Source organism: Abiotrophia sp. (genome assembly GCF_057275535.1).
The window spans coordinates 115,053-170,244 of the sequence record NZ_DBHIRJ010000006.1 but is presented as its reverse complement, the minus strand read 5'-3'; the positions used below and the strand labels follow the sequence as shown (position 1 = coordinate 170,244).

Annotated in this window: 48 protein-coding genes (1 of these 48 running past the window's edge); 47 read left to right on the top strand and 1 reads right to left on the bottom strand. The window is 45.1% G+C overall.

From position 1 onward, the window contains the following. The first annotated feature begins 153 nt into the window (after positions 1 to 153). From ACO53F_RS06465 to nth, 20 genes are all read left to right on the top strand, one after another. On the top strand, positions 154 to 381 hold the full coding sequence (locus tag ACO53F_RS06465) for a phage holin (protein ID WP_303886851.1): 228 nt from the start codon (positions 154 to 156) through the stop codon (positions 379 to 381). Beyond that, positions 365 to 1,015, top strand: coding sequence for a CHAP domain-containing protein (locus ACO53F_RS06460; protein ID WP_485137785.1), 651 nt, complete (start codon positions 365 to 367; stop codon positions 1,013 to 1,015). Before ACO53F_RS06465 ends, ACO53F_RS06460 begins: the two co-directional genes overlap by 17 nt. A 101-nt stretch (positions 1,016 to 1,116) precedes the next feature. Beyond that, complete coding sequence (locus ACO53F_RS06455; protein ID WP_485137784.1) at positions 1,117 to 1,977, top strand: hypothetical protein; 861 nt, start codon at positions 1,117 to 1,119, stop codon at positions 1,975 to 1,977. An 86-nt stretch (positions 1,978 to 2,063) separates the two neighbouring features. Continuing rightward, the gene (locus ACO53F_RS06450) at positions 2,064 to 2,414 is read left to right on the top strand and encodes an H-type lectin domain-containing protein (RefSeq protein ID WP_485137783.1); all 351 of its coding nucleotides are present in this window, start codon (positions 2,064 to 2,066) and stop codon (positions 2,412 to 2,414) included. Continuing rightward, complete coding sequence (locus tag ACO53F_RS06445; RefSeq protein WP_485137782.1) at positions 2,411 to 3,682, top strand: Y-family DNA polymerase; 1,272 nt, start codon at positions 2,411 to 2,413, stop codon at positions 3,680 to 3,682. Before ACO53F_RS06450 ends, ACO53F_RS06445 begins: the two co-directional genes overlap by 4 nt. A gap of 563 nt (positions 3,683 to 4,245) precedes the next feature. Further along, positions 4,246 to 5,325: a DNA cytosine methyltransferase gene (locus tag ACO53F_RS06440; protein WP_485137781.1), complete on the top strand. Its 1,080-nt coding sequence runs from the start codon at positions 4,246 to 4,248 to the stop codon at positions 5,323 to 5,325. 2 nt (positions 5,326 to 5,327) lie between these two features. Next, the gene (locus ACO53F_RS06435; RefSeq protein WP_485137780.1) at positions 5,328 to 6,551 is read left to right on the top strand and encodes a DNA cytosine methyltransferase; all 1,224 of its coding nucleotides are present in this window, start codon (positions 5,328 to 5,330) and stop codon (positions 6,549 to 6,551) included. 16 nt (positions 6,552 to 6,567) lie between these two features. After that, complete coding sequence (locus ACO53F_RS06430; RefSeq protein WP_485137779.1) at positions 6,568 to 8,175, top strand: AAA family ATPase; 1,608 nt, start codon at positions 6,568 to 6,570, stop codon at positions 8,173 to 8,175. Then, positions 8,156 to 9,427: a hypothetical protein gene (locus tag ACO53F_RS06425; protein ID WP_485137778.1), complete on the top strand. Its 1,272-nt coding sequence runs from the start codon at positions 8,156 to 8,158 to the stop codon at positions 9,425 to 9,427. Before ACO53F_RS06430 ends, ACO53F_RS06425 begins: the two co-directional genes overlap by 20 nt. Positions 9,428 to 9,438: 11 nt before the next feature. Next, positions 9,439 to 9,837, top strand: a complete 399-nt coding sequence (locus tag ACO53F_RS06420) for a hypothetical protein (protein WP_485137777.1) — start codon at positions 9,439 to 9,441, stop codon at positions 9,835 to 9,837. Between the two features lie 1,792 nt (positions 9,838 to 11,629). Further along, a complete protein-coding gene (locus tag ACO53F_RS06415; RefSeq protein WP_485137776.1) occupies positions 11,630 to 13,399 on the top strand; it encodes a hypothetical protein in 1,770 nt (589 codons plus the stop codon). Between the two features lie 41 nt (positions 13,400 to 13,440). Further along, complete coding sequence (locus ACO53F_RS06410) at positions 13,441 to 14,367, top strand: hypothetical protein (RefSeq protein ID WP_485137775.1); 927 nt, start codon at positions 13,441 to 13,443, stop codon at positions 14,365 to 14,367. Between the two features lie 10 nt (positions 14,368 to 14,377). Further along, a complete protein-coding gene (locus tag ACO53F_RS06405) occupies positions 14,378 to 16,210 on the top strand; it encodes a DUF2194 domain-containing protein (protein WP_485137774.1) in 1,833 nt (610 codons plus the stop codon). Positions 16,211 to 16,212: 2 nt separating this feature from the next. Then, on the top strand, positions 16,213 to 17,619 hold the full coding sequence (pelF, locus tag ACO53F_RS06400) for a GT4 family glycosyltransferase PelF (protein WP_485137773.1): 1,407 nt from the start codon (positions 16,213 to 16,215) through the stop codon (positions 17,617 to 17,619). Further along, the gene (pelG, locus tag ACO53F_RS06395; protein ID WP_485137772.1) at positions 17,619 to 19,091 is read left to right on the top strand and encodes an exopolysaccharide Pel transporter PelG; all 1,473 of its coding nucleotides are present in this window, start codon (positions 17,619 to 17,621) and stop codon (positions 19,089 to 19,091) included. The genes pelF and pelG overlap by 1 nt, the downstream gene beginning before the upstream one ends. 19 nt (positions 19,092 to 19,110) lie before the next feature. Further along, positions 19,111 to 20,829 (top strand): CotH kinase family protein, encoded by a 1,719-nt coding sequence (locus ACO53F_RS06390; RefSeq protein ID WP_485137789.1) that lies wholly within the window; start codon positions 19,111 to 19,113, stop codon positions 20,827 to 20,829. After that, the gene (locus ACO53F_RS06385; RefSeq protein WP_485137771.1) at positions 20,819 to 21,616 is read left to right on the top strand and encodes a polyphosphate polymerase domain-containing protein; all 798 of its coding nucleotides are present in this window, start codon (positions 20,819 to 20,821) and stop codon (positions 21,614 to 21,616) included. The genes ACO53F_RS06390 and ACO53F_RS06385 overlap by 11 nt, the downstream gene beginning before the upstream one ends. Before the next feature lie 25 nt (positions 21,617 to 21,641). Beyond that, complete coding sequence (locus tag ACO53F_RS06380; RefSeq protein WP_485137770.1) at positions 21,642 to 22,325, top strand: DUF4956 domain-containing protein; 684 nt, start codon at positions 21,642 to 21,644, stop codon at positions 22,323 to 22,325. A 32-nt stretch (positions 22,326 to 22,357) separates the two neighbouring features. Then, the gene (locus ACO53F_RS06375) at positions 22,358 to 23,734 is read left to right on the top strand and encodes a DUF4832 domain-containing protein (protein ID WP_485137769.1); all 1,377 of its coding nucleotides are present in this window, start codon (positions 22,358 to 22,360) and stop codon (positions 23,732 to 23,734) included. 80 nt (positions 23,735 to 23,814) lie between these two features. Then, positions 23,815 to 24,447 carry an endonuclease III gene (gene nth / locus ACO53F_RS06370; RefSeq protein ID WP_485137768.1) on the top strand — a complete coding sequence of 211 codons (633 nt, stop codon included), beginning with the start codon at positions 23,815 to 23,817 and terminating at the stop codon, positions 24,445 to 24,447. 112 nt (positions 24,448 to 24,559) lie between these two features. Here the strand turns inward: nth and ACO53F_RS06365 are convergent, their stop codons facing one another. Then, positions 24,560 to 25,183: a lysophospholipid acyltransferase family protein gene (locus ACO53F_RS06365; RefSeq protein ID WP_298077161.1), complete on the bottom strand. Its 624-nt coding sequence runs from the start codon at positions 25,181 to 25,183 to the stop codon at positions 24,560 to 24,562. A gap of 79 nt (positions 25,184 to 25,262) precedes the next feature. Between ACO53F_RS06365 and ACO53F_RS06360 the strand changes: the two genes are divergently transcribed. The 27 genes from ACO53F_RS06360 to carB form a co-directional block, all read left to right on the top strand. Further along, the gene (locus ACO53F_RS06360; protein ID WP_485137767.1) at positions 25,263 to 26,051 is read left to right on the top strand and encodes a glutaminyl-peptide cyclotransferase; all 789 of its coding nucleotides are present in this window, start codon (positions 25,263 to 25,265) and stop codon (positions 26,049 to 26,051) included. 11 nt (positions 26,052 to 26,062) lie between these two features. After that, on the top strand, positions 26,063 to 26,638 hold the full coding sequence (locus ACO53F_RS06355) for a 5-formyltetrahydrofolate cyclo-ligase (RefSeq protein ID WP_485137766.1): 576 nt from the start codon (positions 26,063 to 26,065) through the stop codon (positions 26,636 to 26,638). 58 nt (positions 26,639 to 26,696) lie between these two features. Further along, on the top strand, positions 26,697 to 27,407 hold the full coding sequence (locus ACO53F_RS06350) for a rhomboid family intramembrane serine protease (protein WP_485137765.1): 711 nt from the start codon (positions 26,697 to 26,699) through the stop codon (positions 27,405 to 27,407). Between the two features lie 11 nt (positions 27,408 to 27,418). Continuing rightward, entirely contained in the window at positions 27,419 to 28,393 is a 975-nt protein-coding gene (locus ACO53F_RS06345) for an ROK family glucokinase (RefSeq protein WP_485137764.1), read from the top strand. 10 nt (positions 28,394 to 28,403) lie between these two features. Then, entirely contained in the window at positions 28,404 to 28,805 is a 402-nt protein-coding gene (locus ACO53F_RS06340; RefSeq protein ID WP_070755516.1) for a rhodanese-like domain-containing protein, read from the top strand. Between the two features lie 9 nt (positions 28,806 to 28,814). After that, the gene (locus ACO53F_RS06335; protein WP_485137763.1) at positions 28,815 to 29,444 is read left to right on the top strand and encodes a GDSL-type esterase/lipase family protein; all 630 of its coding nucleotides are present in this window, start codon (positions 28,815 to 28,817) and stop codon (positions 29,442 to 29,444) included. 75 nt (positions 29,445 to 29,519) lie between these two features. Continuing rightward, complete coding sequence (locus ACO53F_RS06330; protein ID WP_485137762.1) at positions 29,520 to 31,436, top strand: hypothetical protein; 1,917 nt, start codon at positions 29,520 to 29,522, stop codon at positions 31,434 to 31,436. A gap of 4 nt (positions 31,437 to 31,440) precedes the next feature. Then, a complete protein-coding gene (locus ACO53F_RS06325) occupies positions 31,441 to 32,628 on the top strand; it encodes a hypothetical protein (RefSeq protein WP_485137761.1) in 1,188 nt (395 codons plus the stop codon). 123 nt (positions 32,629 to 32,751) lie between these two features. Beyond that, on the top strand, positions 32,752 to 33,108 hold the full coding sequence (locus ACO53F_RS06320; RefSeq protein ID WP_485137760.1) for a hypothetical protein: 357 nt from the start codon (positions 32,752 to 32,754) through the stop codon (positions 33,106 to 33,108). Further along, positions 33,101 to 34,372: a Y-family DNA polymerase gene (locus ACO53F_RS06315; protein ID WP_485137759.1), complete on the top strand. Its 1,272-nt coding sequence runs from the start codon at positions 33,101 to 33,103 to the stop codon at positions 34,370 to 34,372. The genes ACO53F_RS06320 and ACO53F_RS06315 overlap by 8 nt, the downstream gene beginning before the upstream one ends. Before the next feature lie 80 nt (positions 34,373 to 34,452). Further along, on the top strand, positions 34,453 to 35,784 hold the full coding sequence (locus tag ACO53F_RS06310; protein ID WP_485137758.1) for an FAD-dependent oxidoreductase: 1,332 nt from the start codon (positions 34,453 to 34,455) through the stop codon (positions 35,782 to 35,784). 124 nt (positions 35,785 to 35,908) lie between these two features. Further along, positions 35,909 to 37,054, top strand: coding sequence for a tRNA guanosine(34) transglycosylase Tgt (tgt, locus tag ACO53F_RS06305; protein WP_023390711.1), 1,146 nt, complete (start codon positions 35,909 to 35,911; stop codon positions 37,052 to 37,054). A 68-nt stretch (positions 37,055 to 37,122) separates the two neighbouring features. After that, positions 37,123 to 37,449 (top strand): preprotein translocase subunit YajC, encoded by a 327-nt coding sequence (gene yajC / locus ACO53F_RS06300; protein WP_298077173.1) that lies wholly within the window; start codon positions 37,123 to 37,125, stop codon positions 37,447 to 37,449. A gap of 285 nt (positions 37,450 to 37,734) precedes the next feature. Continuing rightward, the gene (gene opp3b, locus ACO53F_RS06295) at positions 37,735 to 38,673 is read left to right on the top strand and encodes an oligopeptide ABC transporter permease (protein WP_311465441.1); all 939 of its coding nucleotides are present in this window, start codon (positions 37,735 to 37,737) and stop codon (positions 38,671 to 38,673) included. A gap of 1 nt (position 38,674) precedes the next feature. Next, on the top strand, positions 38,675 to 39,745 hold the full coding sequence (opp3C, locus tag ACO53F_RS06290; RefSeq protein WP_485137757.1) for an oligopeptide ABC transporter permease: 1,071 nt from the start codon (positions 38,675 to 38,677) through the stop codon (positions 39,743 to 39,745). An 8-nt stretch (positions 39,746 to 39,753) separates the two neighbouring features. Then, positions 39,754 to 40,815 (top strand): ABC transporter ATP-binding protein, encoded by a 1,062-nt coding sequence (locus ACO53F_RS06285; RefSeq protein WP_485137756.1) that lies wholly within the window; start codon positions 39,754 to 39,756, stop codon positions 40,813 to 40,815. Next, positions 40,796 to 41,686: an ABC transporter ATP-binding protein gene (locus tag ACO53F_RS06280; protein WP_485137755.1), complete on the top strand. Its 891-nt coding sequence runs from the start codon at positions 40,796 to 40,798 to the stop codon at positions 41,684 to 41,686. The genes ACO53F_RS06285 and ACO53F_RS06280 overlap by 20 nt, the downstream gene beginning before the upstream one ends. A 457-nt stretch (positions 41,687 to 42,143) precedes the next feature. Continuing rightward, positions 42,144 to 43,244, top strand: coding sequence for a pyruvate dehydrogenase (acetyl-transferring) E1 component subunit alpha (gene pdhA, locus ACO53F_RS06275; RefSeq protein WP_023390705.1), 1,101 nt, complete (start codon positions 42,144 to 42,146; stop codon positions 43,242 to 43,244). Positions 43,245 to 43,246: 2 nt separating this feature from the next. After that, positions 43,247 to 44,224, top strand: coding sequence for an alpha-ketoacid dehydrogenase subunit beta (locus ACO53F_RS06270; protein ID WP_023390704.1), 978 nt, complete (start codon positions 43,247 to 43,249; stop codon positions 44,222 to 44,224). Positions 44,225 to 44,253: 29 nt separating this feature from the next. Continuing rightward, positions 44,254 to 45,555, top strand: coding sequence for a dihydrolipoamide acetyltransferase family protein (locus ACO53F_RS06265; RefSeq protein ID WP_485137754.1), 1,302 nt, complete (start codon positions 44,254 to 44,256; stop codon positions 45,553 to 45,555). A 13-nt stretch (positions 45,556 to 45,568) separates the two neighbouring features. Then, entirely contained in the window at positions 45,569 to 46,975 is a 1,407-nt protein-coding gene (gene lpdA, locus ACO53F_RS06260; RefSeq protein ID WP_023390702.1) for a dihydrolipoyl dehydrogenase, read from the top strand. 217 nt (positions 46,976 to 47,192) lie between these two features. After that, positions 47,193 to 48,152, top strand: coding sequence for an LPXTG cell wall anchor domain-containing protein (locus tag ACO53F_RS06255; protein WP_485137753.1), 960 nt, complete (start codon positions 47,193 to 47,195; stop codon positions 48,150 to 48,152). A 187-nt stretch (positions 48,153 to 48,339) separates the two neighbouring features. Next, positions 48,340 to 48,864, top strand: a complete 525-nt coding sequence (pyrR, locus tag ACO53F_RS06250) for a bifunctional pyr operon transcriptional regulator/uracil phosphoribosyltransferase PyrR (protein WP_485137752.1) — start codon at positions 48,340 to 48,342, stop codon at positions 48,862 to 48,864. Positions 48,865 to 49,019: 155 nt separating this feature from the next. After that, entirely contained in the window at positions 49,020 to 49,901 is an 882-nt protein-coding gene (locus ACO53F_RS06245; protein WP_485137751.1) for an aspartate carbamoyltransferase catalytic subunit, read from the top strand. Between the two features lie 20 nt (positions 49,902 to 49,921). Further along, entirely contained in the window at positions 49,922 to 51,202 is a 1,281-nt protein-coding gene (locus tag ACO53F_RS06240; RefSeq protein WP_485137788.1) for a dihydroorotase, read from the top strand. A 27-nt stretch (positions 51,203 to 51,229) separates the two neighbouring features. After that, the gene (gene carA, locus ACO53F_RS06235) at positions 51,230 to 52,330 is read left to right on the top strand and encodes a glutamine-hydrolyzing carbamoyl-phosphate synthase small subunit (protein ID WP_485137750.1); all 1,101 of its coding nucleotides are present in this window, start codon (positions 51,230 to 51,232) and stop codon (positions 52,328 to 52,330) included. A gap of 12 nt (positions 52,331 to 52,342) precedes the next feature. Beyond that, on the top strand, positions 52,343 to 55,192 hold the 5' portion of the coding sequence (carB, locus tag ACO53F_RS06230; protein ID WP_485137749.1) for a carbamoyl-phosphate synthase large subunit. Its footprint extends 330 nt past the window's final position; the window shows 2,850 of its 3,180 coding nt (coding positions 1–2,850); it begins with the start codon at positions 52,343 to 52,345; its stop codon lies beyond the right edge, outside the window.

Genomic DNA, 55,192 nt, shown 5'->3' with positions numbered 1-55,192 from the left:
CTGCCATCCAGAGCCTCATCCTCCGCATAGATGAGATGCAGCTAGAGATTGAAGCTAATAAGCTAGTCGTCAAGACCATAGACGATAGACTAGCTTCAATGGATCTACGCATTACTAAGATTGAGACCCTACTAGAAGAAAGGAAATAAGCAAATGAACTTAGACAATAGATACTATGATGCGCTCAAGTGGCTGGTACTAATCTTCCTGCCCGCGCTAGCCGTCCTAGCTTCAGGCCTAGGCGACCTCTATGCCTGGGCGCCCACTAGCCAATTAGTGGCCACCATTAACCTAGTCGCTGTCTTCCTTGGCGCACTCATTCAGAAGTCCAGCCTAGACTATTGGAAGAAGGGCGGTGACGACCATGGGACAGGCAGATAAACTTATCAGAGTAGCCCAGAGCTACCTGGGCACTAGCCAATGGTCTGACGACCACTTGACCATGGTAGATGCCTATAATTCAGTCAGCCCTATCCCAGTGGGCTACCGAGTCCAATACGGAGACGACTGGTGCGATATCTTCGTCACCGTCTGCGGGGATGAAGCAGGCATTAGCCACCTAATTGGCCGAGAGTGTGGAGTACCACGCCACCTAGCTTGGTTCCAGGAACAAGGCATCTGGCTAGGCCAGGAATGGCCACAAGCAGGAGACATTGTCATCTTCAACTTCGACGGTGGGCCAGTAGACCATATCGGTATTGTAGAGCGAGTCCAAGCAGACGGGTCTATCAGTACCCTAGAAGGTAATTATAATGGCCGAGTGGCCCGCGCCTACTACGACTGGAACCACGAGGCTATTGCGGGTTATGCCAGACCACGCTACGACCAGGACAGCCAAGAGCCGGCCCCCGCATCATCAGAAGACACCTCACCTAGTGACGCCCTGATTACCTCAGTAGCCTGGGATGTTATTCGGGGTGAGTATGGGAATGGAGAAGAACGGGTTAGAGAGTTGACTCAGGCTGGATTCGATTATGATGTAATACAGAGAAAAGTAAATTCATTACTAAAATAGTATATTAACCTGTGAGCTTAGCTTACAGGTTACTTTTATTGATAAGAATGGAGTAGAATCATATAATACAACTAAGGGACTACAGCATTTAGGAGGGCAAAATGGATAATATAATTGACACTAGAGATAAAACAAGCTTTAAAATTAGCTTAAGAAAACTATTTGATATAACAGATGAAGAATTTGAAGCCTATGCTTCACGTAGCTCAGTAGAGCCATGTACTGATTCGTGGGATGAAAATATTCCAGATGATATAAGAGAGAGCGTGAAGGCAAAGGTATCAAAGAACATTGATAAATTCAAATATATTTTGGTGTACCACATTGGGCATACGCTTAATCCGGGGAAAAAAATTGATAGCTTACTACCATTAAACAAATTGTTAACCCAAAGGACGGAGCTAAGCGAGTATCTTGAAGTACATGGATTTGCATTTTTGCATGAAGGCGATAGGATAACTGGCGTGTTATACAACGACTTACAACTTAGCGAGGAGCACCTTAGTAAATCAAGACTTGATCTGAGGCTATCAACGGGTGAATACAAAGACTCTAGAATTAGTGGATATTTGTTTCCCATTAAGGAGTTAGGACTCACTAGTGGGTTAAAATATTTTTATTTCCCGGAAATTTTGTGTTTGTTTAGAGATGCAGTGTCGTTACTGGGCTTCGAAGACCCAGACCGAATAGTAGAAGATTATAAACATAATCGGGAAACTCGGATTTATACTACATTGGTCCCGATTGATAACATACATATTCCAACGGATTTTGATGCTAGGACGGATTTTGAAACTAAGGCTGAATATATATACAGAAAATACTTTGCTAACCTTAATGACTATATGAGTAAAGATGAGAAAGTAGCTCATTCTTCTGCAATTGTGACGCTTAAGGAGGGAGTCTCTATACCTTCGAAGGATATAATTGATATAGATGTATCAAATCCGAAGAGTAGTTAATCATGAATGACAGGCTTACCCGGCCTGTCTTTTTATCTTGACAAACAGAACATACGTTCGTATTATATGGGTGTGAGGTGATAAAAATGGAAGTAGTACCCGATTATGAGGACCGTGGCATGAAGAAGTGGCGGCCCTTCTATTCAAGCCCTGAGCTACGCCTCAGTCTCAATAGTGTCATGAACGAATTTAAGCAACCTTATCAGGCGCCGCCTCAGATGACAGCAGAAGAAATTGACCAGGCCCTGACACGGGCCTTTCGCTATCAGGAGCGGGTCAAAGTAACCTTATCTAGCACCTGGGAAGAGCGCCATGTCTACCATATCGGGCGCATCATTGGGCGGGCTCAAGGTTATGTAATCCTGGAGCGCATGCCCATTGAATACGAGGATATTCGCCACGTTGAGGCTTTGCCGGAAGTGAAGTGGTTTGAATGACGGACGATCCACGCTTTCCCAAACGCGATATTCTCTGTATCGACTGCAAGTCCTTCTTCGCAAGTGTAGAGTGCGCCGAGCGCGGCCTAGACCCCATGACGACTAAGCTCTGCGTGGTCTCCCGCGCGCATCTTAAGGGTGGGCTAGTCCTAGCGGCCAGTCCCCGTATGAAGGCTGAATATGGGGTGAAGACTGGGACGCGCGTCTTTGAATTGCCTAAGCGGGACCCTGAGATTTTCTTGGTCCCGCCACGCATGGGCCTGTACGTCCAGCGCAACCAGGAAATCGTCCGCCTCTTTCTGCAATATGTGGCTCCTGAGGATTGCCACCCCTATAGTATTGATGAGGCCTTCCTGGACATTACCAGGAGCCATGCGCTCTTTGGCTCGACTTATCAGATTGCCCGACGTATTCAGACCGAGGTTATGAAGCATTATGGAATCCCGACCTGTGTGGGCATTGGGGATAATATGCTACTAGCTAAGCTAGCCCTGGACAATGCAGCCAAGAAGAAGCCTCCTTATCTGGCCTACTGGTCCTATAAGCGGGTGCCTGAGACCCTATGGAAAATGGAGAATTTGTCGGACTTCTGGGGCATCGGTTCGCGGACTAAGGCGTCCCTAGAGCGATTGGGTATATATACAGTGAAACAACTGGCTCACGCAGATCCGCGAAAGCTCAAGCGCCACTTCGGGGTCCTGGGCCTAGAACTCTATCATCATGCCAACGGCTTGGACGGTAGCCTTATCCACCAACCTTATCAGGAAGTCAGCAAGTCCTATGGCGCCTCGCAAATCCTGGAGCGCGACTATTGGTCCATGGAAGAAGTGGCCCTAGTCCTTCGGGAAATGGCCGAGCAGGTGGCCGCGCGTCTTAGGAAAGGTCATCAATTAGCCAGCGAGCTGTCGCTCTTCATTGGTTACGCGCATGATGAAATTCCCCGCCATTCTGGTGGCCAAATGCAAATAGAGGCCACGGACGCTAGCCACAAGGTCATTGAGGGAGCCATCTATCTATTGAAGAAACACTACCTGCCTCAACCAGTCCGCAGTATCGGCATCTCAGCGGGTAAGTTACGCCCCAAGGACTATCAGCAACTGTCCCTGTTTGAGGATGTGGAAGAAGTCAAAGAGCAGGAGGCCCTTGATAAGGCGGTAGATAAGATACGCGAGCGCTATGGGTTCGGTAGTTTGGTGCATGCGAGTAGTCTCCTGCCTGGGGCAACGGCCATAAAGAGAGCGGGCCTTATTGGTGGACATAAAGAATAAGATTGCCACTTATTCAATCCCCCATGCAATTCGTCCGTCGGCGAGTTCCCGCTTCCATAACACAGAGACACTCCTGTCAAGGCCGGCTGAATAGACGCCGTAGGTTTAGCCTTGACAGGAGTGCCTCTGTGTTATTCCAGTCGACCACCGACGGACGAATTGCATGGGGGATTGGGCAGCGTCATAACCCTTCCCCAGCATCCGTCCAGAGGTGCGGGTCCAGCGCGCCACGCTGGCGAGGGTGTGGGGCCGAGCCCCACGAGTAGAACGAAAATAGAAAAGGGAATATATATGACAAGTTACATTATTATAGCAGGCAGAAATGCATAATTATCTGAGTGTAATTCATAAAGGTGAAGTAATACATATATCGTAACTAAATTCTTGGTTAAGTAGGCTTTGATGGGTTTTTAAAGTATCATTTTTCTGTTTTTGTTGATATAATGAACTAGTGATTGTGTATTCTAAACACGTGTTTATATATGAGTTAGAGAGAAACACAAATGATAATTTTTCGGGACTAACGAAATTCAGAATATGTAAGATAAGATAGTGAGGAAAACATGAAAAAACTAAATACGATAGATTTATTTTCGGGAGCAGGCGGGCTTAGTCAGGGGTTTGAGCAAGCAGGCTTTAATATTATTGCTGGCATAGACTTTGATGATGCAGCGTTAAAGACATACGCCCATAACTTCAAAAATGCTACTAGCGTGAAAACTGATTTATTTGATGAAGAGCAAGCAATCGCAGATATTGAAAAAGCGATTGACGGAAAGAAAGTAGATGTTATTATTGCTGGCCCCCCGTGCCAAGGCTTTAGTTTAACTGGCTCTCGAGATATAAATGATTCAAGGAATAAGTTATATGTTGCAGTGGTACATGCGGTTAAGCATTTTAAACCAGATGCGTTTCTAATTGAAAATGTACCAGGGATGGCTACCTTGTATGGCGGAAAAGTAAAAGAACAGATTGTCAATACATTCGAAGATATGGGGTATGCAGTTTCAGTCACCGATAAGCCTTTGTTAGCAGCTGATTTCGGTGTGCCGCAAATGAGAAAAAGAATGTTTTTCGTAGGGTTTAAGAAAGAAAAAGGATATTCCACTTTTGAATTTCCTTCTCCATATTTGGTACCAGAAAACTATATAGGTACTGCTGACGCAATATCTGATTTACCTTCATTAGAGTATGACCTTGGTCATGAAGATGTGGCATATGAAACTGAGGCTGTAAGTGAATACCAACAAATGATGCGAGAGGGATCAGATACAATTCATAATCATATCGGTACTCGTCACACAGAAGAGGTTCAGTGGGTGATTAGTCAAGTTCCAGAAGGTGGAAACTATAAAGATTTACCACCAGGCGTAGGCGAATCACGAAAATTTAATGAAGCATGGACTCGATACCATAGTCAAAAACCATCTAAGACTATTGATACTGGGCATCGTAATCATTTCCACTATAAGTGGAATCGGGTTCCTACAGTGAGAGAAAACGCTAGGTTACAGTCATTCCCAGACAGATTTAAATTCTTGGGGACTAAGACTCAACAGAATCGACAAGTTGGTAATGCAGTGCCTCCTCTATTGGCACAAGCTATTGCCGAAAAAATGAAATCCCATTTTAAGAAGGGTTGAGAATGAGCAGATTAAGAACAATTGAGCTGTTTGCCGGAGCTGGTGGACTAGCGGATGGTTTTGAGCAGACCGGTAAGTATGACCTTCTTGCCTCAGTAGAGTGGAAGATTCCTCAAGTGCGGACACTTAAGAAAAGAATGTTAACTAAATATAAAATGTTAGATGCAGACGATAGAATTCTACATTTTGATATTCAGCGTACAGAAGAACTATTGAATGGGTGGTCCAAAGATGCTGAGTTTGCGTCAAGTGAAGGATTATATTCACTAGTAGGGGATAATAAAGTTGATTTGATTTCTGGAGGGCCACCATGTCAAGCCTATTCTCTTGCGGGGAGAGTTCGTGACGTAAATGGAATGAAAGACGATTATCGCAACTTTCTATTTGAGGCATACATAAGAGTCGTCAAGGCATTTATGCCGAAAGTAATCGTATTTGAGAATGTTGAGGGAATACTTAGTGCGATTCCAACAGGGGAAAAAATCACCGAGTTAATTCGCAAAGCCTTTGATGATATCGGGTATGAAATTATTGATGATTTAAGACAGTTTGCTTTAATTGATCTATCGAAGTATGGGGTTCCACAACGCCGAAAAAGGGTGATTATTATTGGGATTCGCAAAGATTCTGATATCGACTATCAAGAGATACTGAAGCATTTTTATGTTGATATTTTAGCGAAGCATCAAGAAGAAACAAAAACTGTAAAAGACGCTATTGCTGATTTGCCACCAATCTATCCACTTGAGGTTCCATCTAGACGCAATGCATATGATAATAATAGTGGCATCAACGGACACGTAGCTAGATACCATAGTCAGAGAGATCAAGAAATATTTAGTATTCTCGCACAGGATATTGAATCTGGGCGTGAGGAGTACGCTTCGATTGAAGCGCTGAAATCTCTGTATTATAAATACACAGGGAAGCAATCAAATATTCATAAGTATCATGTACTTAGATGGAATATGCCAAGCAATACTATTCCTGCACATCTTAAGAAAGATGGATTGAGACATATCCACCCTGATCCATTACAGAAACGGACAATAACTGTACGTGAGGCTGCAAGAATTCAAACCTTTGATGATGATTTCATGTTTGAAGAGAGTCAAAGTGATAACTATGAAATGATTGGGAATGCTGTCCCACCAGTATTTGCCAAAAAATTGGCTCTATCGGTACCTATACTATTAGACATATTAAAGAAAGCAGAATCCAGATAGCAAGGAGCAAATTACTATGGTATATAATGCTACAGCGGCACTTAAAGACTTCCAAGATATTCTCAGTGATTTTGAAGTAGTTGAGGTAATTGATAATACGGGTGGTCAGGGGCAAGTAATCGAACTTAGCAATGGGGAGAAAGTTGTTGTTTTTCTAGCCCCAATTGGATATAACTCTAGTGCGAACAAGCGCTATTTTGATGCTAGAGATAGTGGCGCAAGCAAGAGAATTGTCACTAATCAATACGCTTTAGAGCATCATTTGAAATATTTTTACCTTGGAGTTCGACCGGAACTATATGGTAATGAATATGTTTTTTCCCTGGAATGTCCTGAGGGTATTCTACAACAGACTTCCGGGAATGTTGGCGCAAGACGGGGTGATGTGGGGAATCAAATAAACTTCAGCAGATCTTTTCAGCCTACCGGGAGCTTTGAGCGCCTTAGAACACAACAAGGGATTTATATCTCTTGTATTCATAAGGATAATCTAGAATCTTACTTCAGCATGTATGACAATCGGTTGATGCTTGAAATTCTTAATAACGAAGAACCGCTAGATCTCCAGGAAATTGAGCAAGATGTGTCTATAGGCAATCAGGTTCAACCAAATGATGTCGGAGAAGGTCAAGTTGATTTAATTTGGAATAAAATTTATTATGGAGCACCAGGTACTGGTAAGTCTTATGGTGTTTCTGAGGAAATCAAATCAATGTACCCTGACTATATAGAGGAAGAACCTGCTGAATATGTGGTTCGTACAAGTCTACATCCAGAATATACCTACAGTGATTTTGTTGGGCAAGTTATGCCAGTTAAGAATGGTGAGGATATTACTTATGACTTTAAGCCAGGAGTCTTTACGAACGCCTTGAAGAAGGCAATAGAATTACCGTCAAGAGTTGTCTATTTAGTACTCGAAGAATTATCGCGAGCAAACGTTGCAGCTGTATTTGGTGACTTGTTTCAGTTGTTAGACCGAAACGATAATGGCGTTTCGCAGTATAAGATTTCAAACCCTATTATCGCTAAAGAAATACACGGTGATAACTGCGAAAATGATGATATACGATTGCCAGCCAATCTCCTTATACGCGGGACTGTTAATACAAATGACCAAAATGTGTTTGTCATGGACACAGCCTTTAAACGACGTTTTGAATGGGAGTACGTATCCACTGAACCAGTGATAGGGGCCAATGGAGAATTTTTGAATAACCCAGAAATTGAATATCAGAGAGGAAGTAAAATTAGCTGGTGTGAATTTTATCAAGCTGTCAATGATTATATAACTAGTGAGATGGAGTTAGGTGAGGATAAGCAAATAGGCCAGTTCTTTATTAAATTTGCCGACCAAGACTACAGTGAACGTAATCAAACATTGATTCAGAATAAATTACTTCAATACTTGTGGGAAGATGTCGATAAAGCATCGTTTAACGCAAGACTATTTTCTAGCGCGATCAAGAACTTCTCTGCCTTATACAAAAAGTTTGGATCTGGAGAGAGGGTATTTAGTACTTTGTTCCTTAATAGCTTAGGCAAACCAAATTCTAATACAACGCCAACTGAGGCAGACACTTCAGTAACTGAAGGTGAGTCAAATGCCGAAACGGAAGAGTAAGATTGTTTTTCAAATTGATGGTCAACCGCTGTTAGAAGAAAATAGAAAGAGCTTCTCGCTATCCGCAGAAAATAGAGATTTCAACTTCTATCGGAAAAATCAACCGATAAATAACTTTGTGGGGATTGTAATTAGGCCAGATAGTGACGTTCTTGTCTCTCTGCCAAAGCACTACTACAATCCAAAATTAGATTCTATAAGCGAATATGATGCGGAGCTATTATTTAGGGTCTTACTTAAGCAGCAAGTAAAAGAGGGGTATAGATATAGCGCAGACTCCGATGATTTCGAAATTTCATATCCATTTCAGGCTTTCTATAATATTCTTAAGTACTACAAGCAGTATGGGTTATATCGAGAAAGCTATGAGATAACGAAACCTGGTTACCAGGGCAAAATATCCTGGAAGGATACAATTCGAAAATCATCAAACATTATCAATAGAGGAAACTTAATATTTGTACCTCTTCATATTAAGAAAACCCTGGATAGAGATGTGTTTTTAAGTGAGTGCATGTCATTCGCCCTTACCTATACTATTGATACCTTTCCATTCTTAATTAAAGAAAAAGTATCCTTGACTAGAAGTGAGAAACTTGATTTTTGGAACAACAAGATGTATGTCATAAGACGACTTCGTAAAATTCAAGGAGAGATGTTTAAAGATATTCATAAAAAGCTAATTAGAGACCTTATAAATTTTTACTCTGAGTTGGATAATTCAGGAAGTATCTTTATTAAACACTATAATTTTGAATTGGTTTGGGAATCAATGGTTGAGAGTTATCTTAGGAAGCATTTTGTGGGAATCAACCACTCAGAAGGCGGTATTTCTAATGTGGGATATTCAAAAGAAGGATTAGTATTCATTAAGAATGGGGATAAGAAACTCAAATTTCAAAAAACTACTGAACATGTAGACTCTGCAAGAAAATTTCGGCTTCAGCCAGATCATTATGCAACTGAAACTGATTCAAAAGCCAGAAGTATTCAATACATCTTTGATGCAAAGTACTATAATGAAATCACTGACTTGAATTACAAACAAGTTTCCTATCACGCCTTCCTACGAAATCAAGCCGACATTACCCACAGCGCGCTTATTGCGCCAACTGAGCCCCATGGTAAACTTATGGGTAGCCGGAAGCACTTAGAGATGAATCCAAACTATTACAATAATATAGAAGAAAAAATAATTATTTGGGAGCATTACTTACCTATCAAGGAAGTTATGGAAGATTATCTGAACTAGGAGGAGAGTATATGATCCACTTAACTACGGTTAGTGCCTTAGAAATGGACGAGATTCAAGAACAAGAGCATCATGAGGAAATAGCAATACTAGCTCAAATAATAAATGAACAACCAAATTACTCATGTGCAGTTCTAGCTAAATACCAAGACCCTAGGAATAGCATTAAGCCTCAAGAGACTTTGTCGTGTAATCTACACGATTTCTTAACTATTTCTGAGAGATACGACTGTAAAAATGGTATAGACTTGTTAGTTAGTGATGACCAATTCCTAGTAATGATGGTGTATGGTTCTCTCTATGAATATCAAGGTGAGCATCACTATACGACTGTCGCACTGAAGTTTATGCCATATGATATTGATGAGCAGTTTATTGATATCAGCAAGGATATACTAGGTATACTATAAAGGATAGTCCTTGGGTTCTAAATATGATTCTAGGGACTATTTATTATAAAACTGTTCAAATCTCTTCGCTTATTTGTTCAGAGGTGCGGATCCGGCGCAACACTGGCTCGCCAGGTTAATGTGGCATAAGCTAGTAGACGGCTCGAAGCGTAGCTTGGGGCCGGCGGGCTGTCCTGCGTTTGAATTCCTTTGCCTGAGGGGGTGTAGATGATGTTTAAAAGACTAAAGTCACCTAAGTACTATGTCACAACTACCGAAGATTCCAAATTGCTACTCTCTGACGGTTCCACGATTTTTGTATATGATGTAGAGCAGGGGTGGGTTAGAAGTATCTATTGGCAGGAGAGAATGCGAGATATCGACTTCAAAGATTATAGAGAGTTATCTGAAGCAGAGGCATATAGCTTGAGTAGAGATCTTCTGCAAACAGGCAGATTGAATTGATGAAATGTAGTCTAATCTAGACATAGGAACACGGCAGGGTATAACTACCATGACTCAGTGTCGGCTATGGGGTGCTATAGGTTCATTATGTGACCATTGGCTAGATCTGGCCACCACCATTCCCCTCACGGGGGCTGGGCATTGGTGGTCGAGCGGAATTGCCGTAGGCAATGCAGCCGGGAACGCGCCGGTGACCGGCCCCCGTGAGGGGAATGGTTTTTCTGGAAGAAAAAATAGGTGCCACGATTTGTGACACCTGAAAGGTATTTCCCACTGGCCTAGCGGATGACTTGGTACTGGTTTCGATTATTTTATCGAACCAGAATAGAGTAGTGGTAAGTAATAGGTTCCTGTGGAGCCAAAGTCCTCTTAAATAAAATTCAAGAATAGTTCAGCGGTTGAATTGTACGAGATATTGTCTGATGCGTTGAATCTCATGCCTATCCCTGCAAACTGTCAAAGCGAAAAGGATTGATTTATCGCTGTTTGCAAATAGATAGCAATAACTGATAACTTATTCAATCAAAGAACGCGGGCGCTAACATACCGAAACATGAAAAGAACCATCAATCGTCTTTGGACGATTGGGGTTCTTTTTTTGTTTACTTGGAGCTTATCAAGTTAGGTCGCTAGGTGAGTAAAGGAGCATTGTGACTATCTAATTAGATACTAGCTTATATTATTAATAGTAGCTTTTGTTAGCTAAGTAAGAAAGTCATTTTTTTGTCTAGTCCTTTATGCGGGAAAAGTAGGTAAAATATAGTTGAAACTTGTCTTGATTTTAAATTCATTATGCCATTTCTACTTACGATATGATAATCAGATTGGCATTTATAAACAGACATCTCCATTTATTTATTAACAGTTGGAACAAAAAATTATTCCATTAGATTCTTAGTATTCAAATGATAGATATTATTTTAACGATATTATCAATAGTATTTAGTTATCTTGTAAATACCAATGCAAATTTATGTTATAAAAAATTTCTGGCAAAAAATAGATAACGGTTGCAAATGCAATTATGAGAGGAAAGTGAGGATAAGGTAAGGTTGTGATGAAATCACCAAAGAAGCGGGTAATTTTGTTACAGAAGGATTACTTTTTGGTAACGACCCCCTACCAAAATGAGATAATCTTTGACCTACATTTATAGAATGATATAATAGGGCCGACCTGAGGGCAGGGGCTATCTAGGTGCATAAAGACAAGCATCTAAGATTTTATTTTGTAATTCCGTCTTATAACTTACAAATTCATTTCTATTTATATTGTGATGATTATAGGCGGTTTCGGCAATTACAAAGAGACGCTGCCACAAAAGAAATTCGAGGGGTAAGAAACAATCATGAACATACTTGTAACTGGAAACACGCGGTACCTGACGCGAGAATTTATCCAAGAAGCCTTTCCCGACATGCGTGTCATTATTTTGGGAGCCTGCGATCTAAAATCTTCCTATCGACAACGTTTGACGGTGCTATCTCCTGATAATAAGGACTGGGCCTTGGAGGAGATTTTTGACACCTATGATATTGACCAGGTAGTCTTCTTCTCAAACTTCCTCACCTTGCATTCTCAGGAAGTTGGGGAAGGGGAATCACTTCAACAGTTACTAACGGCTTGTAAAACCCATAAAATTCAGCGCTTTTGTTATTTGGAGGGTCCACAAGCTGGATACCAAGATAAGCAACAGGGCACTCAATTGGCACAAAGTTATGAGCAACTCTGTTTGTTCGAGGGGCATGACCATGGAGTAGCAGTCAAGGTCATTCGTCTGCCACATCTCTATGCAGACCATTTATTCCCTGATTATTTGGATCGGATTTTTAGCCAATGGGCTACCGGTAAGCCTGCGCGTTTCAAAGAAAACCGAGAGAGTGATTTCCTCTTCTTACATATTTATGATTTGGCCAGCCTATTGCATAAGGTTTTGGATGATTGGACGGATGAATCAGAACTCTTAATGGTGCCAAATAGCTTTAAATTGACCTATCAAGATTTAGCCTTAAGCATGCATCACTTACAACCGAAGGTGCCAATCAGCTTTGCCAAAGGTAATTTGCAGCAAGTTGATGCTAGCCAGGTGACGGAACCTTCACTACGGTCACGTTATGGTTGGTTCCCGCAGTTGAATCCACTTGAAGACTGGCAACGGATTTTAAAAGAATCCTACTTAGGTAAAGTAAATACGTCCATCTTTGCTTGGTGGCAGGATTTGAAGACTTGGATGGGCCTACATCCGACGATTGTACGTATTCTCGAACTCTTGCTCTTATTTGGCTTATCGGAAGTCTTTGCACTTTTATTAAGAAACCAACAACAATTCCGAGTGATTGACGTTCGCTTGCTTTTCATTGTGATGATGGCTATGACGGGCGGTATATCTATGGGGCTATTGGCAGCAAGTTTATCTACTATTGGCCTGCTCTACATCTACATTACTTCCGGTAATAACTGGATTACCTTGTTCTATGACCCGCTTAATTGGGTACCTTTTGTGGTCTACCTGGTGACAGGGGCAATGGTAGGCCGTTTGCGGGCGGAGGCCTTGCATGACAAAGCAGTTTTATCCAGAGAGAACCAGTTGTTGCGGGATAAGGGACATTTGGTTCGCCAACTCTATCGCGATATGCTACTTGAAAAATCCAGTTTGAAAAAGCAAATTATGGGACGGCGGGATTCCTATGGCCGATTATATAGTTGGGTGGAGCGACTCAACCAAGCAACACCGGAAGCGGTACTTAAAGTAGCTCAAGAACTACTAGTAGAATTAGTAGATCCAATGGCCTTAGTTTTTTATCAGGTAACGGGAGCCAACCAATTAGCGGCTCTACCAGGCCTGAGTCGGACCTTAACTAACCCACTCTTAGATGGGGCACTTGGTCATTTGACGGAGCCCTTAATGTCGGGTGAACTTTGGCTTAATCGGCAACTAGAACCTAATTTGCCACATTATGTTGCAGGCTTGCGCTATCATGGTCAGTTAGTCATTGTCATCGGTTTACAAGAACACCAGCTAGGCCCTATGGATTTGGCTCATTATAACCAACTCCGCGTCATCTTTGGCTTAATTGAAATAGCTTTCCAGCATGCTCTGGAAGTTAATAAGCGCTAATTGATGGCAACTAGTAAGAAAGAAAAGAAGGGGAGACCATTATGCTACCGACCTTAATTTTGCTTGTTTTATTGCTAGGACACGGCATCCTAGCTTACGGCCTCTATCGCAAGATGCTGGCCCGCAAGGTCACCTTACATCCAATTTTATGGCTACCAATCCTTTTAATGCCATATATAGGCCCATTATCGGTGGCTTTAGTCTACTGGCGCATGTACAGTCGTGAAGACTTCCAGTCTATTGTGGTGAGTCAGCAGGAAGCAATTGCTCAGGATATGGATGAGTTGGTGTCAGATGAGGAAGACCAAGCACCGTTTTCTATGCAATCATCTGAGGATGTGCGATTATGGGTGCCGATTGAAGAAGCGCTATTACTCAATGATTCGGCCATTAAACGCGAATTGACTATGAGTATGCTCAAAGACCAGCCAAGCAATGTTGTCGCTTTGTTGCAACAAGCGCGTATGAATGAAGACGTGGAAGTAGTCCATTATGCGACAGTTATGCTAGCTGAGCTACATAAGGAATATGATTTAAAAATACAAGAACTCAAGCATGAATTGCTTAAACAACCGGATGATATCACGACTCTTGAACAGCTTTGTCTAGTGCTAGAAGACTATCTGGCTTCTGGCTTAGTGGCAGGGAAGTTTGCTGAAAGCTCACGACGCCAATATATTGATTTATTGCGCCGAAAGGTGGCGATTAGTCATGAATTAAAGGACTACCTTAGACTGGGAGCTCAGTACTTGGCACTGGGAGAAGGACAGCGTCTGCGCCAAATCTTGGATTACTGCCAAGTTCAATGGCCAATGGAAGAAGCTTATCGTGTCTTTCAGTTTCAGGCCTTGGTCGCTCAAGGTGATCGATTAGGTTTGCAGCAATTCTACCAAGATATTGAGACACGACAAGTCTATTTGTCACGCCATAATCGCCAAATTATTGACTCTTGGCGTATTCAAGCATAGGGGGGATTGCATGAAAAAATGGCAACATTTCAGATATAGAGGCCTAGTCTTAGTCTTCATTGGCTTTTTGGTCCTGGCTACGGCTTTGTTTATTGAACGTCAAGGGATTGGCTATCAAGTCCAAAAACAACCCTTTACTTACTTAACTGGTCCCGTAGTGACGGCGGACCAAGCCCAATCACAAGTGCCAGTTAACACATTGGTTGTGACGGATAGCCGCGATCCCTCTAGTAACTTAGCCAAGGAGCAATTCCAACAGATCCTTAAAGATATGAAGGTTGGCTATAAGCAGATTGACATCGCCAAGGATTCATTTCCAGAATTGACTGACTATGAGAAGGTCGTGATGTTGGTTTCTCAGTTAGATGATTTAGATGATGAGCTAGTGGCTTTACGAGACTGGGTAGAAGCAGGGGGCTATGTTCAATTTGCCTTGACCCTACAAAAGTCTAGCCACTTGTCATTAATTGAGCAAGCTCTTGGAATTGAGCAATCTCAAGCTGAACATGGACTTGTTGACAAACTCTATGTGGAGCCAGACTTCATGATTGGTGGCGGTCGTGAGTATGTGATTGAGGAACCATTTGACTCAGCGCTTAAGGTGGACCTATCGGAAAAAACTAAGGTTCTTGTAAGTCGCAAGGAAGGTCAAGGAGTCTTACCTCTGATTTGGGAACATGGCTATGGTAAAGGCAAATTCGTTATCGATAACTTTGGGATTTATAACAAGGTGACGCGTGGGCTTTACGCGGCTTCCTTTAGTCTTTTGGGCAAGGTCTCAAGTTATCCGGTTATTAATGGGTCAGCCTTCTATCTCGATGACTTTCCGGCGCCAGTACCTAGTGGTGATGGTAAGTATGTTAAGCGGGACTATAACCTCAATGTGGCTGACTTCTACACCAATATATGGTGGGTAGACATGCTAAGTTTTGTCGATAAGTTTGGCATTAAGTATACCGGTGCTACTATCGAAAACTATGAAGATGACACTTCTGGCCAAGTTCATGACCAGGAAGATATTTCACGTTTCGTTTATTTTGGGAACATGTTGTTACGTTCAGGTGGTGAAATTGGCTATCACGGTTATAACCACCAACCTCTTTCACCTAAGAGCTTAGACTATAAAGGGGTCTACTCTTATCATACCTGGGATGAATCCGCTATGATATCGGCCATGAAGGAATTAGTTCGCTTTAATGAACAACTCTTCCCTAATGTGGAAAAATCGGTCTATGTTCCACCTTCCAATGTATTGTCACCGGAAGGTCGAGCAGTATTGACTCAAGAGATACCGGAAGTTAAAACCATTGCCAGTACTTATTTCCCCGGGGATTTCGCCTATGCACAAGAATTTGAATGGGCTGCCGATGGTATGGTAGAACAGCCTCGTGTTATTTCGGGTGGGATAATTGATGATTTTATGCAGCTAGCGGCTTTCTCTGAGCTTAATCTGCATTTCGTTAATAGTCACTTTATCCATCCGGATGATCCTTTGGACACTGATCGAGGGGCTGAACTAGGCTGGGGTACTCTCAAGAAGAACTTGGAACACTATATTAGTTGGCTCAAGGAATCAGCACCAAGTCTACGTGACCTCACAGGCTCACAGTTATCTGGGGCAGTACAGCGTTATGCAGCTTTAGCACCTAAGCAAGAAGTGACTGATACAGGCATTCAATGGACTTTTGAGCATTTCTATGATGAGGTTTATCTCTTTGTGCGTATCAATGAAGGTCAAGTGGGGAGTCATGTAAATGGTGGAACCCTGACGCATTTAACGGGGAATCTCTATCTCTTGAAAGCAACGCAAGCCAAAGTCACCATGGACTGGAGTGAGGAATAAGGATGAGAATTTGTTTGATTTTAGAAGGAAGCTATCCTTATGTCCATGGTGGGGTCTCAACTTGGATGCATCAATACATCCAAAATATGCCTCAACACGAATTTGTCCTCTGGGTGATTGGGGCTAAGTCCAAATCAAAAGGACAATTTGTCTACCAGTTACCAGATAATGTGGTTGAAGTCCATGAAGTATTCCTAGATGATGCGCTACATGTGGCGCCAAGTAAGCGACTCTTTGATTATCATTTTACGGCGCCAGAACTAGAAGCACTCAGACAGGTCATGGAGACAGGCCGACCTGATTGGCAGGTGCTTTGCCAGCTCTATCAGGATAAGAAACTGAACCCTGTTGACTTCCTCCAGAGTGAGAATTTCCTTGAGATGATGGTTGAAATGGTTGAACAGCAATATGCCTATAACGCTTTTGCTGAAGTGTTCCATACCATTCGCTCGATGCTTTTGCCTGTCTTCTATCTCTTAGGCCAGTCTGTTCCTCAGGCAGATGTCTATCATGCTATTTCAACCGGCTATAGTGGAATTTTGGCGCTTTTAGGCCAATATCGCTACGATAAGCCTATCTTGTTGAGTGAGCACGGTATCTATACCCGGGAGCGAGAGGAAGAAATCATCCGTTCCAACTGGGTGTTACCAAGTATGAAGGAACACTGGATTAAGTTTTTCTACATGTTATCGGATATTATTTACAGTCGTGCCCAAATCATCTCTTGCCTTTTCACCCAAGCGCGTTTGACTCAAATTGAGATTGGATGTGATCCAGCACGATGCCGTGTGGTGGAGAATGGGATCGATGTCCAGCGCTTTGCTTCTGTTCCTGCCAAGATTCCAGATGGTGTAGTCGATATTGGAGCGGTTGTGCGCCTGGCACCTATTAAAGACATTAAGACCATGCTTTATGCTTTCTACGAATTAAGTAACCGTCTTGATAATGCCCGCCTCCATATTATGGGTGGCGTGGATGATGAGGAATATGCTCAAGAATGTTATGACTTGGTTAAGCAAATGCAATTGGATAATGTGATTTTTACAGGTCGGGTGGATATTGTTTCCTATATGGAAAACTTAGACTTTACCATTCTGACTAGTATCTCGGAGGCTCAGCCCTTATCGGTCTTAGAGTCACTGGCATCAGGGCGTCCCTGTGTGACAACGGATGTTGGTTGCTGTCGAGAACTGTTAGAAGGTGGACCAGGTGATGACTTAGGAATAGCCGGCTACATTGTGCCTCCAACTTATCAGAAGGGTTTGGCGGATGCCATGGAAGCCATGTGTCGTTCGCAAGAAGACCGGCTCAAAATGGGCGCCATTGGCCGGGAACGTGTTCAGCGTTATTATCAGTATGACCGTATGCTCAAGGGTTATTTGGCCATGTATGAGGAGGTGAGAGCCTAATGGCAGGGATTGGATTTGAATTACGCAAGGTCTTTGACCAAAAAGGCCTCTTCTCACGTGCCAAAGCTTATGGCTATACGGGCGTGATTTATGCAGGTCCCATGGTCCTTGGGGGAACCTTAATTTTCGGGATTTCCTACTTGGCAGGTTATGTAGGCCTCAATCGTTTGGATCGAGATTTTTTGACCAGTATGATTACTTACGCCATCTTGGCTTCCCTGACTGTCAATTCTTTTTTCTCTTATGCAGTGACACGTTTTGCCTCGGATATGCTTTATGAAGAGAAAGAAGCTTACGTTATTCCATCTTTTTGGGGTTCTTCGGCTACTATGATTGGAATAGGTGCCTTATTATATACGCCATTTCTGATATTTTCTGGCTTAACGTCTGTTCAGTTAGTCTTGAATTTAACCTTATTTATGGAATTGATTTTTGTCTGGAATGGGGTCCAGTACCTGACTGCTCTCAAAGATTATAAGTCGATTCTCTTGGCCTTTTTGGCAGCTAGTGTCATTACTTTCTTGGTAGGTTGGTGCCTCTTAGCCATTAAGTTTCCAGCCTTAACAGCGCTCTTGCTGAGTGTCTGCGTGGGTTATGGGTTTATGTTTCTGGGGATTGTCTACCTACTGGCACGTTATTTTCCTTTGGATTTGGAAATGCTCAAGGAATCCTTCCTTTTCTTCAAGTGGATGGACAAGTTCTTCGACTTGACCTTGATTGGTTTCTTCTTGCATATCGGGATTTTTGGCCATATCTTTGTGGTTTGGTTTGGCCCCTGGGGGAGCCGAGTTGAAGGTCTCTTCTATGCCTCGCAGGTCTATGATGTGCCGGTGCTCTTGGCTTTCCTAACGATTTTAGTGACAACCATCAACTTCGCCTTAGCAACTGAAGTCCATTTCTATCCTAAGTATCAGCGTTACTACGGCCTATTCAACGAGAAGGGGACCCTAGCTGATATTAAGGAAGCAGAAGTAGAGATGATTACGGTTATGATTCGCGAACTCCTGGCCTTGGCCTGGAAGCAATTGTTCGTAACCGTCCTAGCCATTTCTGCTGGGAATGCGCTTTTGGATATTCTCCCACTAGGGATTAATGACCTCATGCGAGGCTATTTCCGTATTCTCTGTGTTGGCTATGGGATTTACGCCATTGCTAATGTCCTCTTGTCCATGCTCTTATACTTTACGGACTATAAGGGGGCTTTGATCGCGGCGGCCAGCTTCGCTATTGCCTCGCCAGTCTTTACCATGGCCTCGCAATTCTTTAATCGTGCTTTTCTAGGGTTTGGTTTTTTAGTGGCCGCAAGTATTTTCTTCTTGTTAGCTCTGTGGCGCCTAGATCGCTTTACTAAGAAATTAATGTACCATACGCTCAGTGCCCAGCCGATGACCTTAGTGTCACATGAAGGCTTATTAAGTCGACTTTATGATTATCTGAAAGGGGTGGGCGCTCGTGCCACCAAAAAATCCTAAACTAGCGGGGCTTCTGGTGATGATTCTAGCGACGTGTGTCCTAGGAGCCTGTAGTCAAGAAGAAACTAGCACATCATCCTCGGTCAGTCAGGAGAATACTGTCGAATTTGCCGAAAGTAACTATCATTTGCGAGATAAGGACTTGCTTTATCAAGAAGACCCTCAGTCGGTTAAGACCCTATACCTGACCATTAAGTCAGGCATCGAGTCAGAAAATACCAACCACACCTGGGAAGAAATCAATACTTATTCTGCTTATGATTACGAGAAATGGGGCGTGCCACGTTATCAAGTGGCGGCCATCTTACAGGCAGGGGATGACTCGGGTCCCTTGGCAGGTCAGGTGGGTTACAATGAGACAGTGCCTAATGCGACTGTTCAGGTTCGTGGTCAGACTTCTAGCCGTAATCAACAGAAAAATTACAAGATTAAGCTTAAGAAGAATAAGGGGAGCTGGCAGGGACAGCGGACCCTCAACCTCAATAAGCACCAAACTGATGGCCTGCGTTTTCGAAACAAATTGGCTTATGACTTGATTCGAGGCATTCCTCAAATCATGGGTTTACGGACACAATTTGTTCATCTCTATGTTAAGGATGAAAATGGTTCTGAGCCAGATAAATTTGTGGATTATGGCCTCTATACCCAGGTGGAACAGCTCAATGGGGCTGGCCTTAAGGCACATGGCCTGGATAGTAACGCCCAACTTTACAAGGTTAACTTCTTTGAATTTCTACCCTATGAAGAGGTCATTAAACCAGAAAATGATCCAGATTTCGATAAGCAAGCCTTCGAGAAGTTGCTAGAGATTAAAGGGGATCACGACCACCGTAAATTGATTGAGATGTTACAGGCGGTCAACGATTTGGATCAGCCCATTGAGCAGACCTTGGATACTTATTTTGACCGGGAGAATCTAACCTACTGGTTGGCCTTCCAGATTTTAATCGGTAACACTGATACTCAGAGTCGAAATGTCTATCTCTATAGCCCACAGAACAGTCAGCGCTGGTATTTTATCCCTTGGGATCATGATTCTGCCTTCTTCAAGAAAGAATATGAGATTGAGAAGTTTGCGGGTAAGACCTCCTGGGAGTCGGGTATCAGCAACTATTGGGGAAATCGTCTCTTCCAACGTGCCCTTAAGTCTGAGGCATTCCGTAAGGAATTAGATGATACCATTCAAGATTTGAGAAGCAAGTTGACGCCTGACTATCTGAGTCGAGAAGTAGCCAAGTATCGGGCAACGGTCCAGCCTTATGTGACCAAGGAACCTGATAGTACACATCTGGGCCTGACGCCTAGCCAATATGAGGAAGTAGTGGCTGCAATTCCTCAGGAGATTGAGAGCAATTATCAGGACTATCTAGATAGCCTCAAGAAGCCTATGCCATTCTTTATCGGGGTTCCAGAGAAGGACGAAAACGGCAAACTTAAAATCCGTTGGGATGCGGCCTATGATTTGAAGGGGCAAAAGATGACCTATAAGGTTGAAGTAGCCAAAGACTTTGAATTCAAAGATGTCATCCATACGGAGGAAGGCTTATCCCTTCCCGAGACAGTTCTAGATATGCCGGAAAAAGGGCACTATTTTGCCCGAGTGACGGCTACTAATGAAGCTGGCGAGACACGCCATGCCTTCGACTACTATGTCACGGAAGTCGGTAAACATTTCGGCGTTAAGAGCTTCTTCATTCAGTCAAATGGGAAGATTAGTGAGGATGTTTATGAAGAATAAGCTATTAAACACCTTATGGGGCAAATCTCAAAACTTGACTTGGCAAGAAGATAGTCAAGCGCCAGGAGAGCCTTATCGACATGAGAATAAGTATCTGATTTCCTATCATGATCAAGACAACTTGCGGCGCCGCCTGTCACCTGTCTTGGCCTTAGACAAGCATGTTAAGGGTGGTGGCTATACCATTCGGAGTCTCTATTTTGATGACTACTGGCAATCTGCCTACGAAGAAAAAGATGCAGGGGTTCTGATGCGGAAGAAGTATCGGATTCGTATTTACAACTTTCAGGACCACTATATTCGGCTTGAACGCAAGAAGAAATTCGGCGCCTATATCTATAAGGAGAGTGCGCCTCTGACGCGAGCTCAGGTAGAGGATATCTTGCTAGGTAACTATGATTTCCTTAAGTACAGCCCGCATTCTCTGGCTCGTGAGTTCTATATCGAATGTGTAACCAATATGATGCGTCCGCGTGTCATTGTGGACTACGAACGAGAGCCTTGGATTCTGGATGCTGGAACGGTGCGGGTAACCTTCGATACAGATGTTCGAGCAGCGGTCGGTTCCTTCGATATTTTTGATGCTAAGTTGCCTAGCTTGCCAGTCTTACCACCTGACAAGTTGATTTTAGAAGTCAAATATACGGAACTTATGCCACAAATCGTGCGTCAGTTGGTGCCGACTGGAGCCTTGGAATATACGGCAGTCTCTAAATATGTGCTCTGCTATGAAAAGACAGCCTATAAACATGGCTTCAATTATTGGTTCGACCATGAGCATTTCTAATGTGGTCGATGAAGGAGGGGTTTGAATGAATACTAGCGTCCAAGACGTTATTAAACGTTCATTTATAGAAACTCAGCGCTTTGCTGCTGAAAATTTGCCCAAGCTGATTGGCTCGCTCTTGCTAGCCTTTGTTATGGGCTGCATTATCTATTTTGTCTATCGTCGTTTTTATACTGGCGTGGTCTTTTCGCGTAGCTTCGCGGTGACACTGGTTGGGATGACGGTGCTGACTTGTATGGTGACTTTGGCCATTTCGACCAACGTGGTCATTTCCTTGGGGATGGTCGGGGCCCTGTCCATCGTGCGTTATCGGACAGCAGTTAAGGACCCCATGGACTTGCTCTATCTCTTTTGGGCCATTACCTCGGGCATTACGCTAGGGGCCGGTATGTTTGTGCTGTCGGTCTGTGCAGCCTTGATTGTGATTCTGATGATTGTGGTCTTCTATTTCCGTCAGGAGACGGGTAAGGTCTACATTGCGGTTATTCACTATAAAGGTCTGGAAACAGGGGATGCCATTGTGCAAGCCTTTGGCAAGATGAAGTTCTTCATCAAGTCTCGCACTATGCGTAAAGACGGCAGTATCGAAGCTGCTATCGAGGTCTTCTGCAAGTCACAAAATGACTTCCTCTTTATGGAGAAAATCCAAGCCCTTGAGGCAGTGGATGATGTGACTTTGATCCAATACAATGGCGAGTATCACGGCTAACAGATGAATAGTAGCCGTCCAGGAGGGGAAAGATGCGTCAATATTACTTTAGCTGGTTGGTTTTAGCCTGTTTACTTACAGTCAGTCTAATCCAGCCCAATCGAGTGAATGCACAAGACCAAGTCTTACGTCAGGCTAGCTTTGACTGGCAGGAACCTGAATCAGGTAACCCGCTCATGGGCTATGCCCTCCAAGCTGAAAAATCCCAAGTAGATTCGGATATTCAACTTCTTTACGTCGATGTGACTTGGAAAGAATTGGAACCCCAAGAGGGGAAATATAATTTTGAAGCCATTGAGAAGGCTAATCAGTTTGACCGTTGGCGCAAAGAAGGCAAGCATTTGGTTTTGCGCTTTGTGCTAGATTTACCTGGTCAGGACCGTCATCAAGATATTCCGGATTGGCTCTACCAAGAGATCAAGGGGGCCGGTGACTGGTATCACACAGATTATGGCCAAGGATTTTCGCCAGACTATAGTCAAGAAGCCCTGATTAAAGCCCATGACAAGGCGGTGGCTGCTATGGGCCAGCGTTGGGGGCAGGATGGCTTTGTCTCCTTCATTGAGCTAGGCAGTGTCGGTCACTGGGGCGAGTGGCATGTCAACTATGAAAAGGGCCTCAAAAGGTTGCCGTCTGAAGATATTCTGGAAGGTTACGTGGCGCCTTGGCGCACGGCCTTTCCTAAGACCCAGATTCTCATGCGCCGGCCTTTTAAATGGGGTCAGACCTATCAATTGGGGCTTTATAACGATATGGTCGGGGAAGCTCTCAATACGAGCCAGTGGCTTGACTGGATTAGACGTGGGGGCGTCTATGACCAGACTCAAAACAAGAGTTTGATTGCCATGCCACAGGCTTGGAAGACCCTTGCCATTGGCGGCGAAATGACCAGCGCCCACTCTATGGAGGACTTGATGGGGCCCCGACTCCAAGAAGTCTTGAAGCATGTAAAAGCCTCACATATGACCTTTATTGGGCCAAAGGCGCCTAAAGCTGATTTAGGTCAGGCAGCCTATAAGCAAATTCTGAGTCAGCTAGGTTATCAAATCTATGTCTCCCAGGCTCAGCTAGAGCAAAAGGGGCAAGAGCTGACTATGACCTTGACTTTTGAAAATAAGGGGGCTGCGCCTTTCTACTATGACTGGCCGCTATACCTTTATCTTCAAGATGGCCAGGGAAAAGAGATTAAAAAGATTGAAGTGCCACTGACCTTGTCGAAGCTTGTGCCAGGGCGCCAAGAGAAGGTTAGCCTTGACTTAAATCTCTCGGCTCAAGAAAGTTCTCGGGTAGGAAATTATCAATATAGCCTAGGCATTGTGGACCCTATGACCGGCAAGGATGCCCTGCGCTTGGCCATGCCAGGCTATGACGCCCAGACAGGTCGGACGATTCTTTTTCCTGCCCAATAGGATTAAGCAAGTCGCTTGGCTGCGATTGATGCCTGAGCTATAATAGAAGGGAATTTGCTAGACTATCAGGAGGAAACGTCATGTCAGCCAAGATTACCATGCCCTTGGATAAAGCCAGGGTGATTGTTAAGAGAATCCAAGCCCTATATCCGGATGCCCACTGCGAACTCATCCATGACAATGTTTTTCAATTATTGATTGCGGTCATGTTGAGTGCTCAAGCGACTGACGTCTCGGTCAATAAGGTGACACCAGCCTTGTTTGAACGCTTTCCCACACCCGAAGCCTTCTTGCATGCTTCGCCTAAGGAAATAGAGCCCTATATTCAAACCATTGGCCTATACCGCAACAAGGCTAAGTTTATCTATCAATGTTGTGAGCAGTTGATGCAGCGCTATGGTGGAGAAGTGCCCAGAACGCGCAAGGAGCTCATGGACTTGGCTGGGGTTGGGCGTAAAACTGCTAATGTGGTCTTGGCCGTAGGCTTTGGCATTCCGGCCTTGGCGGTAGATACCCATGTGGAACGGGTAGCCAAACGTTTAGGTTTTGTGCCAGCCAATGCCACCCCTTTGGAGGTAGAAGAAGCCTTGATGGAAATTATCCCTAAGGAAGATTGGGCTCAGGCTCACCACGCTATTCTCTTTTTCGGCCGCTACTACAGTACCGCTAAGAATCCTAAGCCCATAGACTTTCTCTTTGAAGGCTTAGAATAATCAATGAAATCAGTGAAGACCCTGGCAGTTGGAAGTCGTTCTAACTGTCAGGGTCTTTTGGGTAAAAAAAACTCCCATTATATCATATATGATATAATGGGAGTGGATGAGCTTATTTTTTGCGTGGTTGGTAGTGATAGTTAGGATCTAGTTGATGGTCTAATTTGGCGAATTCTTCAGCCAGTTGGGCATCAATTTGAGCTAACTTGTCCTTGTCGTACTTGACGCCTTCTTGGTAAGGAATTGGGGCACCAAAGGCAATTTTACAACGACGGCGCAAGAAGAATTGCTTGAAGCCGATAGGTGGTTGGATGGCACAAGGCACGATGGCTTGTTTGCTGAGTTTTTGGATGAAGGCTGTCCCGCCCTTAATCTCAGTAGTATGACGAGAGCCGGAAGGGAAGATTCCTAGAATCTTACCATCTTCATTCATAATCTTAACCGCATGTTTGATAGTGCTGGTTGAGGGTTTGTCGCGATTGACGGGGAAGACGTTGACCTTACGGAAGAGCCAGCCCAGTGGCTTGAACTTGAAGAGACTTTCCTTGGCCATAAAGGCGATTTGATGAGGGTAGGTCTCGAAGGCAACAAACAAGGGGTCAGTCAAAGACCGGTGGGTTGCGGCAATAATATAGGGTTGATCTTTAGGAAGATTTTCCAAGCCTTGCACGATTTCACGGCCATTGATTAGGCGGAAAATGAAGCGGATAAAAGTTAATAAGAAATTATATAGCATAAGTGGCTCCTTCACTCAATATATGATACTATCATCATATCAAGTCATGGAGCGAAACTCAAGTGAGGAAGTGAGTGAGATGAAAAAATACCCTCTAGTTTTGGGGCTCTTGGCCCTAATTTGTCTAGGTGCAAGTAATCAGCTAGTGCAGGCAGCCCCCCAGGCTGACTATGAAGTGCTAGCCCAATATGAGCGAGATGACCGTTGGTTTACCCAAGGTTTGGAAGTAAGTCCTGAGGGCCAATTGCTTATGTCGACGGGCCAGTATGGAGATTCCGTTGTAGGTGTCTTGAATTTAGAAACTGGCCAGCTGGAAATTAAGGATCGGCTTGACCGACAAGTCTTTGGTGAGGGGCTGACCCAGACGCCGGATGCGGTCTGGCAGATTAGCTACAAGGAAGGCCTAGCCTATAAACGGGACCCTAAGACCCTGGCTATTTTGGAAACCTTCCACTATGAGGGGGAAGGTTGGGGCCTGGCCTATGATGCCAGTCGCGACAGTCTCTGGATGACCAATGGCTCCACTAAGTTACAGGAACGGGATGCTAAAAACTTTGAGCTCAAGCGAGAGGTGACTGTGACGGACCAGGGCAAGCCCATTAAATGGCTCAATGAATTAGAATTCGTCGATGGCAAGCTCTATGGCAATATTTGGCAGAGTCCCTTTATTGTAAAGTTGGACCCTGAGACGGGCGTCATCGAGAGCCAGTACGACTTCACTGCGCTGATTAAGGAGCATAAACTAGAAGCTCAGTTGACACCTGGGGGTAAGCCTGATGTGCTCAATGGTATCGCCCATATTGAAGGGGACCGCTTCTATGTGACGGGTAAGTACTATCCCTATGTCTTTGAAGTACGCTTAAAATAAGGAGGCCATTTATGACCAACGTGACAGATTTAAAAACTAGCCTAAGGCAAGCCACCCTAGCAGCTCTCAAGTCTATGCCTGCTTCTAGTCGTCAGCAGTTAACGGATGATTTATGGCAACAATTTTTGGCCTTATTGGCGGCAGAAGGCCACCAGCGTATTGGCCTTTATTATGGTGTAGGAGAAGAAGTGCCAACGGCCCAGTGGCTAGATCCTTTGGTAGACTTAGGCTATCAAGTTTTCTTGCCGCGCATGATGCCTAAGCGAGGCTTGGATTTCTGTCTATATCATGGGCAAGAGAGCTTAGAACAAGTTTTCCGTGGCATCTACCAACCTAGTCAGGCGGAGCCAGCAGTGGCTATGGCTAGCTTAGATCTTTTGCTTGTGCCGGGCCTAGCCTTCCGGGAGGATGGCCAGCGGATTGGCTTTGGTGGCGGCTACTATGATCGCCTCTTGGCTCAGATTGAGACGCCAACGCTGAGTCTGGTCTTGCCTTGTCAATATTATGACCAGATGGCTTGGCAGGCGGAGGACCATGACCAGGCAGTGGGGCGTTTATTGTTAGCGCGCTCATTGAATCAGCCCTAGGCGAAAAGCCAAAAATAAGGTATAATAATTGGGAACGATTTAGAGGACGGAGGGTATTATGGAAATCAAACGAACCTGGCGCCGAATTCAACGTGGCCCTTGGGTGACTTACCTCTTTTTATTAGTGTGTGTCGCCATGTTTATTGGGACCTATGGCTTAACCCGAACTGGAATAGACTGGTATCGAGCCTTGCTTCTACTGGGAGCCAAATATAATATTAGGATTGTGCTTCAGAATGAATGGTGGCGGCTGATAACGGCTGTTTTCTTGCACGCTGACTTGCAACATATCGCCTTGAACAGTGTGTCTTTCTATTTCTTAGGTCAAGAATTAGAGCCTCTGATGGGCAAATGGCGCTTCTTACTACTAAGTTTAGGAGCGGGGATTGGCGGCAATATCGTCTCCTTTGCCTTTTCTAATAGCGTTTCGATTGGGGCTAGTGGGGCGGTCTTTGGACTCTTTGCTAGTTATCTGGCCTTATCTTATCTCTACCCAGATTCTTATAGTCTGAGTGCAAGGGCCCAGAACTATGCGGCCTTAATCGTGATTAACTTAGTCTTTTCCTTCCTGTCACCGGGCATTGACTTTTTTGGCCACTTAGGTGGCGCCTTCTATGGGGTAGGCTTGACTTATGTCTTGCAGCTGCCACATTCTTTCCGCCGTACTTGGTGGCATCGCCTCTTGGTTCTGCTAGTCATTGTGGCTATCAGCGCCGGCCTGATTTATTTTGGAATTGTTAGATTCAATAATAGCCTTATCTATCGCTAGGAGTGAGATTTATGTCAAAGAAAATTTTAGGTATTGATTTAGGCGGTACATCCGTCAAGTTTGCGATTATTTCCTCAGAAGGGGAAATTCAGGAAAAATGGACCATTGGGACCAACATCCTAGAGGATGGCAAGCACATCGTGCCTTCCATTATCCAGTCCATTCAAGAACATATGGAACGCTATGGCCTTACCAAAGATGACTTTTTAGGGATTGGCATGGGCTCACCAGGTAAGGTGGATGCAGAAGCGGGGACGGTAATCGGGGCTTTCAACCTTAACTGGCGGACCTTACAGCGCCTGAAAGATGCTTTTGAAGCAACCCTGGATATGCCTTTCTTCCTTGATAATGATGCCAACGTGGCAGCCTTAGGGGAACAGTGGAAAGGGGCCGGCAATGGCGAAGCCAATGTGGTCATGTTTACCCTGGGAACAGGTGTTGGGGGCGGTATCGTCTCTGGCGGCCAAATGGTGCGCGGTGCCAACGGAGCAGCTGGGGAAGTCGGCCATATCACGGTCGAAACGACGGACCCAATTCCATGTACCTGCGGTAAGCCAGGTTGCTTGGAGACAGTCGCTTCAGCCACTGGTATTGTCAACCTAGCCCGTAAGTTTGCCGAAGAATATGCCGGTGACTCACCAATTAAGGCAGCCGTTGATAATGGCGACGAACTTTCTTCTAAATTGATTTTTGATGCGGCTAAGGAAGGCGACTTCTTCGCTAACCATATTGTGGATATGTTCGCGCGCTATTTAGGTTTGGCATGCTCTCATGTGGCCAATACCCTCAACCCTTCTAAGATTGTGGTGGGTGGCGGGGTATCCGCAGCCGGTACCTTCCTTTTGGATAAAATCCAAGTATTTTTCAATCAATATGTCTTCCCGCCAATTAAAGACACCACCCAGCTTGTCTTGGCAGAATTAGGGAACGATGCTGGGGTCATCGGGGCAGCCCAATTAGTACGTCTTGCCCTAAATAAGGACTAGGAGTAGAAGCATGCAAATTCTGAATTTTATTACCGTTGTTTTATTAAGTATTATTGTGATTTACACCCTCTATTATGGGATCTTGTGGGGCATGGGCCGTTATGCCGCCAAAGCCATTAAGCAAGAAGACCTGATTGCAGCAGGGCGTAAGGGACAATTAATCGATGTTCGTGAAGCGGCTGAGTTTGAGGCTCGTCATATCTTAGGGGCGCGTAATATCCCAAGTTCTCAATTCAAGATGCGCTTCAAGGAAATCCGTAAGGACCAAGCTATTTACCTAGTAGACGAGGCTTTCGGGACCGCCCAACGTGCGGCTTTCCGTCTCAAACGCAATGGCTATAATGACATTTACATCCTTAAGGGTGGTATGACTGAGTGGACGGGTAAGGTTAAGACTGCCAAAGGAAAGTAGGCGACTAGCATGCGGATTCTTTGTTTTGGTGACAGCAATACCTGGGGCCTCAATCCCCTTAATGCCAGTCGCCATCCCAAGCGCTGGACCCGTGTCTTGGCAGCTTTGCGGCCAGAGGATGAAATTATCGAAGAAGGGCACAATGGCCGAACGGTCAATAGCCCCGACCATAAGAATCCTGAGCGACACGGTATGACGGCCTTACCAATGGTCATGCAATCCCATGCTCCGCTGGATCAGGTAGTCATCATGTTGGGGACCAATGAGTTTAAGCGTCATTTTGGCAAATGCGCCAATCAGATTGCCTTAGGTATTGGGGAAATGATTAAATACATTCAGAACCCTGCTAACTGGGTCCATCAGGCTCCACCCAAAATTTTGGTGGTATCACCGATTGTGGTGGGGCGTGGGCTTATGAATCATCCCGAATTCCTCTACCAGGAAATTGATGAGTATGGCATTATGCAGTCAGAATACCTAGCCAATATCTTGGAAAGAATTTGTGACCAGTACGGCGTGGCCTTCTTAGATGCTAAAACCGTGGCCCAACCTTCCAATATCGACTTCGTTCACATGGACGAGAAAAATCATCAAGCTTTAGGACAAGCGATTGCAAAAAAGATTGCCCTAGGTGTATAATATTTGTGAGCTTTAAACGTGTCTTAGGACACGTTTAAGCTATGTTAAGAGATATATGATTGGAGAACTGTATAAATGAAGATTGTATTTTTTTTGAAACGATTTTCTGTGATTGTATATACAATTGCAATGGTTGCATTTGCTTTTACCAGTAATGTTCTGGCAGCCGAGCCACAAGTAATAGGTGGTAAAATTTATCGCTTTGATGCCAAGCAAGATTATACTGAAGCCACGTTGAACAGTGCTGAGTTACTTGAGGAAAGTGGCTTAGGCAATCTGACTTTGGAAGGTGTATCAGATTATAAAGAAGGGGCTAAGAATGGTCTTACTAGCTACCAAACTACTGATAACAAAATGGACTTGCGCTACCAATTTGACCATGGGACGCTAGGACAAGAAGAGACCGAGTGGCACTTGGTTGAGGATAAGGTAAGTCAAGTGTATGGAGAAAAGTTGCCCCATGATGTCCTGAAAGGCGCGATTATTGTCCAAACATCTCTTGACCAAACACAATGGACGACTGAATTCGTTAAAACAGACTTTTTCAAGGAGTCGACTGACAGTTCAGAAGTACTTTTTCATCCGAATGATCTTCAGCTTCAAAATGGTGTATATGTTCGTGTGATTGTTACTTATAAACTAGGTAAAAAAGTCAGCGAAGGTGCAAGTTGGAATCCTTTAGACCATGGAAAATTTGAATACCTTCGCCAAATGGAGGTTTATAACTTCCATCTAGAAAATCAAGAAGCAGCAGGTCAAACTTTGAAAGCTTCTGATAGCCCAAGACGAGAGTTGGGACGTAAAGAAGGACGCGTAAAAGACAAAGGCTATTCAGCTGTTCGAGAAATGGATAAGAATGATCCCCATTACAGTTGGGACTTAGGGACTTTTGTAGTCAATGGTTATACTAGAGAAACTGAAGATAACGGCGTGCCTGTTTTCTTGAAAAACGTAGGTGACAAGGTATCTCTTTGGTTTACACTGAAACAGAATATTGAAAAACTGAATGGCGAAGAACACTTAAAGATTTCCCATGACCGAGATGGCTATGACCAATTATTTGAAGTTAAGCAAACTGATTTTAAGCAAGGCGCTTTAATTATTCGTTACACGGACCACCAAGGGAATGTTCACGATCCTATTCTCTACCGGGATTTTTTGAGAGCTAATGCCCGAACAGGAGCAGATACTCGTGTTCAACTTTTTGAAGAAGGTGACTATGAGGTTGCCTTGGATTATGAGTTGGAACATGCACCAGCCCAACTTGGGCCAGTTAAGGTACTGCCAAGCTATTCTAATTACCAAATTCTCTTCCGATTTAAAATTCGGAATGGGAATAGTATGGTCTTCCCGATAAGTTTAGATAATGGTAGTGAGATTTCTGATTATAGCATCGTGAATGATGGTTTCCGTCTAGATATGGCACGTTCTCGCTATTTATCCATTGACGTCACGAAATCAGAGGTTAAGGCAAACGATAATGGTGTATTAGTTGAGGATACGCGATTCAGTCGTCCAGCTAAAGATAATGATTCCTATACAGAAGAAGGTATTTATACCTTCACTGTTCGCAATCAATATACTGGAGGAGAACCTCTAACAAAAACGGTATTTGTTGGAAAGAATAAATACCTCAAGGCCCTCTCTAAGTATAAATTAACTGTTGATGGATTGAATCAACACCTGACAAAAGGTGAGACAGTCACGGAAGATGGAGACTTAACTGACGGCACTCGGACCCTAACTGAAGATTCAATTAAATCTGAGCAGCAGGTAGTACTAACCTCTGAGTCTAGCCTCATGTCAGTGAATTTAGAGAATTCAGACTCAAATGAAGCAAGAAAAGTGGATACCACAGCAACGACTTCTCAGACATCTTCATCTACTTCTCTGCCACTTATAGTCTTGGTAGTGCTTGGAGTAGGGGCCGCTACCGCATATTATCGCTTTATCTATCTAAAAAATAAGAAAGTTACTAAAGAAGGGGAGTAGCTTTATGAAACGTTTATGGATTAAGATTTTAGTTTGCTTGTTGGTATTTACTCAGTTCTCTGCCTATGCAAGTCGTCATTCCGTATTGGCACAAGAAAGCCAAAGCGAGACCAGTAGTCCAGAGTTGGCTAGCCAAGAGGAGGAAACAGAAAGTTTATCTCCATCCGATCCTGCTTACCTGAAGTCCCTTGAAGATTCTGTCTACGCGAAACTGAATGAGCAATTAGCGACGGATGATGTTAAGGTAGAGTCAGTAGAGGCAATTTATTATTCTAAAGAATACCTTGAAGAAATGCTCTACAATAGTAAGTCCAATATTTACTTTGGCTATACTTTAGAGGAATTGAATCAACAATTCAAAGGTCAACGTTATGTTTTCCAATTAAGTGAATCTGGCGAAACGGAAGTCGTACCTTTTGAAGATTATGACGATTCATTTGAGCGAATCATTAAGAATATCGCGACAGGTTCTGGCGTTATTTTAGTTTGCGCGACGATTAGTATTGCAACAGGAGGAACTGTATCTGCTGTGTTTGCTGCTGCTGCTACAACTGGACTTAAGGTCGGACTGAGCTCAGCACTATCGACAGCAGTAATTTCCGGAGGCCTAACTGCCGTCAATACTGGTGATTTAAAAGCCTCCATTAAACAAGCAACTTTAGATTCAAGTGAAGCTTTTAAGTGGGGCGCTATTGTAGGTAGTGTCTCTGGTGGGACCAGTAAATGGCTAGAGCAACTTGATGCGAAGAAACAACTGACTTCAGCCATCAAGGCTACAAGTGGAATCCCAACTTATCAACAGTCTGAAATAGATGCTGTTGCTTATTATAGTAAATTGGGTTACGAAAATATTAGAACTCAAGTAAGTTTTTTGAATGGCAAAGAAGTTTCATCTAAAATAGCAGGATCTACTCGACCCGATATATTGGCGTGGATTGATGGCAAATTAAGAGCTATTGAGACAAAAAATTATGATTTAGTGAAATCAGCTAATTTAAAGGCCATGATTACTGAATTGCGTCGACAATTCTCGAATCGTGCAACCCATCTTCCCGAAGGTACTGAGCAACGCCTAGCATTAGATGTCCGAGGACGCGGCTATTCAAAACGGATGATTCAAGATTACGTTAAAATTATCAGGGAGAAGCTAAGTGATGTAGTTCCAGATCTTCCTATCGACATCATTCAATAAAATAATGGGTAACCCAAGACTTAGATTATTAGCACAGCTTAGACTGTGCTTTTTTATTTATAGGGGTTCATCCTCATTGACAAAACGAACATGTGTTCGTATACTTAAGATGAGGTGAATACAATGGCAATGAATACAAATTATCATGACCGTGGCATGAAGAAGTGGCAGCCTTTTTTCTCCAGCCCTCATTTGAAGGCCAGCGTTTTGGCTAATCGAGAGGAGGTTTTGGCGACTTATCAGCCGCCAGAGGTCATGACCGAGTCCGAAATTGATGCCCAGCTCCAGCGGGCTTTCCAAGAAAGACTGAGGGTTAAGGTGACCCTTAATGTGCAGGTGGCAGAGCGCCATGCTTACTATATGGGGCAGGTCATCGGACGGGCAGACCAGTTTGTCCTCATCGACAACTCGCCGGTTGAATATGAGACCATCCGCCACGTCCAAGTCTATGAGCCGACCAAGTGGTGGGACCATGATTGAGCGTGACCCTGACCTCTTCCCCAAACAGGACATTCTCTGCATTGACTGCAAGTCTTTCTTCGCCAGTATTGAATGCGTAGAAAGGGGACTGGACCCACTGACGGCTAAGCTTTGTGTGGTCTCCAGGCCCCATCTCAAAGGAGGCTTGGTCCTGGCCAGCAGTCCTCGTATGAAGGCAGAATACGGCATCGGCACCGGCAGTCGGGTTTATGATTTACCTAAGCGGGATTCGGATATCGTCTTGGCGCCGGCGCGTATGAATCTTTATGTTGAGCGTAACCATGATATCAACCGAATCTTCCTCCAGTATGTGGCTTGGGAGGATTTGCATGTTTATTCGATTGACGAGGCTTTTCTGGATGTGGGGCGCAGTCATGCGCTCTTTGGTTCCAATTATCAGATTGCCTGGCAGATTCAGCATGATATTTACAAGCGTTATGGTCTGCCGACCTGTGTGGGCATAGGGGACAATCTACTACTGGCCAAGCTCTGTCTGGATAATGTGGCTAAGTACCGGCCGCCTTATCTAGCTTATTGGTCCTACGCTAGGATTCCGGAGACTGTCTGGAAGATTGAAAAGCTCAGTGATTTCTGGGGGATTGGCCGTCGCACTCAGACGGCGCTAGAGGCCATGGGTATTTATACCGTAAGGGATTTGGCTCATGCTGATTTGGGCAAGCTTAAAGCCCGCTTTGGGGTCAAGGGGGCAGAACTCTATTATCACGCCAATGGTTTAGATGCCAGTGTCATAGGTGAGGCTTATAGCCCTCAGAGTCAGGTCTATAGTGCTTCCCAGATTTTGGAAAGGAACTATCTGGACTATAAGCAAGTCGCCTTGGTGGTCCGAGAAATGGCGGATAACCTAGCGAGTCGCCTGCGACGGGAAGGGCGGATGACATCTTGTTTAGGCTTGGGTATAGGCTATGGCAAGGACATCGTCCCCAAACGATCGGGTGGTCAAATGACCTTTGAATTGACCTCTAGTAGCAAGCAGCTTATGGCCCACAGCCAGACCTTGCTCAAGCGTCACTATTTCCGCCTACCTGTTAAGAGCCTGCACCTGACCGTCAGCCACCTGCAGGCAGCCGGCCCAACCCAGCTCTCTCTCTTCCAAGACCCGGAACAGTCCGCCCAAGAAGAAAGGGCAGAACGCGTGGTGGATGCTGTTAGGGAGCGCTATGGCTATGGCAGTTTAGTCCGAGCTAGCAGTCTTTTGCCGGGGGCTACGGCGATTCAAAGATCGGATTTGATTGGGGGTCACTAGTTACCAAAAAGTACCTAATTGTTTTTTCTTGGCAAGGAGGCTAAACTAGGATTATAGCAAGAATGAAATGAGGGATTAACATGACACAACATTATCAAAATATCGTGATTGGCTTTGGTAAAGGGGGCAAAACCCTAGCTAAAACCTTGGCTGGTCGTCAAGAACAAGTACTCTTAATTGAAGCTTCTCCTAAGATGTACGGGGGGACCTGTATCAACATCGGCTGTATTCCATCTAAGACCTTGATTGAAGCAGCAGGACAAGGCTTAGACTTCGAAGCAGCGGCTGCTCGCAAGGCTAAGTTAATTGCTACCTTAAATGACAAAAACTATCACATGATTGCAGATGAAGCGAGTGCCGAAGTTTGGACTGGATGGGCTCGCTTTACCGGCAACCGCAGCCTTGAAGTCACCTTAACTGACGGTCAAACCCGTCAAGTAACAGGGGACCGCATCTTCATTAATACTGGGGCTAAGACTGCATTACCAGCTATTCCTGGCTTGGAAGGCAATGATTTTGTCTTAACTTCAACAGAAGCCTTGGATTTACAAAAATTGCCAAAACGCTTAGTGGTGGTAGGGGCAGGTTATATCGGCTTGGAAATGGCCGATATGTTCCGGACCTTCGGTTCTGAAGTGACCGTCTTGGATATCTTTGACCGCTTCATGCCACGTGAAGAACCAGAAATCGCCGCTCAAATTAAGGCAGATATGGAAGCTGCTGGTTTGACCTTCTACTTAGGCATTCAAGATTTGGCCTTTGAGGGCGGGACTGTGACCTATAGCTACCAAGGGCAAAGTCAACGCCTAGAAGCTGATGCCATCTTGGTGGCGGCTGGTCGCCGTCCAAATACCGCGCAATTAGGCTTAGAAAATACGGATATTGAATTGGATGCTCAAGGTGCAGTGGTAGTGAACGAGCACTTAGAAACAGCAGTTCCTGGCGTTTACGCTTTGGGTGATGTCAAAGGTGGACCACAATTCACCTATGTATCCCTAGATGATTTCCGTATTGTCAAAGACCAACTCTGGGGCGACAAATCTCGCAAGGTCTCTGACCGGAATCTAATTCCTTACACCGTCTTCCTCCAAACCCCATTATCACATGTGGGATTGACAGAAGCGCAGGCGGTAGAAGCAGGCCATGAAGTCTTAGTCTTCGGCTTACCAATGGCGGCTGTGCCTAAAGCCAAAGTCATCGGCAATGACCGCGGTAGCTTCAAGATTATTGTCAACAAGGCAGATCAAACCATTCTGGGTGCCACTCACTATGGGGTTATGTCACCAGAAGTCATTAACTTCTTGGCATTAGCTATCAAGACCAAGGTGCCTTACACTGAAATTCGTGACTTCCTCTTCACTCATCCAACCATTTCGGAAGCCTTGAACGATGTCTTAAAACAACCAAAATAAGTATGAGCGGCGAGGCCTAGGCCTCGCTGCTTTTTGTCTAGTCCGACTGCGGCAAAAGTGGTGGTTTTGACAGGCAAAATTTGCTATAATGGGAGAGCACTGAACAGATAAAGGAGTCGATGACATGACCAAACCAGCAGTCTGGTATGAACTCATCAAAGAAGAAAAACATACTGGCGCCCGCCTGGGAATCTTACATACCCCGCATGGATCCTTCCCGACCCCCATGTATATGCCGGTCGGTACCTTGGCAACCATCAAGGGCCTGTCGCCTGAAGAACTCAAGGAGATGGGGGCAGACGTTGTTCTTGCCAACACCTACCACCTCTGGTTACGACCAGGTGAAGACTTGGTGGCGGAAGCCGGTGGCCTACATAAATTTATGAACTGGGACAAGGGGATTCTGACTGACTCGGGCGGTTTCCAAGTCTTCTCCCTCAGCGACATGCGTAAAATCACGGAGGAAGGGGTCCACTTCCGCAACCATATTAATGGAGAGAAGCTCTTCCTGTCGCCTGAAAAGGCCATTCACATTGAAAACCAATTAGGTGCCGACATCATCATGAGTTTTGACGAGTGTCCACCTTTTGACCAGTCATATGACTATGTCAAACGTTCAATCGAACGGACTACGCGTTGGGCTGAGCGAGGCTTGCGCGCCCACCAACGTCCACAGGATCAAGCCCTCTTTGGTATTTTACAAGGGGCAGGCTACAAGGATTTACGCCTAGCCCATGCTCAAGATATGATCGCTATGGACTTCCCGGGTTATTCGATTGGGGGACTGTCAGTTGGGGAATCTAAGGAAGAGATGAATGAAGTCCTGGATTACTTGACACCTGTCATGCCTAAGCACAAGCCACGTTATCTAATGGGGGTTGGCTCACCTGACTCGCTGATTGATGGCGTCATTCGTGGGGTGGATATGTTTGACTGTGTCTTGGCCACACGGATTGCCCGCAATGGGACCTGTATGACTAGCCAAGGGCGTCTGGTAGTCAAGAATGCTCAGTATGCCCGCGACTTCCGTCCAATCGACGAGAAGTGCGATTGCTACACCTGCAAGCACTACAGCCGGGCTTACATTCGCCACTTGATTAAGTGTGACGAAATTTTCGGCCTACGTCTGGCTTCTATTCATAACGTCCACTTCTTGCTCAATCTCATGAAGCAAGTTCGCTACCACATTGAAAATGACTCTCTCTTAGACTTCCGCCAAGCCTTCTTCGAAGAATACGGTTATAGCAAGGCCAATGCGCGTAATTTCTAGAAACTGCTAGCAATTTATAGCAGAGTCTGATAAAGTATAGATTATAGAACACAATAAGGAGTGACAAAATGGATTTACTAGTTAGTGTATTACCCTTTGTCTTAATCATGGGGGTTATGTACTTCTTCATGATTCGCCCACAACAACGCCAAGCACAAGAAAAGCAACAAATGTTGCAGGCCCTCAAAAAAGGGGACGCTGTTGTAACCATCGGTGGCTTACACGGGGTTGTTGAAGAAGTCGACTTGGCTAACCGTCTGGTTGTCTTAGACTGCGAAGGCATCTACTTAACCTACGAACTAAGCGCTGTTGCCACTGTTAAACAAGGCGAACGCGTACGTCCTTCAGTAGCTGACTTAGAACCAAAAGAAGAAGTAAGCAATGAAGAAGCCTAAGTCCTAGGCTCAAGCTGAGACGCTGTCTCAGCTTTTTTTGTGCCTATCATCAGAAAGGTAGGGGAGAAGTGACTAGAATGTTCGTCTTTTTGCTGACTTTATCAAAAAGACAAAAAGCCCAGTAGAATAAGGATTTTGCAGGTCTAACCTAATCTAAGGGACAACATTCAAATGGAATTTTGATTTTTTAGAGCAAGTGACTAGAGCCAAAGGGGGCAGATAGGCTATAATATAAGAGATACTAGACCCCTAAGACACCAATCAAGGGGACAAAGGATGTGACCTATGAAAGCCTTTATTCGTTATATGGTCAAGCGCCTAGCCTACATGCTCTTGACGCTCTTTATTATTGTAACTGTCACTTTCTTCTTGATGAAACTCCTGCCAGGGACGCCATTTTCCAATGAAGATCAGTTGACTGCTGCCCAAATTCAAACCCTCAACGCTAAGTATGGCCTGGACCAGCCAATTTGGGTTCAATATGGGCGTTACTTGCTCAATATTCTCAAGGGAGACCTTGGGGTGTCCTTCCAATTTAACAATACGCCTGTTTCTCAGCTTATTATTGACCGGGCGGGGCCTTCTATGCAATTGGGCTTACAGGCTATGTTGTTAGGGACCGTGCTGGGGACTTTCCTAGGTGTTATTTCGGCAGTCTACCAGAATACCTGGATTGACCGTTTTACCTCGGTCTTTGCCATTGCAGGTCGTTCAGTCCCAAGCTTTGTTTTCGCCGTTGTCTTGCAATTTCTCTTTGCCGTGGTCTTAGCTTGGTTCCCGATTGCCTTCTGGCGTGATGGCTTTGCCTCAACCGTTCTGCCAACCATTGCCTTGTCTCTGTCACCGATGGCGGATGCGGCCCGTTTTGTCCGGACGGAAATGATTGAAGTCCTCAATGCGGATTATATTGAGCTGGCTCGGGCTAAAGGCTTCAGCCGCTTCTATGTGGTGGTGCGTCATGCCTTACGCAATGCCATCATTCCACTCCTGTCCATTATAGGTCCTATGACAGCTGGCCTGATGACAGGTTCCTTGGTAGTGGAAAATATTTTCTCAATTCCAGGTATTGGTGAACAATTCACCAAATCGATTATGGTTAACGACTTCCCAACCATTATGGGGGTTACCATTCTCTATTCCACCTTGTTAGTGGTCATGATTTTAATTTCTGACATAGTCAATGGGTTAATTGATCCACGACTCCGTCTGACCGGAGGTGCCTAAGATGCAACATGAATTAGCTAAGTCTTCCTATAATGAGGCTTTACTAGCTCAAGCAGGGGACCTAACCGCGCAAAAACTGCAACTGGCTAAGCGTGACTGTGGTCGCCAAGATGCCATGAGTGATGTGCCAGCCTTGAGTTTCTGGCAGGATTCCTGGCGCCGCTTACGACGTAATAAGGCGGCCATGATTTCCTTGATTATTATTCTGGCCTTTATTATCTTGGCCATTCTGGCGCCTTGGATTGCGCCTTACTCACCAACGGCTCAGAATCCATCCTATGCCAATTTGCCGCCTAAAATTCCAGGACTAGAAGGTTTATCCTGGTTTAATGGCTATGGGGCCAACCGGGCTGGGAAATTGGTAGATCGCTACCTAGCTGCCAAAGTACCTGCAGGTACCTACTATTATTTAGGAACTGACGCCCTAGGTCGTGACTTGCTGTCGCGTATCCTTTATGGGACGCGCATTTCCCTCTTGATTGCCTTTGTAGCAGCAGCCATTAACCTAGTCTTTGGTGTCATTTATGGCTTGGTTTCTGGTTGGTTTGGGGGTAAAATCGATACCCTCATGCAACGGATTTTAGAAATCCTATCAGGGATTCCTAACCTAGTTATCGTAATCCTCATGCTCTTGGTGCTCCAACCAGGGATTGTGTCCATCATTATCACCATTGCCTTGACCAGCTGGATTTCCATGTCTCGTGTGGTGCGGGCTCAAACGATTCGTATCAAGCAACAAGAATATGTCTTAGCAGCACGTGTGCTAGGCCAATCAACCCTTAAAATTATGTTCCGTCATATACTGCCTAATATGCTGGGTTTGATTATTGTCCAAGTCATGTTTGCTTTGCCGGCAGCTATCTTCTTCGAAGCCTTCCTAAGCTTCATTGGGATTGGGATTCCGGCGCCAGCAGCTAGTCTGGGGACCTTAATTAATGATGGTTACAAGACCTTCCGTTTCTTGCCACACTTAATGTGGTATCCAGCGGGTGTCATTTCAATTCTAATGCTAGCCTTCAACCTTCTGGCGGACGGCCTGCGTGACGCCTTCGACCCTAAAATGAAAGAGTAGGTGACTTTATGACAGAACGTGTCTTAAGCATCGAGAATTTACAGGTTCAATTCAAAACCTATGCGGGGACTGTCCAAGCCATTCGAGGTGTGGACTTCCAGCTGCACAAAGGTGAAACTTTGGCAATCGTAGGCGAATCAGGTTCTGGTAAAACGGTGACCTCTCGTGCCATTATGCGCCTATTGAGCCAGAATGCCATCATTAACGAGGGCAAGATTGATTTTATGGGTCAAGACCTCCGCAATTTAAGTGATAAGCAAATGGAAAAAATCCGTGGCTCGCAGATTGCCATGATTTTCCAGGATCCCATGACGTCGCTTAACCCAACCTTGACCATCGGGCGTCAATTGGTGGAAGTAATCATCAAACATCGCAAGTTTTCGCGCGCAGAAGCAGTTGCGGAAGCCTGCAACTTGCTCAGCCTCTGTGGGATTAAGGACCCTGAGCAGCGCCTGAAGGATTACCCAAGTCAATTCTCAGGTGGTCAACGCCAACGGATTGTCATTGCCATCGCCTTGGCAGGGGACCCAGAAATCTTGATTGCCGATGAACCAACGACTGCCTTAGACGTTACGGTTCAAGCACAAATTATTGAGCTTTTACAGGATATTCAGCGTCAGAAGGGTATGGCCATTATCTTCATTACCCACGATTTAGGTGTGGTAGCCAATATTGCAGACCGCGTGGCGGTGATGTATGCAGGGCGACTGGTAGAAATTGGGCCTGTGGATGAAGTGTACTATAATCCACAACATCCTTACACCTGGGGACTTTTGTCAGCGACACCGACCTTGACCTCGTCAGGTCCACTATATGCCATTCCAGGAACCCCGCCTAACTTGCTCAATCCACCAAAGGGCGATGCCTTTGCCTGCCGTAATGAGTATGCCCTGGATATTGATTTTGAGGTGCAGCCTCCAATGTTCGAGGTTAATCCGGGCCATTATGCCGCGACTTGGCTTTTGCATCCAGAGGCGCCTAAAGTGACGCCACCGGCTAGCATTCAAGAACGTTATGCCTATTATCAAGCTAAGAAGGAGGCTGAATCGCATGACACAAGCTCTAATTGAAGTGCGCAACCTCAAACAGTATTATCATCAGGACCATACGGTCGTTAAGGCCGTAGACGATGTTAGCTTCACCGTGCAAGCGGGGGAGACCTTTGGTTTAGTAGGGGAATCGGGTAGTGGTAAATCAACCATTGGCCGTGCCATTGTCAACCTCTATCAGCCAACGGATGGCCAGATTCTCTATCAGGGGAAGGCTTTAAGCGACTTATCCAAGGGAGAGCGACTGGAATATAACAAGGACGTCCAAATGATTTTCCAAGATCCTTATGCTTCCTTAAATCCTCGTATGAAGGTCCAAGATATTGTGGCTGAAGGTATGGAGGTCCATGGTTTAGTAGCCTCCAAGTCAGAGCGAGATGCCAGAGTGGCGGAGCTTCTGGCTTCAGTCGGTTTGTCACCTGAGCATGCTATGCGTTATCCACATGAATTTTCAGGCGGCCAACGCCAACGGATTGGGATTGCGCGTGCCTTGGCGGTTGAACCTAAGTTTATTGTCTGCGATGAACCTATCTCAGCCTTGGATGTCTCCATCCAAGCCCAAATCATTAACCTATTGCAAGGCTTGCAAGAAGAGCGAGGCTTGACCTATCTCTTTATCGCCCATAACTTGGCCATGGTTAAATACTTTAGTGACCGTATTGGCATGATGTATCGAGGTCGCATGGTGGAATTAGCACCTGCTGAAGCACTCTATGAGCAACCGCTACATCCTTATACTCAGAGCTTGCTATCAGCCATTCCACTGCCAGATCCGGATCAAGACCGTCAGCGTCAACGGATTGTCTATCAGCCAAGTCAAGCTGAATTAGAAGCGCCTTATGACTGGGTGCAAGCACAAGACCAGCATTGGGTCATGAAAGCTAAAGCCTAATATTCTAAGCATAAACCTTCTTCCTGTGTCAGGGAGAAGGTCTTTTTTGTGCTCCAAGTAGATTGTGAAGAGCAAGCCCGAATGCGCGTGATTTAAATAAGTCCATGTGAAGTAAAATTCACTAACTGGAATATTGGTTTCAAAGATACAAGAAAAAACAAGCTGTTTTGTCATTATATGGCGATTTTGAAACAGATATTTAAGTGTAGTATTACAGTTCAACCCTTAATGTATCCACTTTCCGGCGAAAAGTAACCGTTTTTCTTGGATAAAAGGCCCTTATATTGTATCATTCACAAAAACGGACAATAGGGGCTAAAGTGACTATTATCAAGCCTTAGAACTTGCATTTGCTAGCCAAGAGTGGTAAATTTATAAGGTACAGTCTACCAGTAATACAGAAATTAAGTCTGTCTTGCTTGGTAGTAGTTAAATAAAGAGAGGAAAGTGTACAAGTATGGCAAAAAAAGTTAAGATTGAAGACTTATTGCGTCCAGATAACTTTAACTTCGACATGGTCCAAGTCTTGAGCCCAGAAGGTAAAGTTGTCAACAAAGATTTATTACCAGATTTATCTGATGAAGAATTGGTTCAATTGATGGAAGATATGGTATGGTCCCGTATCTTACACGAACGTTCAACTGCTTTGAACCGTCAAGGACGTTTAGGCTTCTACGCTCCAACTTTTGGTCAAGAAGCATCACAATTAGGCTCTGTTGCAGCCCTCAAACCAGAAGACTACATCTTGCCTGGTTACCGTGATGTGCCTCAGCTCATCAAACACGGTTTACCACTCCACAAGGCTTTCTTATGGTCACGTGGTCACGTAGAAGGGAACAACTACCCAGCTGACTTCAATGCTTACCCACCACAAATCATCATCGGGGCACAATACGTGCAAGCCATGGGGGTTGCTTTAGGTCTTAAGAAGAACGGTAAAGACGCAGTTGCTGCGACTTGGACTGGTGACGGTGGTTCTTCACAAGGGGACTTCTACGAAGGGATTAACTTCGCCGGCGCTTACAAAGCACCAGCCATCTTCTTCATCCAAAACAACGGTTGGGCGATTTCTACGCCACGTTCGCTCCAATCTGCTGCGCCTACTTTGGCTCAAAAAGCAGTTGCTGCTGGGATCCCAGGGATTCAAGTAGACGGGATGGACATCTTAGCAGTTTATGCTGTAACCAAAGCGGCGCGTGACTACGCTGTAGCAGGCAATGGTCCAGTCCTCATCGAAACAATGTGCTACCGCTTCGGTCCACATACCTTATCAGGTGATGACCCAACCCGTTACCAACCAGACGGTGTTCAAGAAGAATGGCGTGCAAAAGATCCACTTATTCGTTTCCGTACTTACTTAGAATCTAAAGGCCTTTGGTCTCAAGAAAAAGAAGAAGCGGTAATCGAACGTACTAAGGAAGAAGTCAAGGAAGCCATCAAGTTAGCTGACCAAGCACCTAAACAAAAGATTTCTGACTTCTTGAAGAACATGTACGAAACACCAGACTTCATCACAGCAGAACAAATTAAGAAATTCGAAGCAAAGGAGAATAACTAATAATGGCTCAAAAAACGATGATTGAGGCTATCACAGAAGCGTTAGCCATTGAATTACGCAATGACGACCGTACCCTTATTTTTGGGGAAGACGTCGGCTTGAACGGGGGGGTATTCCGTGCCACTCAAGGTTTACAAGCAGAATTTGGTGAAGACCGCGTCTTCAACACTCCTTTAGCAGAATCTGGTATCGGTGGTATGGCCATCGGTTTGGCTTTGGAAGGTTTCCGTCCAATCCCTGAAATCCAATTCTTAGGCTTCGTCTTCGAAGTAATGGACTCTGTTGTTGCTCAAGCAGCACGTACTCGTTACCGTCTTGGCGGTAGCCGTAACATGCCAATCACTTTCCGCGCACCATTCGGTGGTGGGGTTCACACGCCTGAATTGCACGCTGATAACTTGGAAGGTCTCTTGGCTCAATCTCCAGGTATCAAGGTTGTTATTCCTTCTGGTCCATACGATGCTAAGGGCTTGCTCTTGTCATCTATCCGTGACAACGACCCAGTAATCTTCTTAGAGCACATGAAACTCTACCGTTCTTTCCGTGAGGAAGTTCCAGAAGCTGAATACACCATTCCTTTAGGCAAAGCTAATGTTGTGAAGGAAGGGAACCACGTTTCCATCATCACTTACGGGGCAATGGTTCGTGAAGCGGTTAAAGCGGCTGAAAAACTTGAAAAAGACGGGATCTCTGTTGAAATCCTTGACTTACGTACTGTTCAACCACTTGACATTGAAGCAATCGTCGCAACCACTGAGAAAACTGGTCGCGTCGTTGTGGTTCAAGAAGCACAACGTCAAGCAGGGGTTGGCGCTCGCGTAATGGCTGAAATCACTGAACGTGCTGTTCTTTCCTTAGAAGCACCAGTTGGTTTCGTTGCAGCACCTGACACCATCTTCCCATTCGGTCAAGCCGAACATGACTGGTTGCCAAACGCAACAGACATCGAAGAAAAAGTACGCGAAGTATACAACTTCTAATATTCAGTTGAGGAAAGGAAGTAAATAACATGGCTTTTAAATTCAGATTGCCTGATATCGGTGAAGGGATTGCCGAAGGCGAAATCGTAAAATGGGACGTCAAAGAAGGCGACACCATTCAAGAAGATGATACATTAGTGGAAATCCAAAACGACAAATCGGTTGAGGAAATTCCATCTCCAGTTACTGGTAAAATCTTAAAAATCTTGGTTCCAGAAGGAACTGTTGCGCGCGTAGGGGACGTTTTAGTTGAAATCGACGCTCCTGGCCATGAAGACGAAGGCGATGCAGCACCAACTGCAGAAGCTGCACCAGAAGCGGCTCCAGCTGCGGAAGCTGCACCTGCAGCACCAGCAGGCCCAGGTGCCCCAACAGGCGCTCCTGCAGGTGAAGGTAAACGTGTCTTAGCAATGCCATCTGTTCGTAAATTAGCTCGTGACAAGGGTGTCGACATTCGTTTAGTAACTCCTTCTGGTAAGGGCGGTCGTGTTGTAGCGGCTGACGTCTTGGCCTTCAATGGTCAAGCAGCACCAGTTGCGGCTGCAGAAGTAGCAGCGCCAGCTGAAGCAGCAAGCGTAGCGGCAGCACCAGCAACACCAGCACAACCATATGTATCTGGTAAGGATGAAGCTGAAACTCGTGAACCATTATCTCCAATGCGTAAAGCAATTTCTAAGGCAATGGTTAACTCTAAACACACTGCACCTCACGTAACCCTCTTCGACGAAGTAGAAGTATCTGCTTTATGGGATCACCGTAAGAAGTTCAAAGACATTGCCGCTAACCGTGGTACTAAGTTAACCTTCTTGCCATACGTGGTAAAAGCTTTAGTAGCAACTGTTAAGAAGTTCCCAGTCCTCAATGCTTCTATTGACGACGCTAGCCAAGAAATTGTCTACAAGAACTACTACAACATCGGTATTGCAACTGACACTGAACGTGGCCTCTTCGTACCAAACGTGAAAGACGCTAACACCAAGTCAGTATTCGACATTGCAGATGAAATCAACGGCAAGGCAGCTTTAGCTCACGAAGGTAAGTTAACTGCTCAAGACATGAGCCAAGGGACTATCACAATCTCTAACATCGGTTCTGCACGTGGTCAATGGTTCACTCCAATCATTAACTACCCAGAAGTTGCTATCTTAGGGATGGGGACTATCAACGTTCAACCAGTGGTGAACGCTGAAGGCGAAATCGCTGTTGGCCGTATGTTGAAATTGTCCTTGAGTTTCGACCACCGTATCGTCGATGGTGCTACTGCACAAAACGCAATGAACGAATTGAAACGTTTATTGGCTGACCCAGAATTATTATTGATGGAAGGTTAAGGTGAAATAGATTATGGTAGTAGGAGATTTCGCAATTGAACTCGACACAGTCGTGATTGGTTCTGGCCCTGGTGGGTATGTAGCAGCTATTCGTGCTGCTCAACTCGGCCAAAAAGTTGCCATCATTGAAAAAGACTACATTGGGGGGACCTGCTTGAACGTAGGTTGTATCCCTTCTAAGGCTTTGATCAACGCTGGCCACACCTACCACAATGCTAAACATGGTGACCACTTTGGGGTTATTGCCAAAGACATCACTGTAGACTTCAAACGTACCCAAGAATGGAAAGACAAAGAAGTTGTTGCTAAGTTAACCGGCGGGATTCGCATGTTGCTTAAGAAGAACAAGGTAGAGATTATTGAAGGGGAAGCTTTCTTCGTAGATGATCATACATTACGTGTAGTCAAAGAAGACTCAGCTCAAACTTACAGCTTCAACAATGCCATCGTGGCAACTGGTAGTCGCCCAATCGAAATCAAAGGCTTCAAGTACAGCGACCGCGTGATTGACTCTACCGGTGCTTTGGCCCTAGACCACATTCCATCTTCTATGGTGGTAATCGGTGGGGGTTACATCGGTTCAGAATTAGCAGGTGCTTTCGCTAACTTCGGTACTAAGATTACAATTTTGGAAGGTTCTAACCAAATCATCCCAACTTTTGAAAAAGACATGGTTAAATTAGTGGAAAATGAATTCGCTAAGAAAGGTGTAGATATCATCACCAACGCTATGGCTTTGAACTCAGAAGTAAAAGACAAGTCTGTTGTAGTTACTTATGAAGTAGGGGGCAAACAACACACCGTTGAAGCAGAATACTGCTTAGTAACGGTTGGTCGCCGTCCTAACACCGATAACTGCGGCTTGGAAGTTGCGGGGGTTATCGTGGGCGAACGTGGTCTGATTAACGTTGACAAACAAGGTCGCACTAACAAACCAAACATCTTCGCTATCGGTGACGCTGTACCAGGTGCAGCCTTAGCCCACAAAGCAAGCTATGAAGCTAAGGTTGCTGCTGAAGCAATCGCTGGGCAAGCATCAGAAGTTGACTACGTGGCAATGCCAGCAGTCTGCTTCACTGACCCAGAATTATCTTCTGTAGGTTACACTCTAGACCAAGCCAAGGAAGCTGGTTTGAATGCTAAAGCTGTTAAATTCCCATTAGCTGGGAACGGTCGTGCCTTGTCCTTGAACGCAACTGAAGGTTTCGTACGTTTGGTTGTGGATAAGGAAGACAACACCATCTTAGGGGCACAAGTTGCAGGGGTTAACGCTTCTGACATCATTGCTGAATTGACCTTGGCAGTTGAAGGCGGCTTGAACGCTGAAGACATCGCCTTGACAATCCACTCACACCCATCTTTAGCTGAAACAGTTATGGATGCTGCTGAGTTAGCTTTAGGTCACCCAATTCACGTCTAATCAACTACCCAATATATCATATATGATATATTGGTAAGAGCTGGGGCAAGACTCCAGCTCTTTTCTTAAATAGTTGTGAAAGGGCTTAGCTGCTTAAAGTGACAGCTTTTTTATGAAAAAAAAGCCGGATTCATGACCTAAAAGCTTGTAATTGATTTGTAATAGATGTATAATGAGTGTAACGAGATTCGAGAATCCACTCAAGGGGGAAACGATGATGAGATCATTCAAAAAAATAATCGCGACCTTACTATTATTTGCGACTATTCTAGTACCAGCTTTCGCAGCTCAGGCAGAGAGCTTGAACGCTATCTTAAAATACAGCATCTATGACTTATATTCGGGAGAATTTGTTCAAGAAGTAAACTTCTTGACCCACTCTTCTAAGGATGCCTCTATTATCCAAACTGTTGACTGGTTCAACCAACGGGGCATTATGATGGATCCAAAGCGCTTTAACCTCAAGGTATCTAGTTACTTAACAGAGTACTCAACTTCTAAAGGTAACCTATCAGCTTATACAGCAGATATTATGGTTTACACTACGGAAGCGGATGTTTTGAAAAACTTGGGCATCAAGGCTGAGACAGAACCGGGCGTTCGTAATGTGATTGAGATGCCTCAATACGAACCTGAGCGTCAAATGCGTGAAGCTTGGGAGAATGCGACCAATTCTGTGCCTACTGCCATTACACCAAATGCGCCAGCAGCTGAATCAAGCAGTGAAGCAAGTGTGGCTAGCACTAGCAAACCAGTTAAGCCTAACCAAAGTAATGAGTCCAGCTCTAGTCAAGCAAGTGGTAGTGAAATTAATAAGCCAGTAACGGTTGAGAAGTCTAGCGGCAATGAAGTTGGGGCTAAACCTAATGAAAACAGCCGCAGCAATACAGCTAGTCAAGATGTTGCCTATAGTGTTGTTTCAGAATCAAAAGCTAATGAAAGCAGCAAGCCTCTGGCTAATAAACAAAATACCAATGAGAAGAAACCAGACCCTAATAAGACAGCAGCCAACAGCCAGTCTGAATCCCGCTCTGAAGCTTCTCAAGCACCCGTGGTTCAGAAGAAAGCCTTACCTAAGACAGGTGAAGAATCCAACTTTGGTTGGTTACTAGCTCTAGTCTTGGTAATTGCTGGTGTAGCTGTTCTATTCGGCTACAAGAAAACACGAAAGCAATAGAAAGAAAGCTCCCTTTTTAGGGGGCTTTTTTACTTATTTAATTGACACTGGCAGGCTTTAAGGGTATACTAGTAGCAATTTAGGGGCAAAATCCGAATTTTTAAAGAAATCCCGTGAGGTTTCCAAGGTGCTCAGGCCAGCTTAGAGATGGCCATGTCGACGATTTTGTCTAGATGGAGAAGTGACTATGAAACGACGTGTTTTATTCGATGCTAACCAAATCAATCGCATGCTGACCCGCATGGCGCATGAAATCAATGAGCGGACCGATATTCATCAAGTGGTCTTGGTTGGTATTAAGACTCGAGGGGCTAATCTGGCTGATCGCCTGCAGGAGAAACTAGCCACCATCACCCAGGTTCAAGTGGGTGTAGAACACATCGATATTCAATTTTATCGAGATGATTTGGTTAAGAATCATGCTGACCCGCAAATACAACATCTTTCTTTTACTCACAATTTAACTGACAAGACTGTGGTCATTGTGGATGATGTCCTCTATACAGGCCGTACTGTGCGTGCCGCTATGGATGCCATCCTCGACGTTAGCCGTCCCCAGGTCATTCGTTTGGCCATTATGGTGGACCGCGGCCACCGCGAGCTTCCCATTCGGGCAGACTTTATTGGTAAGAACATTCCCACTGCGCAAGAGGAGAATGTCCATGTCTGTCTGCAAGAAGTGGATGGGACTGAAGAAATTCTACTCACTTAAGATTTGACTTTTTAAGCTAGTCCAGAGAGGCTATCAAGAGGAAAACTTAAGGGTCTTGTTAGGTGATAATAAGACGCTCATAAGTCAACCACCTGATAGCTCGACTATTAGGTGGTTTTTTCTTATAGTTTGATAGCATGATAAGGAGGAGACGTATGCGAAACTTAGTAAAGATGTCAGATTTAAGCAAGGAAGAGGTCTATGACCTTATTCAAAGAGCCTTAGAACTCAAGGCAGGAGCCAGTCCCATTCAACGCCCCGACCTCATAGCGGCCAATCTTTTCTTCGAAAACTCGACCCGGACCAAGCACAGTTTTGAGGTGGCTCAAATGAAGTTAGGCTTACAGGTCCTGAATTTTGACGCTTCAACTTCTTCAGTTAACAAGGGTGAGACCCTCTATGATACCTGCAAGACGCTTGAAGCGATTGGCTGCAACATCTTGGTCATTCGCCATAGCCAAGAAGCTTACTATCAGGAATTAGAGGGCTTGAATATTCCTATAGTTAGTGGCGGTGATGGCAGTGGGGAGCATCCAAGCCAATGCTTGTTAGATTTGATGACCCTCTATGAGCATTTTGGCCGCATAGAAGGACTTGAAGTCGTTATAGCAGGTGATATCAAAAACTCTCGAGTTGCCCGAAGCAACTATCACATGCTGACTCGCTTAGGTGCCAAGGTTCAATTTGTGGGACCTCAAGTCTTTGCAGACCCGACTTTGGGGCAAATGGTCGACTTCGACCAGGTCATTGACCAAGTCGATGCCTGCATGCTATTACGCGTCCAATTTGAACGCCATCAGGAGCAAGTGGCCTTAAGTCAGGCCGACTATCATGCCAGTTATGGCCTAACACCAGCTCGCTATCGAGCCCTCAAGCCAGAGGCTATTGTCATGCATCCAGCACCAGTCAACCGGGACATGGAGATTGCCTCTGAACTGGTGGAAGCTCCTCAATCTCGTATTTTCACCCAGATGACCAATGGCCGCTTTATGCGCCAGGCTATTCTGGAAAAAATGATTGCCGATAATGCCCTCTAACAAGATAGAAAGGAAGTCACATCATGCTATTACTCAAAAATGGTCGTCGTCTGGTCAAGGGGCATTTAGAGCCTGTCGAAATCCTGATTGATGGGGACAAGATTTTTGCCATGGACAAGGAGCTCACTGCTACTGCTGATCAAGTATTTGACCTTAAAGGTAAACTCCTAGCACCGGGTTTTATTGATGTCCATGTCCACTGGCGGGAACCAGGCTTTGAATATAAGGAAAATATCTACCATGCTTCCAGAGCGGCTGCACGCGGTGGTTTCACCACGGCCATGCCCATGCCCAACCTCAATCCGGTACCCGATTCCTATGACCACCTTAAGCCACAGCTAGACATTATTGCGCGCGATTCGATTATTCGGGCTATTCCTTACGGTGCCATTACCAAAGGGGAGCTAGGGGAGGACTATGCTCAGTTTGACGAGTTAGCTCAACATGTTTTTGCCTTTAGTGATGACGGGCGTGGGGTCCAAAATGCTAATATGATGTATGAATCCATGTGTGTTGCGGCCCGCCTTAACAAAGCCATTGTGGCTCATTGCGAGGACAATTCCTTAATTCGGGGTGGCTGTATGCACTGTGGCTGCCGTAGTCGGGAACTAGGTCTGCCGGGTATTCCATCTGTTTGCGAATCAGTTCAGATTGCCCGCGACATTCTCTTGGCTGAAGCGGCAGGTTGTCACTATCATGTCTGCCATGTATCGACCAAGGAATCCGTTCGCCTGGTTCGTGAGGCAAAGGCCAACGGTATTAAGGTGACCTGCGAAGTTTGCCCCCATCATTTACTGAGTGACGAGGGTAATATTCCCCACAACCATGGCTTCTGGAAAATGAATCCACCCCTGCGCGCAGCTGAGGATCGCCGAGCCCTAATTGCTGGCCTCTTAGATGGCACCATCGACATTATCGCCACTGACCATGCGCCTCATGCTCTGTCAGAGAAAGACTTGCCAATGCAGGAGGCGGCCTTTGGTATTGTAGGGTCTGAGACAGCCTTTAGCCAGCTCTATACCCACTTTGTCAAACCAGGCATTATGTCCCTAGAATTTCTCTTGGACAAGATGTCGACTAATGTGGCAAAAATCTTTGACCTACCATATGGAAATTTAGCCGTAGGTCAGCCTGCTGATCTGGTCGTTATCGATTTAGACAAGGTAGCAAGTATCGACCCTGAGAATTTCTTGTCCAAAGGGCGTAATACGCCATATGCCGGTCAAGAAGTCTATGGCTGGCCTATCCTGACCATTAGCCAAGGTCGCATCGCCTATCAAGATTACGCATTTTTTGCCTAAGAGCTTAGTAAGACAAGGAGCGAGCATATGTACAGATATGATAAACAGCTGATTCTAGAAGATGGAACCATCTACAAGGGCTATGGCTTTGGTGCTGACCGGGCTATGTTAGGGGAAGTCGTCTTCAATACCGCCATGACTGGATACCAAGAAACACTGTCAGACCCTTCCTACAATGGACAAATTGTCACCTTTACCTATCCCTTAATTGGTAATTATGGCATTAACCGAGATGACTTTGAGACCATTAATCCCTCTATCAAGGGACTGGTAGTCCGAGAAGTTTGTCAAAAGCCTTCCAACTTCCGTAGCCAAATGTCCTTAGATCAAGCACTCAAAGAACTCGATATCCCAGGGATTTGGGGCATTGATACCCGCAGTCTGACTAGAAAGATTCGCCAATATGGGACTATTAAGGGGATTATTACTGACTTATCTCAAGACCCAGAACAAGTACTAGAGCAGCTTAGAAAGACTGAACTGGCTAGGGACCAAATTGCCCAAGTGTCCACTTCTAAGGCCTTCCTGTCGTCAGGAAAGGGCTATCGAGTGGTCCTAGTTGATTTGGGTATGAAGTCAGGTATTCTGCGTGAGCTTAATGAGCGTAACTGTGACATTGTCGTGGTGCCTCATAATATTAGCGCTCAGGAAGTTTTACGTCTTCAACCTGATGGCGTCATGCTCTCTAATGGACCTGGCGACCCTGAAGATGTGCCAGAGACCATTGCCATGATTGGCCAAATCATGGACAAGCTACCAATTTTTGGTATTTGCATGGGCCATCAACTGATTAGTTTGGCAGCAGGAGCCAAGACCTACAAGCTCAAATTTGGCCATCGTGGAGCTAATCATCCTGTTAAGAACCTCTTGACAGGCAAGGTAGACTTGACTTCGCAAAACCATGGTTACAGTGTAGATATTGACTCATTGGCAGATACAGACTTAGAATTAACTCATTTGTCAGTCAATGACCGCACCTGCGAAGGCGTTCGACATAAATTCTACCCAGTTTTCTCAGTTCAATATCATCCCGAAGCATCGCCAGGACCTCATGATCCTAATTATCTCTTTGATCAGTTTATTGAGAATATGAAAGCCTTCCAAGCTCAGTCTCGTCACCACAAGTAAAGGAGTCCTATCATGCCAAAACGTCAAGATATTCAAACAATTCTGGTTATTGGGTCGGGTCCCATTACAATTGGACAGGCGGCAGAATTCGATTATGCCGGGACTCAGGCTTGCCTTTCCTTGAAGGAAGAAGGCTACCAAGTTATCCTAGTTAACTCCAATCCAGCCACCATTATGACCGACCGTCAGATTGCCGATAAGGTTTATATGGAGCCACTCACACTAGAATTCGTCAGCAAAATCATCCGTAAGGAACGACCAGACGCCTTGTTACCAACCCTCGGTGGCCAAGTTGGGCTTAACTTAGCCGTTCAATTGCATCGCCAGGGAGTCTTGGACCAATACGGTGTCGAATTACTAGGAACCAAACTAGCCTCCATCGAGCAAGCAGAAGACCGCCAGCTCTTCCGTCAGCTCATGCAGGAATTGGGAGAGCCGGTGCCTGAATCAGAAATTGTTACCAACTTAGATCAAGCTCGAGATTTTGTGGCACAAATTGGCTATCCAGTTATTGTCCGTCCAGCCTTTACCATGGGGGGGACTGGTGGCGGTATTTGTTATAATGATCAGGATTTAGATGAAATAGTTTCTTCAGGTCTCCATTATTCGCCTGTAACCCAATGTTTGCTAGAAAAATCCATCGCAGGTTATAAGGAAATCGAGTATGAAGTCATGCGTGATGCCAATGATACTGCCATTGTCGTCTGCAACATGGAAAACATTGACCCTGTAGGGATTCATACCGGGGATTCAGTCGTGGTGGCCCCATCGCAGACTCTGACTGACCGCGAGTATCACATGTTGCGCGATGTGTCCCTTAAGATTATTCGGGCCCTCAAGATAGAAGGGGGCTGTAATGTCCAATTAGCCTTGGACCCAGATTCTTTTAACTACTATATCATTGAAGTGAATCCGCGCGTATCTCGTTCTTCGGCCCTAGCGTCTAAGGCGACCGGTTACCCGATTGCTAAGATTGCTGCTAAGATTGCCGTTGGATTAACCTTGGATGAAATTCTCAATCCTGTCACCCAGAATTCTTATGCCTGCTTTGAGCCTAGTCTAGACTATGTGGTCAGCAAGATTCCACGTTTTCCTTTTGATAAATTCGAACGTGCCGACCGTAAGTTAGGCACTCAAATGAAGGCAACGGGTGAGGTTATGGCTATGGGGCGGACCTATGAGGAGTCTTTACTGAAGGCTATCCGCTCGCTAGAATACGGCGTCCACCACTTGGGCCTGCCTAATGGCGATAGCTTTAGTTTGGAAGAAATCATGGAAAAGGTCCAAGCGGGTAGTGATGAACGCCTCTTCTTCATTGGTGAAGCCCTGAGACGGGGCGTCAGCCTTGATCAGATTCATGACATGACCAAAATAGACCGCTTCTTCCTTGATAAGATGCAACATATTATTGATCTGGAACATGAACTCAAGGCTCATCCGCATGACCTCAATCTCTTAGCTTATGCTAAACGATACGGTTTCTCTGATAAAATCATTGCCCACCGTTGGCAGACCACAGAGGCAGCAGTCTATCAGCTTCGTCAAGAGGCGGGCATCACGCCTGTCTTCAAGATGGTGGATACCTGTGCGGCCGAATTCGAGTCTTCAACTCCTTATTTCTATTCCAGCTATGAAGCAGAGAATGAATCCATCGTGACGGACAAACCTAAAATCGTGGTGCTAGGCTCTGGTCCAATCCGTATCGGTCAAGGGGTAGAATTTGACTACGCGACTGTCCATGCTGTACTAGCCATTAAGGCAGCGGGTTACGAAGCCATTATTATCAACAACAACCCAGAAACCGTCTCAACCGACTTTACCATTTCTGACAAACTCTACTTTGAACCGCTAACTGAAGAAGATGTCATGGCGATCTTGAATCACGAGCAGCCTTTGGGGGTGGTCGTGCAATTTGGTGGTCAGACTGCCATTAACCTAGCCGATAAACTACAAAGACATGGGGTCAAAATCCTTGGAACTAGTCTGGAAGAAATTGACAAGGCTGAAAACCGGGATAAGTTCGAGCAGCTCTTGCATGAATTAGATATCCCACAACCTTTAGGTAAGACAGCTTCAGATACAGAAACTGCCGTTGCTAACGCGGCGTCCATTGGCTATCCAGTCTTGGTACGACCTTCCTATGTCTTGGGCGGTCGCGCCATGGAAATCGTCTATGAAGAAGCTGATTTGCGTCGTTACATGGAGACAGCTGTGCGGGTATCGCCGGAACATCCTGTCCTAACAGACCGTTACCTCATCGGTCAAGAAATCGAAGTCGATGCCATTTGTGATGGCCAAACAGTAGTCATTCCGGGCATTATGGAACATATTGAGCGGGCAGGGGTCCACTCAGGTGACTCCATCGCCGTTTACCCACCTCAGACCTTAAGTCAGGCTCAGAAGGAGCAGCTGGTCGACTATACCATTCGCCTAGCTAAGGGTCTTAACATTGTAGGCCTACTTAATATCCAGTATGTGCTTAGCAAGGGCGAACTCTATGTCTTGGAAGTGAACCCACGTAGTTCACGCACTGTCCCATTCCTCAGCAAGATTACAGGCGTCCCTATGGCACAATTAGCCATGCAAGCTATTTTAGGCCAATCCTTAAGTGACCTAGGCTACCAGACTGGCTTGCTGACTGAACCGTCTGCTGTTTACACCAAGGTGCCAGTCTTTAGCTTCCAAAAACTCAAGGATGTTGATACTGCCTTAGGGCCAGAAATGAAGTCAACCGGGGAAGTCATGGGTAGCGACTTAACCCTGGAAAAATCCCTCTACAAAGGCCTAGTGGCTGCCGGTGTCCAGGTCAAAGATCAAGGCACTATCCTCTTCACAGTGGCTAACGAAGACAAGGCGGAAGCC

Coding starts and splice junctions, on each gene's coding strand:
- pyrR (WP_485137752.1), top strand. CDS start 48,340: ATGAAACGACGTGTTTTATTCGATGCTAACCAAATCAATCGCATGCTG.
- ACO53F_RS06430 (WP_485137779.1), top strand. CDS start 6,568: ATGGTATATAATGCTACAGCGGCACTTAAAGACTTCCAAGATATTCTC.
- ACO53F_RS06455 (WP_485137784.1), top strand. CDS start 1,117: ATGGATAATATAATTGACACTAGAGATAAAACAAGCTTTAAAATTAGC.
- ACO53F_RS06405 (WP_485137774.1), top strand. CDS start 14,378: ATGAAAAAATGGCAACATTTCAGATATAGAGGCCTAGTCTTAGTCTTC.
- ACO53F_RS06340 (WP_070755516.1), top strand. CDS start 28,404: ATGCAAATTCTGAATTTTATTACCGTTGTTTTATTAAGTATTATTGTG.
- ACO53F_RS06280 (WP_485137755.1), top strand. CDS start 40,796: ATGACACAAGCTCTAATTGAAGTGCGCAACCTCAAACAGTATTATCAT.
- ACO53F_RS06270 (WP_023390704.1), top strand. CDS start 43,247: ATGGCTCAAAAAACGATGATTGAGGCTATCACAGAAGCGTTAGCCATT.
- ACO53F_RS06360 (WP_485137767.1), top strand. CDS start 25,263: ATGAAAAAATACCCTCTAGTTTTGGGGCTCTTGGCCCTAATTTGTCTA.
- ACO53F_RS06245 (WP_485137751.1), top strand. CDS start 49,020: ATGCGAAACTTAGTAAAGATGTCAGATTTAAGCAAGGAAGAGGTCTAT.
- ACO53F_RS06380 (WP_485137770.1), top strand. CDS start 21,642: ATGAATACTAGCGTCCAAGACGTTATTAAACGTTCATTTATAGAAACT.
- pelG (WP_485137772.1), top strand. CDS start 17,619: ATGGCAGGGATTGGATTTGAATTACGCAAGGTCTTTGACCAAAAAGGC.
- ACO53F_RS06465 (WP_303886851.1), top strand. CDS start 154: ATGAACTTAGACAATAGATACTATGATGCGCTCAAGTGGCTGGTACTA.
- ACO53F_RS06265 (WP_485137754.1), top strand. CDS start 44,254: ATGGCTTTTAAATTCAGATTGCCTGATATCGGTGAAGGGATTGCCGAA.
- ACO53F_RS06460 (WP_485137785.1), top strand. CDS start 365: ATGGGACAGGCAGATAAACTTATCAGAGTAGCCCAGAGCTACCTGGGC.
- ACO53F_RS06425 (WP_485137778.1), top strand. CDS start 8,156: ATGCCGAAACGGAAGAGTAAGATTGTTTTTCAAATTGATGGTCAACCG.
- pdhA (WP_023390705.1), top strand. CDS start 42,144: ATGGCAAAAAAAGTTAAGATTGAAGACTTATTGCGTCCAGATAACTTT.
- ACO53F_RS06365 (WP_298077161.1), bottom strand. CDS start 25,183: ATGCTATATAATTTCTTATTAACTTTTATCCGCTTCATTTTCCGCCTA.
- tgt (WP_023390711.1), top strand. CDS start 35,909: ATGACCAAACCAGCAGTCTGGTATGAACTCATCAAAGAAGAAAAACAT.
- ACO53F_RS06330 (WP_485137762.1), top strand. CDS start 29,520: ATGAAGATTGTATTTTTTTTGAAACGATTTTCTGTGATTGTATATACA.
- ACO53F_RS06350 (WP_485137765.1), top strand. CDS start 26,697: ATGGAAATCAAACGAACCTGGCGCCGAATTCAACGTGGCCCTTGGGTG.
- ACO53F_RS06385 (WP_485137771.1), top strand. CDS start 20,819: ATGAAGAATAAGCTATTAAACACCTTATGGGGCAAATCTCAAAACTTG.
- ACO53F_RS06450 (WP_485137783.1), top strand. CDS start 2,064: ATGGAAGTAGTACCCGATTATGAGGACCGTGGCATGAAGAAGTGGCGG.
- ACO53F_RS06315 (WP_485137759.1), top strand. CDS start 33,101: ATGATTGAGCGTGACCCTGACCTCTTCCCCAAACAGGACATTCTCTGC.
- ACO53F_RS06255 (WP_485137753.1), top strand. CDS start 47,193: ATGAGATCATTCAAAAAAATAATCGCGACCTTACTATTATTTGCGACT.
- nth (WP_485137768.1), top strand. CDS start 23,815: ATGTCAGCCAAGATTACCATGCCCTTGGATAAAGCCAGGGTGATTGTT.
- ACO53F_RS06355 (WP_485137766.1), top strand. CDS start 26,063: ATGACCAACGTGACAGATTTAAAAACTAGCCTAAGGCAAGCCACCCTA.
- ACO53F_RS06285 (WP_485137756.1), top strand. CDS start 39,754: ATGACAGAACGTGTCTTAAGCATCGAGAATTTACAGGTTCAATTCAAA.
- ACO53F_RS06345 (WP_485137764.1), top strand. CDS start 27,419: ATGTCAAAGAAAATTTTAGGTATTGATTTAGGCGGTACATCCGTCAAG.
- ACO53F_RS06335 (WP_485137763.1), top strand. CDS start 28,815: ATGCGGATTCTTTGTTTTGGTGACAGCAATACCTGGGGCCTCAATCCC.
- ACO53F_RS06325 (WP_485137761.1), top strand. CDS start 31,441: ATGAAACGTTTATGGATTAAGATTTTAGTTTGCTTGTTGGTATTTACT.
- ACO53F_RS06415 (WP_485137776.1), top strand. CDS start 11,630: ATGAACATACTTGTAACTGGAAACACGCGGTACCTGACGCGAGAATTT.
- ACO53F_RS06440 (WP_485137781.1), top strand. CDS start 4,246: ATGAAAAAACTAAATACGATAGATTTATTTTCGGGAGCAGGCGGGCTT.
- carA (WP_485137750.1), top strand. CDS start 51,230: ATGTACAGATATGATAAACAGCTGATTCTAGAAGATGGAACCATCTAC.
- ACO53F_RS06320 (WP_485137760.1), top strand. CDS start 32,752: ATGGCAATGAATACAAATTATCATGACCGTGGCATGAAGAAGTGGCAG.
- yajC (WP_298077173.1), top strand. CDS start 37,123: ATGGATTTACTAGTTAGTGTATTACCCTTTGTCTTAATCATGGGGGTT.
- lpdA (WP_023390702.1), top strand. CDS start 45,569: ATGGTAGTAGGAGATTTCGCAATTGAACTCGACACAGTCGTGATTGGT.
- ACO53F_RS06410 (WP_485137775.1), top strand. CDS start 13,441: ATGCTACCGACCTTAATTTTGCTTGTTTTATTGCTAGGACACGGCATC.
- ACO53F_RS06390 (WP_485137789.1), top strand. CDS start 19,111: ATGATTCTAGCGACGTGTGTCCTAGGAGCCTGTAGTCAAGAAGAAACT.
- ACO53F_RS06375 (WP_485137769.1), top strand. CDS start 22,358: ATGCGTCAATATTACTTTAGCTGGTTGGTTTTAGCCTGTTTACTTACA.
- ACO53F_RS06435 (WP_485137780.1), top strand. CDS start 5,328: ATGAGCAGATTAAGAACAATTGAGCTGTTTGCCGGAGCTGGTGGACTA.
- ACO53F_RS06310 (WP_485137758.1), top strand. CDS start 34,453: ATGACACAACATTATCAAAATATCGTGATTGGCTTTGGTAAAGGGGGC.
- opp3C (WP_485137757.1), top strand. CDS start 38,675: ATGCAACATGAATTAGCTAAGTCTTCCTATAATGAGGCTTTACTAGCT.
- ACO53F_RS06420 (WP_485137777.1), top strand. CDS start 9,439: ATGATCCACTTAACTACGGTTAGTGCCTTAGAAATGGACGAGATTCAA.
- pelF (WP_485137773.1), top strand. CDS start 16,213: ATGAGAATTTGTTTGATTTTAGAAGGAAGCTATCCTTATGTCCATGGT.
- opp3b (WP_311465441.1), top strand. CDS start 37,735: ATGAAAGCCTTTATTCGTTATATGGTCAAGCGCCTAGCCTACATGCTC.
- ACO53F_RS06445 (WP_485137782.1), top strand. CDS start 2,411: ATGACGGACGATCCACGCTTTCCCAAACGCGATATTCTCTGTATCGAC.